Origin of the sequence: Aquibacillus rhizosphaerae, assembly GCF_030282825.1 — a bacterium.
GTDB classification, from domain to species: domain Bacteria; phylum Bacillota; class Bacilli; order Bacillales; family Amphibacillaceae; genus Aquibacillus_C; species Aquibacillus_C rhizosphaerae.
This window is the reverse complement of record NZ_JASTZU010000016.1, coordinates 1-57,671: the sequence shown is the minus strand read 5'-3', so window position 1 is coordinate 57,671 and position 57,671 is coordinate 1. Positions and strand designations below refer to the sequence as shown.

Here is a 57,671-nt window from a genome sequence, read left to right as displayed (position 1 = left end):
TTAGTATGCTATTTCGTATACTTCTCCACCGAAACCGAACTACTTAGTCATAATCAACGATTTTTTTGTTGACTTCATACACCTTTCGTATTACTTCTTCACTATTGATTAATAGCATAGTATATTTTCAATATCTTCTTTTGAATATCAACGTACTTTTCATATGCAGTGAAGAATTCATCGATATCACTTATAGCGTAAAATTCAATTTTGAATAGTTCATTAGCAAGATATATTAAATCCTGTTTAATTTTTTCATTCTCGATTAAATCTGCTGCTTGGTCTAACGCAAAAGGTTTACCCGCTAAAACCATAACAAGTTCGCTTTGGCTATTATTTTCGTTGTTTTTCTGAAATAACGATGAAAGTTCATCATTGCTCCCAGCAAAAAAAGCGTTGATATTTTCAGGTTCTGGAATATCTGCTTTTCCTACAGGACTTACTGATTTTGCAGCTTTTCGAATTAAATCTAATGCATCTTGGGTTGGTTGATCAATGGGGTTATTAAAGTAGTTTTTATAGATATCTATTTCGATCACTATGTCAATTTCGTCATACTTTGAATCTTTTTCACTATCAGTTTCATCATTTACAGAATCGTTTTCTTTATTATTTTCTAACTCAATTGATTCCTCCACTGATTCTTCATCCGTCATTACATTTATAGCAATTAAAAAGAATAGAAATACAATTAGTACAATGAAAATTTGTTTTTTAATAATACCCCTCCTATTTTAATTAACCTACTTGGTGCTACTGTTTTTCTTGAAGTAACGCTCCCTTATGTTGAAGACATGAATTCAAGGGAATAATCGTAAAATGGTTTCACATATGAAAATCATTCTTTTAGACTCATATTTTCATCATTATCATCCCATTTTATAGAAACATCTACCGATTGATCAGCGTTAAATGAACTGCCATTACTTCCACTACGATGAGTAAACGATTTTTTCTGAGGAGGTTCTCCATTAAAATCAATTTCCGTTTCCTCACTAGATGTAGCAGTCTTGTATGAATACTCTAACCTGCTTATATCAGCCAACTGTGTTAATTCACCTTTGTAGTTAACAACAAAATATTTTGATATATTATCATTTTCCTGTACAGTCACTTTTAACTTTGCTTCCCAATGATCACTTTCACCCTCTAAAACATATATTTCACGTTCGGAACAACTTATTAATAGGAGAGCTATAAAAATTAATGCATCTCCTACATAAATTTTCTTCATAAAATTCTCCCTTTTCTTCCTGTCTAACCGGTTTGAAATCATCTAACTATATAGGAAACGACATATAAAAACGCCTTAACGTTTTGAAGAACCGACCTCGAGGTTTCTTGAAGTAGATTTTCATCTAAGGTTTTTGTTAGAATAACTGTTTGTATATATATCTGAAATATTAATTATAATTTATACGTTTAAATTTATTTAAGGAATGATTATCTACTGACATAGGATCATGATTCTAACTCTTTCGATACACTTAATAAAACTCCTTATTGTTCAACTAAAGTACCCGTTAGTGAAATAAACTTCATTTATAAATTCTTCTTTAGAATTAACCTATTATCATTTATTTGATAACCATTCTTTTTATAAAATGCTTCTGCAACCCCACCAATAGAAGTTATTAAATACAAACTTTTAGTATTTCTACTTTTTAATTCAAGCTCCAATAATTTTAACAGTTTTGTTCCATAACCCTTTCCTTGAACTTGATTACTTATACAAAGTTCTGCTAAATAATATGTTGACTCTTGGTAGGATTTTTTGTTGTTTCCTGCAATAAAACCAATTAAATTATCCTCAATATATAGTGAAAAGCCAAGGAATTTAGGTGTATTGATTAAATCTAAAAGTCTTTCTTTCGCAACTTCAAAACTCCAAGTTTCCTTCCACGGCTCACTATTGAAAACTTGCATGTACAATTCGATACATTGTTCCAATTTATTAATTGTCATAATTTCAATTCTTTCAGTCACTAACAACCTCTCCTTTTTAACAATTATCATCTAACCTCACAAAGTTTCTAGTTGAAGTAAAGCTCCCGTTAGTGCAATAAACTAAAATATTAATTATTTTTATCCCAATCACTTCTTAACAGGCTAAAAGTAACTAAATCAACAAAGTGATCGTATAGCCATTGTCCATCACGTTTAATTCCTTCTTCTTCAAATCCTAATCTTTTGGGGATAGAGATACTTTTTAAATTATTTGTTGCACACTGAATTTCAATTCTATGTAGATTCATTTCTCCAAAAAGATAATTCACTAATGATTTAACACTGTTGGTAATAATACCTTTACCTTGAGCATCTTCGGATAAAAAGTATCCTATACTTGTCGCTCTATTTTTCCAATCAATATAATGCAGTCCAATCATACCAACCAATTTTCCATTATATCTAATACCTGCATCAAACCCATCATTATTCGCATAATTAGTTATCCATATTGGTATGATTGATTCAAAATCCTCTGCTGATTTTCTTTTATCTACCCAAAGTAACCATTTTCGTAAGTGTTCTCTATTTGAATTGATTAATCTATACAATTCCTCTTTATGATGTTGTTGTAATATCTCAATTACTATTTGATCGTTAACTTTATATGAAAACATTTCAATAATCCCCCAATTTTTTTATTCGACCGCCCTTTATTTCAAAAATATATTTAATAACACCATTTTAACATTATTTACCTTTATTTATTGTATAAATCAATAGCGTTTCCTCGTTATTGAAGAAACGCATCCTTTAGTTCATAACCTATTCTTTATTTTCTGTGCATAACAAATTGAGACTTACTAAAATTAAAGTTATTTTTCTCGTAAAAAGTGATTAAATCCTTTTCACAAAACAAACTAATAATATCAATATGTGAAAGTTCGTCTAGCAGTCGTGAAACAAGGTTTTTCCCTATACCTGTTTTTTGGAATTCTTTATGTATTACAACATCCTCAATATAAGCCCTAAACATTCCGTCTGTAACAGATCTTGCAAAGCCTATAAGAACGTCATTTTTCCACACACCAACTGAAACTACTCGCTGTAACATATGCTCAATATCTTGTTCTTTTCTTTCTCCCCACCACCCTGCATCATGATAAAGTGTCATTAGTTCAGTAGCTTTAATTGTTCTTTCAGTAAAACTCATAATTTCGACATTCACAATACCACTCCTATTTACTTTTTTCAAGATTTTACCAAGCGTATTATATAGGACTTCATAAATATTACTGCTGCGTTACTTTAAATACAAAGGTTCACATATCATAAAGTGTTATCTTAAGATAAAATTCCATTTAGACTTTTTAATTTCCAATAAAAAAAGATCATCAATTTTGACGACCTTCTTGTTAAATTCTTGCACCCGTTTAGTTGAAGATCCTCTTGCTTATCCCATTACATTACGAATGGTATCTGGTATCATAACTACTTTTGTCTCTAAGTCAACGTGTGGAGTTTCTTCATCAATACATTCATACCAGTATTCAAGATGTTTCTTATCTACCTTCGTGGTGCGACTCCTCCACATTATTTCCGCCTTCACCTTGGACTGAAAACCAGTATAGATACTCATTTTCTGCATCCTTCTCTCGAAAAATGGACTCTATATACATTTTTTCATCTTTTAAAGTTAAGAGTACCTGTTCCATATGCTGATTTAAAAAATTCATCCATTCGTCAACAATTTCTGTTTTACCCTTTTTAACTTTAAATTTAGATAACTCAACATTTATTGCCACAAATTCAAATCCTTTCTTCATAAGCCTTCTTCAAGTATTCTGCTAAGTTAGTGGAATAAGGTTGCAATTCCTTATTCAAGGAAAGCACCCGTTAGTGCAATAACATTGTTTATCAATTCAGCTATTTTCTTAAATACTAAAGAATATGTTGCCTTTATGTGCTCTTCTGTCTTTTCTTCATTATATAAACCAAATCCTAACCTCTCTGCTCTTTCCGAATTTTGTGGTTTATATACCCCATGTATATAGGGTAATCCAGGTTCCCAATCCCAAGAATTGCTATACTCAATATCTTCCACAGATGTGAAAGGGATAAGACTTTTAGTTGCGGGGAAAAAATATGGAGTAGTAGATTTCAAGTAAATAGTTGCATATTGACTTTCAGAAGCCTCTGAAAATTTCTCTTTCATAATAAAGACTGCATCATAAGAATTAACTTTCTGTTTAGACAATTCATCAAAAGATATTTCTTTAAACTCAACCTGTTCTTCTCTAACTTTTGGTAATTCTCCAATCACAGCAATTTTTAATGATTTACCGTTATATAAATCAAATTCTGTATCCGAGGAATTATTTAAAGGAATTGATACTTTATTATCTTCAGAATTACTTTCATTTAGCTCCTTGGTTATCTCGCTATTATCCTTATTTTTGCATCCTACTATAGAAAAAAGAATTAAGATAAGAATAATAAATAGCTTTTTCAAAATACAATCCTCCTAACAACCTTAATTTGGACGCACACAAATCCAATTATGCTTATTCAAAATAACTGCGTCTTTACTTTAAGATCACAAATTCACATTTTATTTTAACATAAAATTCCAATGATTCTTAAAACTATTCAAAACAAAAAATCGCCAATAGTATATGACGATTCTTTGTTTTACTAAAGCATCCGTTTAAGTTAAATTCATCACAAATTGTAAATCAAACTATACTAGCATCATCGAATATCTGATAAATATAATAAACAATCTGATTTAATTTATTTAAAGGTGGTGTTGCTTATGTTAGAAGAAAAAACAATCAAAAAAAAGAAAATATGAATGTTTAAGTAAATGGCTAAAATGACTGGTGAACGGGCTAGAATTGATGTAAAACTAAACACACTTATATCGCATATGAAAAAGACGGTAAACTTGTAAAGGAATTTCCTAATGGTGATATTGTTCCTCTTAAAAAAGATGGTGAATCTTAATGCACAACCACCATGTTGGAGTATAGGGGAAATACTAACTAACACTTTCAAAATAAGAATTCAAACTAATTTCACCATATGATTTAGCAACAATATCATTAGTCATTACATAAAAGAAAAACAGCAAGAGGTTGTATTGTTTCTCGTTAATAATTTTTAGAAATGGAAAGATAACTTTAACTGCCCATTTAGGAATACCTGTTATTTTTGGTTTTTTATTTACTACATTTAATGCTAATTCAGCTATTTCATAATATGTATAAACCTCTGGTCCTCCAATATGAAGAGATGTATTTTCTTTAGAGAATGATGAAATACAATACTCTGCTAAGTCAGAACCATGAATAGGGTTCATTTTATTCAAACCTTCACCAAATAAGAAAATTCTTCCTTTTTTCGCCATTGTTAATAACTCAGTCATATCGGAATAATATCCTGTTGGATTTATGATGACATGAGATATAACGCTCCGTTTTAGTTCATCAACAAATTTCTGCTTTGCTTTAACTAATGTAGAGTTACAATTTTCGGCTGCATGTACGTTAATATACATAAATCTTTGAACTCTGCTTCGCTCGGCTTCTTTCAGCAAATTAAGGTTTCCGTTGTAATCAACATCCATAAATGTCAGTTTATCTTTTTGTCTTGTAATACCTACTGAAGAAAAAACATAATCAACTTCATTACAAACATTCTTTATTGTATGTGGCTCAGTAACATCTCCAACTATAACTTCATCAACAAATTTATAAATAATAGGAGAACAAAAAGGTCCTTCTTGCTTTAACTTTTCCTGTGACCTCACTAAAACTTTTACATAATAACCATTTTGTTTTAATTTTTTTACAATATGTCGTCCAAGATAACCTGTGGCACCCGCTACTAAAACACGCTTCATAAAATAACCACCTATCTTTTTGAATAATTTTATTTAGGTTTATCTTTTTTCTAAAATATTCTGCTCTTTTCTTCAACAAGGAACGGTAGTCCCTTTATGAAAGTATTGCACCCTTTAGCACAAGAGACGACTATCCTAACTGAATTATCGACGTTCCTTGGATTAGATTTTCACCTATTACTTTCACGTGATTTTGTTTTAGTGAAAAGACCTGAAATGAATGTGATAATTCCACCTACTAATATAATAAAGTAAAAGAAAATCAACGTAGCCGTTCCCTCTAATCCTTTAATCACCTTGATTTCATGAAACAAAGGTAACAATGGAGGATACGTTAAAACCGATAATATTAGGACACTTCCAGTTATTATCCTATTTTTCTTATTCCTTGTAGTTAGGTATAAAGATAAACATACAATTACAAGTGCTAATATTATAAAAATCGCTAATGTCATTTTAGAAAACCTGCCTCTAATAGAACAAGGGGAAGGTTCTTTTAAAGAACAATCCCCTTGTATCTTACATCCCAAGCATTGGCAGATGCTTTCGAGTATGGTAAGTGAGCGCCAATGAAATGCAATGTCTTAATTCATTTAGCGGGATTTCATCCTTTTCAGAAAATAAAATTGCTCTATTCCCTTCAAAATTGAACAAATTTGGATAAACCTCTTTAAATGTATCAACTAGATTTGTATTACAAATAAAGTAAATAGCGTATTGATCTGGTTTTGACGGTTTCCAGCCTATTCTAATTGTACTCCCTTTTTTTGCACTATAACCAGGCTCTCCCCATTTTAGAGCTTCTTCCACTTTACCCACTTCAGCAGTCTCTATTGCCGTATCGAGGATTAATTGACGAAGTTTCAATAGATTCGTCTGAATGCCTACTGGATACCGTTCGAATACTTCCTGCACCTTGCTATTTTCAATTGCACTCATATTGATCATTCCTTTTAAAAAATAACAAACCATAGTGAGCCAATTGCATGAAAGTTACTTGATCGAAATATATATTTCTGCTTGTCCATCCTCTGGGTTAATATCTTTACCGTAATATTCAAAATCCGCATGGAATGCTCGGTTAATATCTGGTTGTTTAGACCATTGCCAAATACTAGCCCAAGCACGTTGTACCACTTCAATAATTGGTCCCCGTTCTGTGACAAATACAGCATATGTTGCAGCAGGAACAGTAACTGTATTTGTAACATCATTTTGCATTTTTGATTCTTCGTTTACACGTACGCCAACCATTATTTCATACTGACCTGTATCTTCCTGTTCATAGTTGAAGTAACAGCTATAATGACCATATTCCTGAATATTGACACCAAGCTTCTCTCCAATACTTTGAGAATAGAACTGTTCAAATAATTTACCAATCTTGCCATCCTTGCTTAATTCGGCCTCGTTCGTTGTTGTGGCAATAATTCCCGCTAACGTGAAAGAGGGTAATTCCTCCATGCGGGTTGGCTGAATTGGTTTCAAATCAATGTTACTTTTTTGTTTCATCCTTGATCATTCTCCTTATAATAGAATGAACCAAGTATAAAACAATAAACCTGACAACTGACTGTCATGTTACTTTATCATTTTTATATTTTTTTACAATTTGTTCCGCACGATTAGCAATGATCCCCCGTAAATGCTTGGGTTCAAGCACCTCTACATGGTGTCCCAAGCTTAGAATGAAGCTATACAGCCATTCATCTTCTGGAAATGCTTTTTTCACTAGCCAACCATCATCCTCATCTGGCAAGAGCTCTTCCATACCAAACCATTCCTCTGCTAAATGACGAGCTTCCTCTTTAAATCGTAAGACTATTTCTGGTACCTTAGCATCATTTAAATTACTTCTACTTTCGAATAGCTCATGAGTGGGAGATTCTCTACGAATGAAGTGTTTGTCTTGGTCTAGATCTAATTCTTTCATTCTTTTTAGTTTAAAAAGTCGAAAGTCTTTCTTCTCAAGGCAGTAAGCTTTTATATACCACTGCCTTCCTTTGAGAATAAGCATATGTGGTTCTACGATTCTCTCAGAAATTTCACCTTCTGCATTCGAATAGGTGAAGCTCACTAAGACACAGCTATCTATAGCTTCGTCTAATAGCTGTAGCTTTGAACGTAGACGGTCCATGCCATCCCAGGGAGAGTAATCAATTAGTATTCGATTTGTTTTTTGTTGAAAATCTTCTGTATGTGCTGGCAGTACAACACTATTTATTTTGTCCACTAGTCGTTGATGTTTCTCTTTGCCATAGGAAGTGGAGATACTTCGAAGGGCGCTAACGATAGACGCAAGCTCGTCATTAGTTAAAATATTCCGATCTAAACGATAGCCTTCCGACAATCCAATGCCTCCATTTGTCCCTTGATACGTAACGATTGGGATACCAGCTGCATTAATTGCGTCAATATCTCTGTAAATTGTCCGGGTTGATACTTCAAACTGCTCTGCCAATTCTTTAGCCTGTATCATACGACGATTCAGCAATAAAATTATGATCGATAGAAGTCTTTCTAGCTTCACATTAGGTAACCTCCATTTTAGTTGGTATAAAAAGTAATCTACCTCTTTGGGGAAAGAAGAGAAGTCTTAACATATTGAGATATGAGTATTGTAATATCCTAGAAGAGTAAAGCTTAATAATTTTTATAGTAAAAAAAATAGAAGTTTATTTTTTGATACTATTTAGTGTAATGTAACCTGGAAAATAATTCTATATAAATATTACTTTTTTAAAAGGAGGCTCTACTAGCGTTTCATGTGGATTTAAGAAATATAGCTGGACTCTTTATACTTTGACCTAAGTTCAAAAATTAACATATCAGCAATAATGTTAACATGAAATTACAATCAACCAGCTCAGTAAGTGAAAGTCAACATAGCAAATTAACATAGTAATCAGCACGTTGACTTAGCTATTGTCGATTTATTTCTTTGCTAAATATTCAATAACCGTTTATATATAGGGACAAAATAGGAGACCAAATCATATACGATTTGGTCTCCTAATTAGTATGATACTCAATCACCATGGAAAAAGACCTACCAGGTGAAAACTGTTCAAATGCAGGTTCCTAAACCGACAAAAATTAAGTTATTGCCACTGTTTCTCCTATTTTGCTTCAACTTTTAAATCCTAAATAAGTGGTATTATTCAGAATAAGAAGAAGGTTCCTTTCCTTGCTCTCTTAACTTCTCCACTAAATAATTACGCAGTTGTTCAATTGCGTGTTCATCAGAGGTAGGACCAAGTTTTATCGTCTCTTCGAATTGTTCATGACTGAAAGCTAGATCAGCTTGAATCACTTCTGGTGTCAGACCCGAAAGCTTGAAATTGTCTCTGAGTTCTTTCCCCACATGGTTTTGTTGTTCAGGATTAAAGCTCATTTAGTTCACCTCCAAATTTAAGTCATTTTCATTTTTCCCTGATATTATTTTCTTACTACAATTCGTTTCATTTTCGAGCAGGTTCCCTCTTAAAAGGAGGATATTATTACATTCAACTTTGATACGCATAAAAAAGGACCAGGGCGTGTTCGGCCCCGGTCTCTTGAAGGAAGGATGAAATACTTTGGTGAGTTACTTTAAACATCCTGTAGTATTGTCCATCGTTAACACCTCATTTAAAAGGATTCACTAATGGGTATCTACATTCACTTGTTTGTCGATCACCAACACCTCATTTGCATGAAGATTGTGATTCTAACCTTAACTGTTCATCGCTAAAGTTCATCCAAGTTTATTTTCACCAACACCTCATTTATTTCTTTTTTCCTTCCAACAATAGTATTATGTGCTTTTTTTATCATCTTATTCTTGAAAATTATAAAAGCACCGTACCCTTCTCCGTTTAATTACGAGCTTTTCTTCTTCTTACAATAAACAGACTAAACCCAATAATTAAGATCAACGATATTCCAACTATTAACCAGATATATTGGCTTATTGCATTATTTGATTCTTCTGTACTTGCATCATGACTACCCCAGGCAACAACACCCTGATCTGACATTGCACTGAAGGTCATTACCCACTTTTCTGCGGTTGGATCATATTGACGAATAAATACCCCGTCATATGTTTCATCCTCGACAGTTAGCTCGACTCGATAATCATCATAAAGCTCCCAAGTACCAATTACACTACCAGAAACTGTCTTATCTTTGTTTAATGTTATCGACGATGACTCAATTAGCTCGCCATTAATTTCTTTTCCGTGATTGATATATTTGTAATCTCCACGCACATCCTTATCTGAAACCTTCTCAATTGTTTCACCTACATAGTGATATGGTGTAGGTACTGGCCACGCATCACTATTTTTAAATGTTTGATGTACACGAACTTCATGCATTTCTCCTTGTTCTGGAAAACGTGTATGGCTCACGATAAACTCTTTTCCAAGTTCATCATCTTGTAGATAAGAGTTATGACCAGGCGCCATATAACCTGTACCTATCTCAGAACCTCCCTCTTCAGGGTTGTTTTTAAATAAGAAATTCCCCATCAATTTGTTACCAATATCTTTATGATCGTCTAAATCAGGAAAATTCCCCACTCCTATATCAAAGGTTTCAGGAAAAACAGCTTCATTTCCTGATGCATCCACATAAGGTCCTTTGATGTTCTCAGATCTAAACTGTCTCATTTGGTAACCGCCATCAGAAAATAGTCCGCCGTAAGTAATATACAGATAGAAATACTCCGTTTCTTCATCATATACAGCATACGTTCCCTCACCAGATCTACCATATCCGCCAGCAATCTTCGTACCAAAATACTTATCGATCATTCTGCCGTCTTCGGTTGTCCCATCTTCTCCAGGGTATATTGGTGTTCCTGTTTCTTTATCTAATTCCAAGATAAATGTACCACCCGACCAAGAACCGTATGTCATATAAAGATCGCCATTCTCATCATAGAGGATGTTTGCATCAATGGCATTTGTATACAATGCATTATTATATGCACCACTTGATGTAAACCAGTCTTCGTTAACATCATCAAATACACCTTCATCAATTAAGTCTGGTATATTTGTATTCTCCCAATGCTTATTAACATCACTGTTGTTATCATAAGCTTCTTCGTCATGGAAACCAGAATATATGATGGTATCTGTGTAGTTAAATGGTCCTTCTATATTCTTCGATACAGCAATACCAATCGCTGAACGAATGTATGTAGAAGATACACTATAATACATCATATAAGCACCTGTTGAGCCATCTTCCCAAACGTAATCCTTATTCCAGAAGATATCTGGTGCCCATACTGCAAAGCCTCCACTGCTATCTGCATCATCTTCTCCAGCCCACTCAAATGACTCTGCCAGGTTCTCAGATAAGTTTCCGTAAATCGGGTTATCTTCAGGTGATTGATATTCTCTTTCTACAATAGAATTCCAATGAATTAAATCTGTTGATTTTGCTGCAGTAACATGTGAACCATATACGTAATACGTACCATCATTCGCTTTAATAATAGATGGATCATGAACAGAAACACGTTCAAATTCTATTGGTTCAGAATCGCTATCCTCTGCACTAACTTTCTGATCATTAAACAATGCACTAGGCACTAATAAAATTATAGAAAGCAAAACAATCGAACTTTTTTTCATTAAACTTTTCACTATTTATCTTCCCTTCTCGTTGTTTTTGATACCGCATACAAAATAGCAACTTCCATTACCTATTGTTTACTGATAAGGAATGTATAATTTCACCTAAATATAAATTAGTGTTTGGAAATGCAAGTGCTATATAGATATCTAAAGGCTTTTTTCAAATTCTTTTGTTCCCTTATCAAACATGTACTTATAAGTAGCAAACGTTTACATTTAAAATTAAAAATGACTACTTAAAGTAATAATAATATAAAATGAACACATTAACAATAAAAATCCTTATAATGACGGATTTTTTTTCATAACCAAAATTAATTTTTAGCTGTGGTTTAACACTCATGCTAACCATTATGAATATATTTGTTCCAAAAAAATAACTTCACACCATTTAATTATCTAACTTTTATAATTGTACGTACATGATATTGTATGAATTTTTTCTGTGTTTAGTTGATGCTTGATACCTCTCAGAAAAAAGGTTTCAGGCACTACTTATGAAAAAAAGTATGAACTTTTCCTCCACTGGATTTCCAGTCAACTGCTTTATGGCACATACTAAGGAAACACAGGGCCGCTTCTCTCGTTCCACTTTTGTGAAAAAAAGCCATTTCCGTGTTTTTCTATTCACCTGTATGTAATAACTAATGGTTTCTTAATGTTCCAATTAACAAAGAGTACTTGTGTCCTACATCACAACCTCACTCTCTCTTATAAAGTAAAATGAGCTTATTATAGAAAGTTCTATCAAAATGAATGCAATACCATTTGTTCAATAATTAACAGCATCGCATTCTTCCAAACAAAATCAAAACGAGGTGAAAAATGATGAGAGCACATTCAGATGTTAAAATCATCCATACAATAAAAGGTTTAATACTTCAAATACATCAGAACGATTCAGAAGAAAATATCCAAGAAAGCTTTGAGCAGCATGTTCGGAACTTGGACACGTTGGATATTTTGTTGATTTTACAAGAACTAAAATTTGATGCCAATGAATTTACAAATAAGGATATAAAGAAATTTTTTGACTTATATCAAAACCTATACGGCCAATCAATTCTAAACATTCATGTTCCCGATTGTGAACATCCAAGTCATCCTATTCACATTTTCAAAAAAGAAAATCAGTTATTTGAAAGCTTATTAGCTCGAATTAATAGCCTTATAAAAGCCATTGATACAGATCCAAAACACTCGACAGATCAACTGCTTCATGAAATGAAGCAATTAGGTCTATTTTACAGGCATTACAATCGTAAAGAAAAACTCTTTTTTCCGATACTGGAGCGTTATGGCGTATTCACCCTTCCTCGAACGATGTGGGCAGATGATGATCATATTCGGACGTTATATAAAGGTGCCTATCGAATAATGGAGAAAATCCCGGACATAGACTACAAATACGTTAAACATGCTTATCATGACTTGGAACGTGCATGCAAAGACATGATTTTTGAAGAAGTGTATGCTTTATTACCGATTGCACAGTCTATGTTTAAAGAAGCAGACTGGGTTGCGATTACAAAGGAAAGTAAAGCATTTGGGCATGCAGTAAATATACCGGAAGCAGATTGGATTCCTAAAGACAAGTATCCTCAAGCAACAGAAAATAAAACCGAATCAAGCCATACGGAACATTTACGATTTGGTGGAGGTTACTTAACCATCAAAGAAGCCAACCATATTCTGAACAATATACCACTGGAATTAACGTTTGTTGATAAAAATGGCATCTTTAAATATTTTAATGAAGTAATAGAATCATCCGAGATGATGTTTATACGCACACCCACTTCGATTGGACGAAATGTAGCAAGGTGCCACCCACCTAAGAGTATGGGGAAAGTCATGCAAATCATACGTGACCTGAAGACGAGGAAACGAGAATTAGAAACGATGTGGTTCAAAAAGAAAGATCAATACATTCATATTACGTACAAAGGTTTGTTCGATGAAAACGAGGAGTTCCTAGGAATCTTAGAATATGTTCAAGATATCCAGCCTTTTCTTGACCTACCGCGTGATGTGAAAAGAGAGTTAAGTTAACAGACAAATCGATTACACAAAATATACCCTGTACGATTAATGGACCTTAGTCATGTAAAAGTACAGGGTGTATTTTTTAAAGAGAAATAGTCATATCCTATTTGGTCAAGTAAAACGGGATTTTGTCAACACCTGTTGAAGTGTCAAGTGGGACATTATAAGTGTGAGAGATTTTATGTAAAATGTATAAATATGGTGAAAATCTTATTCTTTTGGTGTAATTATTCTTAAATTGTGTCTCTTTCATAGTGCCTATTCTAAAAAAACATCCAACCGGACATATAGGTGAAATCCTTCCTTTTGTTGAATCATTGATTAGGAACAAATCATTGTTCGATACGGAGGAAAAACTTACTCTGACTGCAGGTTAATTAGCAAAAGTATATCCTTCTTACATCTACGAAATAGCGTGATTTCATAAATCTATAACCCTACTATCATCTTCTAGATAGTATGGTTGTGCTGTGCAATAAATGAGTTGTTTTTTTCTTATTTAATTCAATTGTTGACCCTACTCCCTCTTCTATTAATATCAATTACTCCCCCTATAAAAATTCCCATGATAAATCCACTAATGTGTCCCAAAATGCTTGCATTACTATAGGTTAAAGTAAAGATAAACGACATAATAACAGACAATATAATTATACTCTTTGATTCTTTATCTACTATTTTATTCCTACTCATTACAAACCAAGTTAAAATTCCTAATATTCCATATCCAAACCCTGATGATCCGACTAAAGGTCGGTCAGTGAAGATAAAACATATAATTGCAGAAAATAGTACAGTTGATATAAAAAGTATTAGGAAATTCACTCTTCCTATTTGCTTCTCTACAGGTGGTCCCGCAATAACAAAGAGGAGTAAATTAAGCAAGAGATGAGAAATACCCACATGGAGAAATGCATAAGTAAAAAACCTGTAATATTGTTTTTCATTAATAATCTGATATTTGTCTAGTCCTCCTATATGATATACAATTTCAGGGTTTGTTAAAGCACCTAGAAAAGAAGTAATCAAAAAAGTGACAATGATCGTTCCAACTATTAATGATGTGATCAAATAATCTTGAATGTATTCCTTAAACGTTTCGTTTCTTAAAAAAAGCAATTAATTACCTCCATTCAAAAATGATTGTATAGATATTTTTAATATCTGTTAGTCACGTTTCTTCCGGATACATTTAATTGTCAGTTCAATATCCCACATCTTCATACTAAAATCATATCAGAAGATATTGAACTTTTGTTATTTTTTCCCATAACTAGAGAAATATAATTTGATACTCCAAACTACGGGCTTTTTACCCTCTTATAACACAGCGTATGCTTGCCACAATAAACGCTTTGTCTTTTCTTAGTACACTTCATGTCAATGAATGCTAAATACTATATCAGAGTGAAACATTTTAATGGCTATAATCAAGCATGATTAAGGAAAAGGTGTCAGAAACACACGTGAATGTAGTGCCTAACACCTTTTTTCTATGGAACTTCAAATATTATAATTATGTATATCATCCACTTAGCTTGTTATTTAAGTCTTGCTACTCTTAATCTATTGTTAATCTAACAATCGTACTACCTCTTCGGCATAAACCAATAAGAATTCATTCCTGACAGTTGTTGCATTGACCCTTTTGGCATTTGGTATGTTGCATTAAAAACATTAAGATAATCACCAACACCGAATAATAAACTTAGAAATGAAAATGAGAACAAAACCTCTGAAATAGCCCACTCTTGAGGAATAAAAATCCAAATAATCAATGGAATCAAGCCAAACACGATATTTGGTAATAACGATAAAAAGATAAAACGACCCTTGGAAACTGGTGCAGTGGAAATAACAAATGCCGCTAAAGCCTTTGGACTAACCCACATTTCTACTTCCTTATCTTTAGGAAATACGATTGCATGCAAAAACTCATGAGGGGGAATCATTAAAAATGCCAATAAAAGTGCCCACAAATTAAAGAAGTTTATTTCAACTGAACTACCTACTAAACTAGATTTAATAAGGAAAGCTAGGCCGACTAATATAATGACTGGTATGATAAACAGTGTTGCCACTAGATTAAGCCTGACCATTGAATCGGGCTCCTTAAATTTCACCGCATGTTCTGGCAGTTCTCCTACCGGAAGTTGTTCATTGCTTTTATAAATTCCTTTCCAAACTAAATTCATCATAAATCCCCTTTTCTTAATCTTCACTCCTTTAAAATTACCAAAATTATACTACTATAGCCATATTAATTTTTAATAAATAATGCCGGTGATTATCCATAATTTGATGATAATAGGTACGCTGTTAATTACCAATAACAAAGAAGTCCTCTACCACCCCTTATGTGTACACAAAGAAGTTATATGCGCGAGGTGATGTCGACCATGCCAAGCGTAAATTCCTATATTTGTTCCTAGTGAAACTTCCCCTGCATCTGGGTGTACAAATGTCTTTTTCATATCTGCTGGGCTAAGACTACGTAAAAGATTTGTCCAGCGTCTGTGCAATGCTTCGAGCAGTGATAGGGAACTATCTATTGGTAAATTATAATCTGTAAGCTCTGCCCATTTCGCTTCTTCATATGGCTTGATTACTGGATTTTCTTCTGTTAGAGCTAATTTAAAACGAATATAGGCATTCATATGACTATCCGCAAGGTGATGAATAACTTGTCGAACCGTCCACCCATCTGAACGATAAGGTGTATCCAGTTGTTCATTATCCAAGTCTCCAGCAGCATCTCTTAGTATCCTTGGTAAATTTTCTATATCATGGATCCATTCTTCTGTCACACTTTCAGTAATCTCACCATCGAATTCGAATTTTCCAATTGGATATTTCATTTCCATCCGCTATTCCCCCTTCCCTTGAAATATTATTATTCATATATGTAATTCTAGCTTAGCTCACTTAAATGTCTCTTCTATAAATGACATCAAATGCTTAAACAAGATTCTATCGCAATTCTAACTTAGACCATTCCTCTTCAGGTATGTCCCTATGTTCGTAATCACAAACATTAATCTCATTTCCTCTTATTCGAAAGGTAATAGTTTCTTCCCCGTATGGAGGATTATGAGCACCCTCAAATGTTTGAACTTGAACTGTCACAAAATAAATATTGCTTGTTTCATCTTTTTTAATTTCAAGAATTTTCTCGAATCCTCTGTACCAAAGTTTTGGTTTATAATGTTCATCGATCGCTTTACCTATTGGTCCAACTAACTGTTCAATCAAAACGTCCTTCAATAGGGCTTTTGGTACAGGGATTCTATCTATTTTTTTGTATTTAATATCAGTAATTTCCCACAAACCCGTTGGTCCTCTTTCAACATGATATAAAACATTGGTACCGTCTTTTTTCCAAAGATGGATATAACCTTTATTCCCTTTTGTATAAAAACGAGGATCATCTATCCACTCTTGCTCTTTTTCAATAATTCTGAAAAATAATTGAGCTAATGGAGTTATTTTAAAACCAAGTTGATTAAATGTGCCAAAAGAATGTAATTCATACCCTGATAAGTCTATATCAAATTCCTCGTCTTTTTGATTGTTTCGTTCTTCTGCTTGTACAGTAAAAGAGAAGAAAATACTTATAAAAATAATCATAATAACAACAGTTAATTTTTTCATATCATTCACCTCAACTATATAATTACACAATTGAGATGATTTATAAGTTTGAATTTCAAGGTGGTATTTGAGCAGGTGCTGAATCCAAAGAAAAACAAATAGTTACTAATTGTTATTCAGGTGAAATTGATTGTGTTTGAACGTCTTAATGTTCACAAAATTCCAAATACTAAAATTTAAAATACAGCAATAAAAGGGAATTCTTTGGAATTTTTCGTTAAATATTTTTATATTATTTAACTCATGCCCTTCGTTATTGCAAGAAAAAGATTGTAATTTAGTTAAGATGAGTAAATATGTAATCTCCCAAACTATAACCGGTAAATATAATTAAAGCACCTAATATCACAATCAAACTATACTTTATAAAAGGCTCTTTATTTAATAACTCAGAAATTTCATCCAAGTCTCTACCTCCATTCCTTCATAAATAAATGCCTCGTTTATTTAAATACATCTATTACGTCTTTATTTTAATATAAAATTCCATTAATAGTCCCCGTTATCGACGACCCTTTTATAACTCTTGCATCCGTTAACTCAATACACAATTAAGTGTTTATTCTGCTCTTTTTAGTCACGAAAACAATAATAAAAAGAAAAAATGTCGAAATGAAAACAGCATGAAGATACGGTTCAACACCATTACCAAATAACAACATCCCTATATAAAACAGCAATACCAGACAATAAACAATTGCCGAAATAGATACAATAATCCTTTCAGATTTTTTCATACTTATAACGCTCCTATAAAATAAAATTTTGTTAAGACCAGCCAAATGGACAACTGCCCTTTGGAGGGGCTTATCCAATATTTATGTTGCGTAACGCATCGAAAAATACAATTAATCTTCTTTTTAGTTTTAATCAGCACTGTATATCAGTAGGTTGCTTTTTGTTTCTTTTCAATACATACTAGTCGGTGTTCGATGTAAAGATAAATGCTAGCAACAACAATTCTGCGCGATCCAAATCGCTTTCTTCTTGAATCTGTATATAGGTATTGCTCATTTTAGTGTATTGCTGATAGAAGACTATTGCTATTAATTGATTATTTTTATCTTCTACATATATGTTCTTGTCAAATGGGGCTTTTTTGAAAAAATATAACTGATCATTCTTTATATATTCAAATCTGGGATTCGTAGATATTTTAGTTTTATCTACAAACATTCCTATTTTTTTAATTTTTTCTTTTTCAGTAATATGAATACTCCACTTTTGATTTAATAGTTGCTCTTTATATTTAATAGATTTTGCTAGGAGATTGTAGTCAGGATAATCTTTTAATTTGATGTTAAAGTTTTTTTTGTTTGCTAAGTCTAATACTGCATCAATTACTCGGTCAACTAAATTATTGTAAGTTCTTTGCAAGGTGCCAATCGTTACTCCTTCAGCATTCTCTATATCTATTGGTTTTATAGAATGCCTATAGAAAGGTAGTTTAAAGAAAAAGTCATACTTCTGGCTTTGATTCATAAGTAGACACTCTCTTTTCGTTAAATTTTTATTAAGAACTATGTATTGTGCAATTAGGAACAAGTAAAAAGTAATAGAAATAGTAATGAAATAAGGCCAATAAAGTCTATCATATATCTAAACTTCACATATTCAGGGTAATTTTTATTTTCGCTTGTATATAAACGGAGGAGAACACTAATATGTATAGAATAAAGAGTGGATAAAATTCACTAAACATGAACCATAAGAATATTTGATCATAATATTGAATCTCTCTAATGCTACATTTTTTGACTTTATTGACTCTTCTCTCTAAACTGAAACACCCGATTGTGCATCTACTATTTTTTATTTACTTCTGTTATTTGCTTATTTACTACGGTAATGAAATTTTCAATTTCACTGTTGGCAGCTACAACTAGATTTAAAGTATATTCTTCCCCACGATACATAAAAGAAGGTTGAGAATTAAAAAATTTTTTAAACAATCCTTTAGAATGGAAATATCGTATTGTTTTTAAACCTTCGTAAGCAAACTCTTTTAGTGTTTCTCCTCTTGCTTTAGTATTACCAGAAAAAATAAGTCTTTTATTTGTTGCAATCAATCTCCCCGCACCATAACTAAAACGATGCACTTGTAAATGACAAGTTAGCTCAGATAGTTTGTTTTCATCTTTATCAAATAAATCTAAGATGTAATCACCTACTTCAAATAAAATGTGTCATTGACTGTGTTGCGTATTGCAGTGCTTTTTATAAATAGAACCAAGTTCGATGGAACTGAGTCATAACTAGTATTTTATATTAACGAAAGAAAACAACGTATACTACAATAGCTATTATTAGCACAAAAAACAGTATTCCAGCATTTCTCCAACCTAATTCAGTCAATATATTATGTTATTGTTGCCTCACTCTTATTTGTCTTTGTTTCTCCATTTTCCCTTCAGTAGTTTCATTACCTCTATTCATTTTATACCTCCTTAGATTATTATCCTACAATCTGTTACTTAAACAAGATTGCAATCAAAAGGAAAGCAATAAATAAAAAATAATAACTTCTTTAAATATTTCTACGATATAGAACACCATTAAGTTTCAGCTTATTCCAAAATCATGATTCGTTAGTCCAATAAGAATATCTGTTTAGATACTGACCTCTTGTTTTTTCATCTTCCTTCTTTTATTGAACTAAACCGCGGTTAGTTCTCTAATGCCTACTTGACCATATCAGAAGCAGACAAAGCCTTTATTCCTTACCTTTTCCATTGTAGTTACCCAATAAATCCCTGACACAGCTTTAACATTTAATACTGATAATGTTGCAACTGGTTCGTTATCCCAATAGCCTATATAACGTTGATACTTATTAAATGAACCAATCATAGCTTTATGAAATGAATCAAATAAACTTGTGATACCAAAACCTTCTCAAACAATTTTACTCCAAGTTTCCAAACCGTTTATATCACTAACTCTATTTATAATAAATCCTACTGGAGGTTCCGATTGAAAACTCTAGTTGGACAAGTTAAGCTACATTCCATATAAATCATCTGCATGAACAAAACTACTTTCTTTCAAAAAGAACCTTTTTAAAGCTCAAGGCTGACTGTACTCGTTTAAAAAGCAACAGATTGCTCCGATTTCACCTCTATATTTCTCTTTAAGTTGGTTAATGTTATTTTCACTGTATTTAAATCTGTTTTAAAATCAAACATGAGAATATTTTAAATCTCGAATATATCCATTGTAAATTTTTTTCATCTTTATATTCTTGTTTTCCATAATTCAACAGGGTTTTTATAAACTCGTTTCTATTTTCTATATAAGCATTTATCAAGCAATCCTTTGAAAAATCTTCCACCTGTTAGTTGAAATTGAACATTTTCGGTTGGTTAAATCCAAATATTCCAATATATAACTAAAAATAAGTCATTAACTTAGTCATTTTTTTTAATATCTTTAATTATCCATTTTCCATCTATTAAATGCACAATACCTTTTACACCAATCGCACCGTTCCCTACTCTAGTTTTTGAACCCTCAAACAAAAATTCAGTATCATTTACAAAATCAACCTTTTCTATTTCTAGGAGAACTCCGTTTAAAACCATCGTCTTTGAATTGTATAAACCTTTTTCCATTAAATCTTCAAAGGAAGCATTCATTACTTCAATTTTATAATTTTCCTCGAAAAAGCCTATAATTCCTTCTTGCTCTTCAACAGTCAAAGGTTGTGCGTTCAATTCATCGAAGTTACTCATATCAATTGCTAAAAATTCTATATCGTCATCTAATCCTTTATCCTTTTCCATAATAGAATTTAGTGTAACACTGTAAATTTCTTCAAGATGTTCTTTTGGGTTTATTGTCTTAGAGTTACAACCCAAAACTATAAACAAAAACAAAGTAGTTATAAATATTAAAATTTTATTCATATTAAACTCCCTTTTTGATTATAGACGTTCGATATTCATAAAAGATTCATCTTAATTCTTTTCAACCTTAGGTAGAGTATAGCTTCAATAGCTCTTGTACTGATAAATGATTTGGTTTTTTCACCTCAACAAAATATTCTAATTGCCACTTTTGTGTCTCAATCGCCTGTTTGCTAGTTGGTGTTTCCCATCCGGGGTAAACTCTCATTGCCATTTTCCCTTTTGTTGTTGCTGTTTTAAGGATATTTTGTTTTACAAGAACTTCTTTCGGAAAAACGAATTGTCCAAAATCATTTTCACTCGTAAAGGTATTGATAACTAATAAATCAGTAGCCTTTTCAGTTGAAAAAGCTTGGTTTTTATGATTGCTATCTTTTTCCCAAAAAGCAACAAACTGTCCTATCTTAGTTGGTGTTATCTTTGCGACTCTAAATCTAATTGATTTCGAGTTTAGCTGAAATATCCCCGCTCCATAATCTGAATTCTGAGCTTCTTCTCGGATAGCTTTTACAATGAAGTGATTTGGCTCATAAATAATTTTATTTACAAATGTTAACGCCTTGTTAAATTCATTCACTACTTTTACCCCTTATTTTTTAAACTAATAGATTCCATGCATCTACTTACAAGGTAGTAATAATCGGTCCTTCCTTTGTAAGAATAATCGTATGTTCTTATTGGCCTCAAATCCTTCATCGGTTAGATAGGTCCATCCGTTATCTTCGGAAGTAACTGTTCATGTTGAACGAGAGAACCATTTACTTCAATAAAGAATACTTATCTCAACTTATATCAATCCCAAAAAGTCAGTCTTGAATAACATAAAGTACAATATAAGAAGAAATAATATTTCACTGATTGTTACTTTATAAGCATTAGGGTTTTGTGCATACTTTCTTTCCATAACAGCTCTACTAATTTGAGAAGCAATAACATAAATAATTAGTATAAACCAAGGTTGTAAAAACCAATACCAATTTGAAACCTCTCTTGTAATGTTAATACCATATCCTATCAAAATGCTAATCATTGTAGTAATTCTGATTACCCAATCAATATTTTTGTGTTTCTCATTAACGTGGTTATAGGAAAAGAATTTCTGTCTCTCTACATGCAGCCATTTTCTCATTATTGTATTAAGCGAAACCCACAATAATAAAACAATTACTATCAACATTACTAATTTCAGCCAAAAAGCAGGCTCTAAGCCATATCGATACAAAAAATATTCCACCCCTATTCCAAAATTCCTTTAATAAGCTTTTTCTGCTAACCAACCTTTATAATTGCCTCTATATTTTTTTGAATACAACGACATAAGCTCAGTTTGATATTCTATTAGAGCTAGTGCCTCGGTTTTGGTAGCATTCACAATTGTAGAATCATTGTTTCTAACTACAACAGAAACAATAAAACCTGTTAGACCTATCTCATCGGTGCATGCTTGTACAAACTCATTTGGTATTTTAAGAGCATGAGTAATATGGCATGTGTTGACCTGGTACAGATTAATTTCCGTTTCTTTTACTTTGAGTTCATTCGATTTAACCCTTTTTTCCTTTTCCTCAGTAGTTTCGTAATAATTGAATAATCCTTCTTTGAATGCGCGGTCTATTTCAATTCGATTATAGTCTAAAATCCACTTTCGAAACTTATGGTATAGAGGTAAAAGAGTATCTTTCTTTAAGGAAAAAACATCACATCCACGATCATCATACATGTGAAAAAGAATTCCTTTTGTTTCAATTACAAAAGATAGATTACAGTTAATCTTAGGTTTTCTAATAAAATCTTTATTACCGATTGCTTCAATAAGATAGTCTAATCGCATATCCTTTTTATTAACTTTCAAGCTATAATGAATAGTTTCCATTCCGGTATCGTCTTCATCGTATTCATAAGGTACTGTTTTACACTTGAGGTTATAGGTTAATTTTTTATTTCTTAAAAATCGTTTAATTTTAGGCAAGTCAGTTCCCTTACTATTTTTATAATTACTAACAGTCGCAATTAACCAAATGGTATCGCTATCATTACAAAGAAAGTTAAGGATGGATTTTGCTCGATAATGCATTTCATTAAAATATTCGATACCCTCTAATTTATCTAGCCCCAATTCAAAACGTATCCAATTTGAAGGTTCCTTTGTTAACTGCTTATATAAATTCATAACAATCTCCCTCCTGGGCTTCTTAAATAATTCAGCCCAATAGTAAAAATAGCGACTGCGCCTTGTTAATCACATCCGATAGACCAATACGGGGTTAATCAACGTTATTTTTCTTTCTTTTCTCTATAAACTCCCAAAGATAGTAAAAATAAGATAGGCAAAAGTTAGCAATAATATAATGTGAGTTATTCTCGGGGAAAATTCACATAAATGTAATATGCAACTTTTGAAAAGAAAATAAAACCTGAAACCCACATTATGATGTTGTTTTCTTTTCTCCTAATAAGCGCAAGAATAAAACAAAATGAAAACTCAATGACATAGAACTGGCTGTCAAAAGTTTATCCTCTACAATTCAGTGGGACCACTCATTTGGGACATAAGAAAAGCGAAAACGAAAAATGCTCCACTTCCAAATGCGATGATTATCGCTAAAATCGCAATGTTTTTCTTTTCCGTATCTTTAGAAATGGCTATAAAGCCAAAAATCAAAGAGAGAATAATAGACAACACAACAAGAAAAAATCCGAAGTAAGGATGGATTCTTAGTCCATATAACATTGTTATGAAAAATGTGATTGAGAATACACTTAAAAATAATGACCAGTAACTTCTCCAAGAGAATTTCTTCAATTTAATCACTCCTCAAATATTTAACCATTCTGCCACGTTACTGTAAGATCAACACTTCACATTATCACGAATCTTCTTTTAAAATCATACCAGAAGATTGCGATTATTTGGTCATTTTTTCCAAAATCCCAGAAATCGTTGCTGCACAGTATGTGTCTACAGCGTTATACAAGAGTTACCCCACAATCAGTCGTATAAAGATAGTTTCATTGAAATTCAATCAAATTTTTAAGCATTTTTGATACTCCTAACCACGGGGTTTTATACCCTCTTATAACATAGTAAAATTGCCGTGGTAAACGCTTTGTCTATCCTTGGTACACTTCATGTCAATTGATGGTAAATACTATGTCAGAGGTGGTACATTTCAATGACTGTAATCAATTAAAATCGTGTTAATTACTATTGACGCTGGGAAGTTTCTGATCTATTTGTATTTGAGGATTTTCTTTTAGTAATCGTTTTATAAAATCGTGTTCTTTTTTGGGGGATATTATTAACTATATTGTCTTTTCCATATTGTACTTCTAACCTGTTTATGGATAGGGCAGGTGCCGAAAAAGGATTTTTAACTTTATTTATTTTTCTGATTTCATCTATTTTTACCGTCCATTTGATAGGTCCGAATCGTATTTTTATTTTTGCATCTTCTATCATATAGCCTGTCCTGAACCAAATCCAAATAAGTGGAGTTGTAATTATCATCAAAAAACTTTACCAATTGCACCATCAGATGTAATGAACTGTGTACCAGTAGACTCCCCACCGAAGAGTACTAGAAAAATAATTGCAAGAATAGCGCCCCAAATAATCAAGGAAAACCAAACGTCTTTTTTAGAAGGAAAATACATGCAAACCACTTCATTACCTTTTCTCACTATACGTTAGAGTAATTGGAAAGTTTCATTTTCACTTTAATTCTTATGTATAAAAGATACCAGATGTTCAACAATACTGCTTATTTAATGGAACAAGAGTTATTATTGCCTCTTGAATTAATTTTCCACAAACTTTTCGACAGCTTATTAAGTTATATCCTTCTAGATTCAATGCTTCACAAATCAAAATCATCCTAAATTTAATAAAAGTAATTGAAAGTGGACTGCCACAATAGGAGTTGCCACATCGACAACTCCTTGTTCAACTCTCTCAGATATAGGTGAAGAAACAGTGGCGCTTATAAAACACACGCGACCAACTGAGGTATTAACGCTCTTACAAGGTAGTAATAATCGGTCCTTCCTTTGTAAGAATTATCGTATGTTCGTATTGGGCCACAAAGCTTTCATCGGTTAGATAGGTCCAGCCATCATCTTCGGATAGGAAAACTTCTTCTTCCAATGTAGAGATAAAAGGCTCAAAGGCAATGACCATACCATCTGTTAAAATTTCGTCATCCCAGCGAGAGAAGTAATTGAAAATATGATCTGGCTCTTCATGAATCGATCGCCCAACACCGTGCCCAGTAAGATTTTTTATGACAGTTAAGCCATGCTGTTTCGCTACAGTGTGTACAGCTTTTCCGAGGGCACTTTTTTTTGAACCAGGTTTTGCTTTCTCAAGTCCAGCCTCGAATGCTTCTTTCGCAACGTCACATATTTTCTGTAAAATCATCTCTCCCTTTCCAACAACAAAGGAAATTCCAGTGTCTGCAAAATAACCGTTTTTAGAACCTGACACATCAATATTTACAAGGTCTCCTTCTTGAATGGTCCGTTCTGCAGGGATCCCGTGCGCTACTTCTTCATTTATACTAATGCACGTATATCCAGGGAAATCATATTCTCCTTTAGGTGCAGATTGAGCACCTGCTTTTTCAAACATTTCCCCAGCTATTTCATCGATTTCTTTTGTAGTCATTCCAGGTTTAGTATTTTGAACTAATTCATCTCGAATCGCTCCACAAATGGCACCAATTTCTTTTAATCCATTAAAATCATCTTCAGTCTTTGCAATCATTGTGGATCCTCACTTTTTAAAATATTTTATGATTATTATTCCATTTAAATTTTAGCATAAATGGATAGGTTTTTTCCTCAACAAAATCGCGCGATTGTTTTTACACAAGTTAAAAAACATACTTAAACTACTGTAAGTGTGATAATTCACTTGTTTTTCCACTGTATTTTCAACCAATATAAACCAAAAGATAACATGTTTATTTAGTCTTCCCTATTTTCCTTGGCTTTCTCTTTTACAATGTTTTCAATTATAGTAGTAAAATCATCATTATGTACAACAATAACCGGTACGTATGTCGGCAAATATATGATAAATAGTAACACTCAGAATAAAATCGCAATATTTTAAAGTGACTTTATTCACATATATTTATACATTTACATTATTAACGTGCTTATCCTCTCTGTATAAAAAATGCAGAATGATAGATACCTACAATAAGTAACGGTTCAACTTTGAAATCATCTCCATAAAGTTGAATTGTAGTTGTTCTATCAGCAATTGTTGTTTTACATTCAGCCACGGTCAAGTTATTATATAATATTTGTGTGGGTTCAAATGGATACTTCTGAACTAAATATGTATTATCCTTATATTTAAATTTAAAATTTTTCACTCCAATACCTTTTTTTTGCTTAAGAATTAGTTCATGTTGCTGATCATCTGAATCACTATAGGTAATGTCGAATTGTGTTCTTGAAAAAAAAGAAGAAGTTTCCTTAGATTGAAATTTCAAGTTTCCATCTTTATTAATTATCTTATATGATATAAACCATTCAGCATCAAGTGCAATAGTATCAAGCCAATAGATGAAAGAGTTACGATAAGTCCTTTGTATTTCTCCAATCTTAAGACGCCCCTGGTAAATATCGACAGGTTTTTTTGAACTTTTCAACCCTCGTTTATAATGGATAAACACCCAATTCCCCCTCCACAAAATGAGTTTTAAAGATTGCTGCCACATCCACGACTTCGAGTTTTCAATGTTCGCATCCGATTCTTGCATAAAGCTGTTGCTGAAATTATGACGAAGTTTCTTTGTACTTTGAAATTAAAATTTCAATTATAATGGAAATAAATGACATTACCCCTATTCCTACAACAGTATATTTAAAAGCCGTTCCACTATTACTTGTATTAAGAGTAATTATCGTTATGATTGCCACCAATATAGCCATTCCTAATTGTGTCCTCCGCTTTTTTTTGAAAAAATGAGTTTTAGTAATGAATAAAAATATGGCTATAGACGTTAAAGCAAGTAATACAATCACTTTTTACCACCTTCTTACTTCCCAAGTTTTATTCAATTACACCCATTAGTACTATTGTGTTATTCGTTTTTGAGCTTCACACTATAAAATCTCATTGCTTTTGGAACTCCTTTCATCTCAAAAACACCATTCATGATTAAATATCTTACTCTATACTCAAAATACGCGTCACCAATATATTGGTCTAAACATCCAATAACCTCACCAATAAGACGTGCTGACTTCATATAATCCTTATTCTTTTGCTCTTTATGTACCTTTATAGCTTTATTGATAATATAGTCATCATAATAGGCTTCTTCTACATTCTTAATATTTTTATTTTCCCATATCCGTAGAACCTCTTGTGTAGAAGATAACTCTTGCCATTCCTCCTCCAATTTTTTACGTTGCACTAGACTTACTGGAGGAATGTTTCTGCCCTTCTCATAAATTAACCTTAATTTTTCTGATGTGATTTCTCCAGTGTGTAACGGGTAACAATCAGCATCTGGAATATAGAATTTATTTTTATATTGCTTAGTCGTATCCTCTAAGATAATATCGTAATTTTTACCTTTTAATAAATACAAAACATATCTTAAAGCAGTCTGTTCGTGAGAGTTTTCTCCAACCCAAATTATAATTTTTGTATTTTCCGGAATTGTGTTAATCATCGAGGTTGTATTATTGAAATTACGTTGGTATTCATCTATATAATCTTCATCATAGATTAGATGATTTTTTATCCATTCATACCTGTTGTTAATTCCGACCTTATCATGCAATTGCCAAACTGGACCAATAGAAAAAATATCCGAAAATGAAATAACTTTTTCTTCGTTTTGCAATTCCATTTCTTTTAATGCTCCTTTTAAACTACCAGATGCTGAATCACCAAAGATTATATGTACCTGCTTATAACTTTTATTATTTTTTACATCCGTTTCGTTTCTTTTATAATTCAGAAAATCATTATATGTTTTTTTCAAATCAGCTACAAATTGTCCCTCAGTATATTGATCAGTTTTTTCAAGCATATTGATTCGCAATAATATTTGTAATAACAGCGATTTCGCTTCATCATCATTAGAATTTTCAAGAATTCTTTTTAATTCATGAATCAATTTGTTGCCCCCTTTACAGCTTCTTTAACACAATAAAGCTGTTTCATCGATAACCCCTTGTTTGCTATTGCTCCAATTAGTGTAAGTATATTTAATACCATATATCAACAAAATCTTAATCTTTATTCATTTTCTGATAAGGATTTGGTAAAGAAACCAACAATTAAAGTGATGAACCCACCTAACAATAAAGTGAAATGGAAAACCATCAGACTCACTACCCCTTCGAGACCTCCAGTTTCTCCAAAAAAAGGTACGAGCAACGGATATACAAAAACTGATAGAATTAGTAAAATACCAGTTATTATTCTTTTTTTCTTATTATGCGTTGTTTTAGCTAAACAAAAGCCAACAATCAAAACCGCTATCACTATTAGAACTACAAGGAGAACTTCCCACATTTTCTTACCTCCTTTTATAAAGATATAAACTTTTAATTTCACAAGCCTATATTATCAAATTAAAATATTATTAAATTTCTTGTTCAAGTATCCAGCAAGTTTCTATAAGTACAAAATCATATATCAACAAGATTATTTTAACATAAAATCCCATTTTTTTGTTTTTAGTCCCAATATAAAAAGGTCATCAAATTGGGCGACCTTCTTGTTAAAGTATACACTGTCACAAACCTTATCTTTTACGGTTAGTTGAAGAATGAATATTAATAAAAAAGACCATATCTAAATTTAATATATGGTCACATGATTTTCATGTATAAGTTTTATTTAGTTTTCACCCGGAAAAAGAATCGCTAGGATAACAACTTCATTCCCAATCGTTCTATAAATAAACTCTAAACCTTTTAATAACCACCCTTGTAATCCCTTTGTATTTGCCGAATTCTTCAGTGTACATTTCTTAAATTTTCCGGTTCTTTAATAGATGTTCAGTTTCGATGATAAAATTAGAGATAAAGTAGAGAGTCTCTTCGGGTGTAAACCTTTCACTCCTGAACTGAATTAGCTTTTCTCTAACAGCAGGTGACACAATAACATTTCGGTCATACATTACATAAAATCTTTCTTGGACAAGGAATTTAATATTTCTGAGCTAATTATGCCACGTATAGTTTCATACTGCTCCTGACTTTCTTTTAACATACATTTAAGTTCAGGTTTTTCTTCAGCTTCAAACTGTATAGATTTTTCATCATCTTCTTCTTGTAAAATAAATGTGAATTTTCCTTTTCCAGGAATAGAAAACTGGAATACAGAGTTATCACTATTTCTATTCGAAATATATTTCATAAGCTCTTCTGAAGATTGAATTCTTTCCATACTAATAAATTACCACCATTGATTTTCTTGTTTTTAAAATCATATCTAATCGTCCATGTAACGAATCAAAAATACTTATCGAGTGTCCCATTTTAGTTTTTGCGTTGGCGATTTTATTATTACCATTCCATTAAAGCTTCATTTAAAATATCATCATATCGGCAACCGTAGCTATTAATGTACCACCGTTTTTCAATGTTAGGAATTGGATATTTTAAATGATTCCAACATTAACAATTTTCTAATGGTGAGACCTTCTTAACTGAAATTTCGTTTACTTAATCTATCAGTTGTTATATTAATTAACTTCCCACCTTCATTTAACGACATCCATTTCTTTTAAAACTTACCGGCCTAATTCCCCAAACCTTACCCGTCAGTGAAATAATCTGGTGCATTCGCCTTATTAAAATCAAGCTAACCGTTACTCATTCTTGTAGCGTAGTGTCAAACTTTAACTATTTTGGTAATCACCTAATAAACTCTCTAATCTATTTTTCACTAATTCCCAATCATTTTGAATAACACTATAATATACTGAATTTCGGAAGGTTCCATCTTCACGAATCATATGATTTCTTAATATGCCTTCCTTGACTCCACCAATTTTTTCTATCGCTTTTTGTGATCTAACATTTCTTTCATCAGTTTTTAACTGGACTCGTATTAGTTTCAAAGTTTCAAAGCAATATTTTAATAACACGTATTTACATTCTATATTAATATGTGTTCCCCATACAGATGGAGAGTACCAAGTCCATCCGATTTCCAAACTTTTATTTAAATGTGAAATATCAAGAAACCGTGTAGAACCAACAATGCTATTATTATCACGAAGTAAAACAACAAAGGGAAACTCTTTTCCACTATTTTTATTTCTTAATGCTTCTTCTACAAAGGATTTCATATCATTTTCGGTATGTATAGTCTTAGGTAAATGACTCCATATCATTTTTTCATTTCCATTTTCATATAAGCCTTGTATATGACATCTTTCCATTGGAACAATTCTTACTTTCTCCCCTACTAATTCATCAAACATAGTGTTTATTCCCTTCTCTTTTGAAAACTAAATCAGCAAACTTAAAAACAATGGCTGTGTTACATTATCCTGTCCTCTACTTTAAGTAAATAAGTCCACATCATTATAATGGGTTAAAATAAAATTCCAATTAATATTTTTAAAAAACAAAATTTGCCGCGATTTACAATCTTCTTCTATTCTTAAAAGCTCTAATATCTAATTCCCTTTTCTTTCAAATAGTCAATTGTTATTTTCTATTTTTCTTCAGAACTAAGTTGGTTATAGACAAGAACTTCTACAACTTTATCACCAAGCGTAACATCGCTTCCTTTTCTTTTTTGTCTATTGAGTCACTCGAACAACCCAATTAACTACTTGCTAAAAGATTCAAAACGAATATTAAAGTTAAATTTCCTTCAATCATCACCCGTTAGGAAAAACAAGCAAAACCAATCTAATCTAGCAATGATTGATTTGTTTTGCAATGCACATTTGAAATTTATGTCTTAACCGTTAATTCACTTTTCACATACTCCGTAAAACTTTTATCTTTTAAAAATTCACGCTGGAAACTATTTATATTTCTTGTTAATTTTGCTTGTTCTAATGGTGATAAATCATTCGCAAAAAATAAAAATTCCATCGTATTATTTTGTTTATCCTTAGCATAAGAAGCCTGGGTACAAACAAATGCGGTAGATCCTCCTTTTTGTCCAGTATACTGAAACCATTCCTGATTCTTCGGGTTTTCCATTAGATATTCCATAATCGAATCTACATATGTATGTACCATTTCAGTAAAATATGATTTACTGTTTAATTTCTTTAATATGGACATATAGTCATTAACCGATGCTTTGGTAAATCTGTCAGACCAAATTCTTTGTATGTTGATAGGAAGCTGTTTTAATACCTTGTCTTTTTGTGTAGCTGTAATTAGTTGCCACTTTAATTCCTCATAAATGTTCATAACTTCGTATTCATTATAAATCACCTATCATTTATTTTGGACCTGTCATGACTAAAGTCAGGAGATTCCTAAGTACAAAAGCCCTTTGGCTTCTGATGGAATAGGCTATATCCGTTTACTAATCTTAACTTGAATTAACTAATTTTAAAATTTTGTTTTACCTGTAACTTTTCTTCTCTTGAGGTAAAATAAATTGCGATAAATATAAGACAAAACCCGATTAAGTGGTAATAGTGAAATGGTTCCCTCAAAAAGAAAAATGATAGAATTACTGTACTTAGTGGTAAAACGCTTGTTAATATACCAACCGTGGTAGCTGGTAATATTGCAATTCCTTGATACATGAGCAAAAAAGCCAAAACAGTAACAATAATTCCAAAGTAAGAGATAAGAAGCCAATCATGAACGTAACCAAAAGAATAATTAGCTCTAATAATATCATATATAGCCATCGGCAAAAATAGCAATACGCCTATAATAGATACTCCTGTTGTTATAGCTAAGGGACTTATTTTTTTAGATATAGACTTACCTAAAATGATAAACAATGCTTCTCCCATCACCGCTCCTAAAACAAGTAAATTACCTAATATCTTTAAATTACCAACCTGCATTTCATGAACAACTCCAGAAATATTAAGAATTATGACCCCTAAAATAGCAGTTAGGATACCTACTATTTTATTTCTTGTAAGCTTCTCCTTGGTTATAAAATAAGCTAGAAGAGCAACCATTGCTGGTAAAGTGCTAGTAACTAATCCTGCCTCCATTGCAGTAGTGAATTTTAAGCCATACAACATAAAAATACTAAATAAAAACACTCCAGTGAAGGATTGAAAAAAGAGAATTACAATATCCTTTTTATTTAATGAAGGAATCCCCTCTTTGAAAATCAGTAATGGCACTAATATAAGAGACGCTACTAAAAATCTTAACTCAGATGCTAAAAATATAGGCATCGTTTGAATTAATATTTTTCCTGTTACAACGGAACTTCCTACAATGACCATTGCTGCAATAACTTTAAGGTATGCTAATACCTTCTCATTCAATGTAACCAACTCCATTTCAAGTAATTATTCCATTTAGACTGGTATTACTGTAAAATTAACATTATAAATTGGTTTGTTGTAGAGCCAATTTACATGTATTTTTAAAACCAATTTAAAAACTTCAGGTGATAAATATGATTTGGATTGAATTAAATAAAACATCAGAGAAGCCGATATATCAACAAATATACGTGAGAGTTAAAGAACAAATCTTATTAGGTGAACTTGCTGAGGGGGAGCGACTTCCATCTAGTCGTGTTTTAGCTACCACACTAAATGTGTCTCGTAGTGTCATTCTCGAAGCGTATGACCAATTAATCGCTGAAGGATATATTAAATCTAAACAAGGGGCTGGAACCTTTGTGGAATCAGGAATATCATTAGAAGGTTTTCCGAGTGGTGTGCTGCCACCTGTGTCCGTAAAAACTATTGATTCAAAGAACAATCCTAAGTCCATAAAAAACAATTTGATCGACTTTCGTTCAGGCGTTCCTTGTTTAAAAAAGTTTCCACGAAAAAAGTGGGGTAGTATAGGAAAAGACGTTTATGAAAATATTGAAGCTTCACTATTTGGCTATAGTTCGCCTGAAGGAAGTGAACAGTTACGTAACGTTCTTTCGACCTACCTTGATAGAACTAGAGGAATTAATTGTCATCCTAATCAAATTATTATTACCTCTGGAGCGACTCAAGCGTTCACACTTTTAGCAAAACTATTAGTAAAGTCAAATTCCGAAGTTTTAATTGAAGACCCCGTAACTAAAGAAATTCCCGAAATTTTTATTGAGAGAGGAGCTAAAATTACCCCTATTTCAGTAGATGAATTTGGAATGCAAACAGAACGTCTTACTACGAAAAGAAAAGCATGCATCATTTTCGTTACCCCATCCCATCAATTTCCTTTAGGTGGAATATTACCAATCCAAAGAAGAATTCAACTTATTAATTTTGCTAAGAAAACAAATAGTTATATCATAGAGGATGATTATGATAGTGAATTTCGGTACTCTGGCCACCCAGTAAGTTCAATACAAGGCTTATGTCCTGAACGAGTCATTTATATAGGTACTTTTAGTAAAATCCTATCACCCAGCCTACGAATTGGTTATTTAATTTTGCCAAATTCATTGGTCGAAGAAGTTAAAAACCTTAAAAGATATACAGACTATCACTCTCCAACTATTGAGCAGGTGATTTTAGCACGCTTCATAAAGGATGGACACTTAGAGAAACATATAGTCAAAATGAGGAAATTGTATAATAAAAAGAGAGCCTTCTTAATAAAGTGTCTAAAGAATGAATTTGGAGACCTAGTTACAATATTAGGTGCTTCAACAGGTATTCACTTAGTTGGACAATTTAATATTAAGTTTTCAACAAAGATATTAGATGAAATAAAGTTGAATGGGGTGAACATCTTTCCCGTAGAGAACCATGCTTTAGTGAAAGGACATCATAATAATAAACTTATATTCGGATATGGTAATCTAACCGAAGAGGAATTAGAACAAGGAATAAAGCGATTAAGAAATGTGATAGAAGCAGAGATAGCGAAAAAATATTAACCAGTTCTGCTTCTTCAAGTAACTGCCTATTACTACAATAAGCAATGGAAGGTCGTAATGATAGCTTTCACTCTTTCGTTCAAGCTATCCATTGGTTTAAAAGAACAAAGACTTTAGCGCGTAATTTACTTTTTATTTTTATTACATTCATATGGTTTTTTGACCATTCCCGCAAGGCAATAATCAAATATACTAGAACAAAAAGTGTACTATTATCTATCCATTTTATTTTTCCATCAAAAGTTATATCCTTGTTAGTAGAACCAAGCATGAAAGAGACCTATAACTAAATATTTATCTTTTATAAAGTCATCATTGTATATGTTCACTTCAACTCGCCGTGAAGTAATCTGTATTTCCCAGTCAGCTATCAACGTGTCTTGCATATATAGTTCAACCTGTTCAAAAAGTTTTTGCGATAGCATGTAATCTTTTTCTTTATATGTAAAATGAACCCCTTTTTCACCAAAACCATCAAAATGCTTATTATCAACCATTGTTATTTCATGTTCTCTACCGTTATTTTCAAAATATGTAATATAAACTTTTCTCTTCAATGTGCCACCGTTTTTTGAAAATATGCGAATATTATTATCATCATCTTTTATTTGATATTTAAGAAAAAATTTAACAGAGCTAGTACCAATGTTATCAATAATTCTTTTAAGAAGATTATCATAATACCCTTTTATTTCACCAATTTTATTAGCACCTGCGTTAAGATCTAATTTCTTAGTCTTTGTTCCAAATGATATTGGATAATAATAGTGCACCAATATATCCCCCTTAAGTATTGCTGTTCTTATTCCATACGTTCATGAGTTTTTATAGGTTTCAATAGCTTTTTAAATATTACAGCTCGTTACTATAAACAAATGTTTCATTATATTTAGTACTGTTAGTCTATCGCCAGTCATAAAAGAATGTGTGAAATACCCCTACTATTAAAAAAATATCATCAAAATAATCTTCATTAACTAATTGAACTTCTATTTCATCAGGTATGGATATATTCATTCTCTTCCACTGGGCAATAAGTTGATCCTCGATAGAAAACTCAGTCCATCCTAACCTTTCTTTTCTTGTAACAGTATATTGTAAATTTTTATAATGAAATTTAACTATCGGACTGAAATGAAACTTACGCACATCTTTTAAAATCATGGAATGGATTTCTTGATCAGCATCAACGTATGTAACATCGTACTGTTGCTTTCCAAAAAAAGAGGAACTTTCTTTAGATTTAAACTTTAAATCATCATTATTATCTAGTATTTCATAAGCAGTAAACCAATTTTTTAATATTGAAGTATCGAGTAACTGTGTGAACCAGTTTTTATAAATTCTTTTTATTTTACCAATCTTCTTACTTCCCTGATATAGCTCAATTGGTTTGGTGGAATCTTTAAACTGAAATCCCGGAGAGTATTTAAAATAATACATTTCTTTCTCCTCCTTCACTAATGATTCTACACTTAGCAAAATATAAATTAATTATTCCACTCAATCTTTAAGCAAGATGTGAACTCCAACTTTGAAAAACGCTCCAGGTAGTACAATAAATTAAACTAATTACATTTTATCAATTCTCAAGAATGAAATATTATAAATATAGAAAATCTACTCTCACTCTCAATGTTTATATAAATCTGCCTATCAATCCTATTTGAATCTTTTTCGCTATCCGAAAGTAGGGTTTTTTCAAAGCATAAAAATTTAGCACCTCTATCTTTGCACCCTTACATAGAAAGTACAAAGTATTCCGACCAGCAGTTCTGTCTTCCCTTAAATATACTAGTTCTAAGAATGCTACTTGTTAGCCCAGTGAAAACTTCTTATGCTAATCCTCTGTTTTAGCGCATATTTATTAATCATCTTAATTAACCTATTTTTAGATATGGAGAATGAATTATGAATTTCTCTCTTTTTATCAATCACATATTCTTCATAAACTATAAAGTTTAATTGATCCATTTTAGTTATTACAAATTGATTACCTTCATATTCTCCAGATCTAATATTGCCAGAGTAAATAAAACGAATGATGCCATCATAATATTCTTGATCAGAAATCTCAATTTCTAAAAATGCTTGCAATATTTCTTCCATTTAAACACTTCCTCTAACCAATCTTTTTAACTCTTTAAAAACCAAACTTGTTCTAATTAGGATTTATAATTGCCAATATTTGATGGTCTTCCCCTTCACCATTTATCTTCACATTTTGAAGAGAATCCTTCTTTATGAAATCCAGTCTTTTCTAAGACACGAATGGAACCTATGTTATGAGGCATAACCCCTGCTTCAATTCTATGTAATTTTAGTTGTTCAAAAGCATAATTCACTATCAAATTAACAGCTTCGGTCCCGAAGCCCTTACAGTTATAGACCTTATCAATAAAATAGCCAATAAAAGCACTTTGAAGAGAACCTCTTATAACATGAAAAAGACTTATTATTTCTATGAGTTTACTAGAAATATCACAAACTGATACTCAATTTCATTTTCAAAATTATTTTCCCATTTAATTATTAAACTCCGTTGATGTTCGAATGAATAATATTTATCAGGACGCATCATTGAAAACTTTTTAAAGAATTCTTTATTACGTAATTGAAAATGAAGCAAGTTATTGGCATCAGATAATATAAAAGGTTTCAATAATATATTTTCAGACAAAATCACAACATCATTCCTTTATAGATATTGTTTTTCTATAAATTATTGCTCATTTTTCATTATCATAACGATAACGATAATTGGAATAATTATGGCTGCAAATTACTATTCTTTCATTTACTTGCGATGTTAATTTAAATTAGATTTGCTCACAATAAAAATATTTTAACATAAATATCCATATGCTTCTGCAGAATGATTGAAAGTAATTGCACTTTAAATTGTTAGGCTGAGACTAGTGTATGGTTACAATTCATCAACAACCTTTGGATGCTAACTAGTGCCTAGAAATATTCTTGTAATAGGCAAATATTTATTCTCAGTTGATATAAACTTACTTATGCTTATCATTACTCTAATTTATGAGGCTTTTAACATTAGAAATGCACACACACAGTCGGATAAATGGAATATACATAGGCTTATATAGAAATTAAACTACTGTAGCAACCAATTGATGTTCCTTTACGGCAGCTTACTTATTTAGAAAAAGGAGAATTCTATGACTACTTTTAACCCACAAAAGTTATCCGTAAAATTGATTCCACCCGCTACTCATGCACAACCGATTGAAGGAAGGAAATACACACTAACCCATTCGGACGGTACCGGTGAATTATTTCTAGCAACTGGATTCGTGTACCATTATGAAGATATCAATTGGCAAATGCGAGATGAAGTGTTGGCTGAATGGAAAAAAGACAAGTATTGTCATCTTTCTTTATTCGGAAAAGCATATGTTGACCAAGGAGAATTTAACGCGGCTGAAGTAAAATTCCGTTACAATATATTAAAAAAAGAAATGGACACTGCACTAAAAGGGATGCTATATGGAGACAGACAATTTTTTTCAAACTACCCTCTCCTCATGGATACCTCAATATATATCTATTACCTTTCAACTTATCCCCAATATAGGCAGTTCCTTTACTATGGCACTCCTCGTGACTATTTAGAGTAGAGTATGCAAAAGAAGCTCTTTATCAAACGATAGACTCGTAGATGTATTTTATATATTCATATGGAATAACTTATCCTAAGGGGCCTTTAATCACTTTTCCAGCACGATGTTATTCGTGATAGTACGTAATTTCGCTGCAGTTTTGTCACACTAAAAAGAATAATAATTTAATAGATAATTTTGGAAAGTATGCAAAATTATAAAAGATCAATAAATTTTCATTAAATTTCTGAGTTCATGAAAATAGATTGAAGATTTATTAAACTCTTCTGTTGTTCGGTTTCACAACAAATAAGTTATTACCTAACCTAAACCAAAAATAAAAACTTATATAAAAAAGCGATTGCCACTTTCCTCAGCAACCGCTTTTTGGTTAAAGATATTCAGCACTTAACCCTATATAAACTAGACTAATAACAATAGCAAAACCAGAGAAAAATAATACTTTTTGCCGGGAAGACCAATTTTTCATCCATCCCCACCTTTTTCTATCAATATCGAACCAAAAAAAGTCAGCGACAACTGCTACGGCAATAATTAACATTGCTATAAAAGGACCCATAAAACCGTACCTCCTTTACTTTTATTATATATTTTAAATTACTTTAATTCCTCCTACAGTGGAAAGAACAATCTTCCTCTTAAACAATCCTGTTTCGTTAGTGGAAAAGTTCAAACTACTATTGGCAGGTCTAGCATAATAAAATCACTCATTAAATTCTTCTAATTCCTTTTCAATTTCTTCGCTTGAAAGGCGTTTCTCTTCTTGATTTTTGGAAGTAATTTGTCGTAACTGATACTTGATTACTTCCAAACTATAAATAACATATACAATAAAAATCACTCCTAAGACAAGCCAGAAAATAACCATCACACTCCCTCGACTAGAAGTTTCCTTTTTTAACTCTTCTACCAGTCACTTTAAAAACAATACTTATATGCTCTTCATTAATTTTAACATAAAATCACAATTACCTTCTTGCTCTATGAAAAATCACCATGGCAATTGTTAAGAATCCTTTATATTTTTGAGAAAATGACATATAATGTATCTAAATGATATATATCTTATTGATAGGTGTTGAGACAATTGAAAAATTATAACCATACTACATATGCAATATTAGGAATATTAACTACGGAATGTAAATCGGGATATGCAATTAAAAAATTCATCGATAATAGCTTAAATCATTTCTGGAAAATCAGTTATGGACAAATTTATCCTACCTTAAAATCACTTGTCCAAGAAGGATTAGCTGATGTTTATACCTCATCAAGTGAAGGAAAGCAGGATAAGAATGAGTACCACCTGACTGAAAAAGGAATAGATACATTAAAGGAATGGTTAGGGCAGCCTGTAGAGCAATTACCTATAGAACGAAATGAAATTTTGCTTAAATTGTTTTTCAGCCGATTCCAGTCGTATGACCAGACTGCATTACTTTTAAATCAATATAAACAGAGATTAGAAAGCCGCCATCAGACGTATCTCGCAATTGAACAAAGTATTGTCTATCACAATAAGGACGACGAGGATGCCATGTACTGGTTATTTACGTTGGATTACGGAAAAAGTGTGACGATTTCTGCAATAGAATGGTGTAAACGTACACTTGGAAAGTTACAAAAAAAGGAGGATTAGCGATGACTACCAACATTAATACTGGGCGTTATACGACTGAAAACACAGAGGATATCGTTGTCTTCATCATTGGCATGCGAATCAACAAACGACTTGCTGTTCACAAATGGTTACCCGTATTTAGTGCTATGCCAGGCATGATTAAGGAACTATATGTAAATAAAGACGAATTAGGATTCATATCAATGGAGAGTTATTTTGGACTAAGAACAACTGCAATGATTCAATATTGGCGTTCAACCGAAGAACTTATTGCCTATGCAAAAGGTAACAAGCACTTGGCGGCATGGAAAAATTTCAATAAGAAGGTCGGTAACAATGATGCTGTAGGGATTTATCATGAAACGTATCATGTGAGAAAAGGAGAATATGAATCTGTTTATGCCAACATGCCTACCTATGGTTTAGGAAAAACACAAACACCACGATCCATTACACCTAAAACTAACTCTGCTAAGAAACGACTTACTTCCTATTGATTTATCAGACGAATTAGCAAACAAAAAAACGAATAAAAGTTGTACTGGACCCCAAAAATTAATTGATAACTACTTTTGGGGTTCAGGTTTTTTTTGAATTGGTCAGTGTTCTCTTTCGGTATTTAGTTTTAGGTATTGAGTAGATGACTACTACTTTAAAAATGTTAACAGCTAATACAACACGTAGACAGTTAAAAAAGTTTAGTAGCTGACACCTTCTCTTAGTAGGTTTCTGCTGGATCTAGAAAACATAACTTTATTCATTTTGACCAAAAAAAGAGCCCTCACAACTGTGAGAACCCTTGTTCTGAGCATCTTTTACCAGGTGATCTTAACCACATATAAATAAACTATAGCCATAGCAGAATCCTTACCAACTAATCTCGTCTTCACCGCCATCCCCTTGTTGCTCTGTTTTCACTTGCAAGTGGTGATAGGCAATAGGTTTACGTATCTCCATTGTCATGCTTGGGAAGACTAGGCATAGATATAAGTATGAGAATACTAAACGACCGGTTTGAAAAAGTTGGGGAAGATTATACCTATCACCTGGTTTGTGTAGCTACTTTTGCTGTAAGTAGTTCTTTTATCAGGTTGTTCTACTATTACTGTTCACCCTCATAATCTAAAACCAACGGCTGACTCTCCTCCATCGTTGCTTTGTACAAAGTAATATTTCCAACAGTCGGTTTAGCTGCATCCGAATAGATCTTAAAATTTTCATTTAAACCTATCGTCCAAACGGCTTCGTTGTTTTTTTTCAAAACGATTGCGAGCGTACCAAACTGTTCGATGTTGTTCCATTCAAACAATTCGGTATGTCCATCTACTGTGATCGAGATTCCTAGCTGTTCAGTTTCTACCCGAGCATTATCCCCTTGCCATTTTCCTTGAATTTCGGCTTCTACATTATAATAAGACCTACCATTTTTACGGTCTCCATACGTACCGATAAATTGCTGAATCGTATTGTCTGCTGCTTGGTAGGTAAAGGCTGCTATATCATTTGCTAACCAATCAATCTTATAGTTGCCAGCTATCTCTAGTTCTAATCTATCATTTGGACGACTCAGAATACCGTAGTACGAGCGGTAATACATAGCCTCCCCGGTCTCTGTGTTTTGTTTAATGGCTAACACATGCTTGAAGTTTGGTGATATGCTTGTGATATTTTTCGTTTCCTGGTTACTCTCATAAAGGAGAACACCATTTATAATAATGAAGATAACCGCCAAACTCGAAACGATGATTTTCCAGCCTTTCTTCCATGTAAGCAAGAACATAAGGCCAAATAATAAAAAAATGAGAGATAATATATTGATGATATAAAAGATGCGATTATCTATATACTCCACTTGGTATCTTGGTTGGACAAGTAAATATCCTATTTGCAAACAAAAGAAACCAACTGCAAGCACAAATAGAATCCCACCAGTTATCTTCACCCATTTAGCCTTGTTCTGTTTCATGTGGCTCTACCTCCGTCGAAAACTCCCATGATTTCCCGTTGTCTTCTGAAATGAATTTCCCTTTTACCTTTCCTCCTTGATAATCACCATTTGGCCCTTGGTTCAACAAAACAGCTAAATGATCTCCCTCTTTCACTGGTGTTTCGGCTTGAACAAAAACTTGGTAATACTTAGATGGAATATTAAACATCGTCTGACTCCAAGTCTTTCCCCCATCTTGTGTCACGTATAAATCAGGCCTATCGGGATTAATTATTCCGTAGGATAAAAACCCTGTTTTTTCATCCACAAAACCTCCATCGGCAATTAATCTCAAGATTCCCGAATCAGCGGTTTTTTCCCAGGTTTGTCCCCCATCATGCGTTAGATAGGCAACCGAATATTCGGAAGACATGGTTTTATCACCGGAAATTATCACATAGCCAAACTGATCATTAACGAAGTCTAACTTTCTGAAGCGCATCGCAGGAAAACTTTCAGCAACCGTGCTGTCTTGCCACGTTTCTCCTTGATCAAGAGAATATTTGACTTGGACGCCAGCACCCTGATATAAGAATGCAGCACGATTCTCTGTCAGTACATAGCTATCATCAATCAGTTCTTGTTCATTCCCACTATATGCTCCAGCAAATAATGCATCTTTTAAAACTGGGACGTTAATCCAATCATTCCCATTATTGTAGGTAATGTTTAATTCATCATTTTGAAGCGTATAACTTACCTGGTTCGTATTTACAGGCTGTAAGTCTTCTGGTTGAGGTTGTTCTTGATTATTATATTCTTCCTGTTGATTTTTCTGTGTTAAGTGTGGTGGTGTGATATCAATCGGATTTTGGTTATAAATAATTGTGATAATTAATCCAATGAAAATAGTTATCGAAATTGTAATGATTGTTTTTTTCATACAAAGGACTCCCGTAAATTAATCGTAACTTTTATATAATAAAAAGAATTATGTATTACATATCCCTCTTTTCTGGTGGTTCTTGCTGATACTTGATTTGTAGATTCATTAACATTCGTGTTTTTGCTAGCTTAACCATTTTTGAATTTATATCCTATGTATTTCATGTTGTTTTCCAGTTTGAGGAATTATTATTTTAACTTCTTTCTCTAATAATTTTTCTTTCCATACATTATACTAGAATTCGAGTATTATTACTTGGTAAATCAAACCATTTTTTGTTATTTTATAGTAAAATAATCTAGCATTAATGAAGGGTGAACAAAAGTGGAAATATGGAAAGTTATGTTACTTTTGGCTTTTATCTTATTTCTTTTAGCAAGGATTATACAAATATATAATAATGAAACGACGGAAAAGCGTTATGAGATAAAAATGAAAATGCGAAACCCGTTATTTATATTAAGTAAAGGGTTGATTGGTTTTGTTTTTATGGGAATTGTTGATCAGAGGGAAAATAAATCTGGTGGGTATGTAATTGTTCTCGTTGCAGTATCTTTTATATTTATTTTTCTATTTTTGTTGTGTTAATATACTCCTCCATGGTAAGAATATGGATTGACTTTTATTTAAATGATGATGTTAATTAGATAATACACGCATATAATTTTAGAGCAAAATCAGTTCGTCCATGACTGCGCAATCATTTCCTTTGACTCCGAAACAGAGTAGCCGAAACCCATTAACCGATCAAGTGTCCTTTTTGTACATTTTGGGTCATTATCATTTAATTGATTTTCAACCACTTCAAGTAAACTTGCTTTAAGTCGATAGTTAACCAACTTATTTCTCCCCTTACCTTTTAAAAAATTTCATTAATTTTCGCTTTACTTCATACAAATTTTACCTTAGATTTTATTTCCTATTATTTTATATTATTCTATAAAAACTGTCCAATTGATTCAGCAAGTGACTAGTTCTTGATGTAAGAGAAGAGAAAACGGATTATAATTGTGAAAATCAATAAATTTTATTGGATATGTTCACCGATGACGTAAACAATAAGTGTGTAAAAAAAGGAGGATTCCATGCAAAGCAATAGAAAAACGAATGATACCGAGGATTTAGTAATGAAGCCCCAATTTGCTGGAACAGATCCACAAAAAGTAAAACAACAAATTCAAAAAGACATTAAAAACGGGGAAGGTTCAATGACTTCCCGCGAGGCTGGAGGACTGCGAGACTAAACCACGTTAACTTTGAGAAATTAGAGGCTTTTTTTAGATTAAAAGTTGTTTGAGGAAACCCATATAATAAACCCCCAATTGTTAGATTTCTATCAATTGGGGTTACGATTATAGATGATCTGTATCAATTCTTGGAGATTCGGGTTCAAGAGCAGCAGATTCACGGGCATTTTCGTTATGTCGTTTATCAATTTCAGTATCTATGGAAGCTTGATTGTCTAAGCCCTCTTCATTTTCCGTTGTGTCATATTGATCAGAACTGGTAAAACGTCTATTTTCATCTATTCTTTTATTTTGCTTTGCCATGTGCTGACACCTCCTACTACTAGTATTCCCCAATGGTTTAAGAATATTATACTTTGGAATCTAGTTCTTATTGTATTCATCAGTATACCTATAGCTTGATATCGAATAGCAAGCAAAGTTTATTACTATTTTATAGTGATAGCATTTTTACCTTTCACATGTCCTTGATCTATATGTTTAAAAGCTTCAGGTACCTCTTCTAACGTATAACTTTTATCCATAACTGGTTGTATTTCACCTGCTTCAAGAAGCTCTTTCAGAAAAACTAAATCCTCCTTTTTTGGTCTTTGCAAAAGGTTACACAGCTTCTTGTTACCAAACCTTGACATCCATGGGCCTAGTAACAACGCTTGGGTCATCTGTTTTCCGGATCCACCAACCATCACATACGTTCCATTTGCGGTTAACGCTTGCTTATATTTTGAAATAGGATGATAGCCGTTAACAGCGACAATCAAATCATATTTTTTACTACTTTGAGTGAAATCCTCTTTTGTATGGTCAATCACATAATCTGTTCCAACTGACCTCACTAAGTCTATATTTCTAGTACTACATACACTTGTTACTTCAGCACCAAAGCTTTTGGCAATTTGGATGGCAAAGATGCCTACCCCGCCAGAAGCACCATTAATTAAGACTTTTTGTCTCGCTTGGATTTTTCCTTTATCTCGCAAACCTTGTAACGCAGTGACTGCAGCGGTTGGTACAATAGCTGCTTCCTCATAGGTAAGATTCATTGGTTTTGGTGCTAAATATTCTTCAGGCACTGATACATATTCTGCAAAAGCTCCAAACCCACTTTCCGCTGAATCTCCAAACACATCATCACCAGGTTTAAAGTGCTTTACGTCTTTCCCAACTCTCCACTTGACCTGCGATATCACTACCCTGTATGGAATGTTTGAATTTTAGCAGACCATACGCGAATCGAGCTAAAAAGGGTTTTCCTTGTAAAAGTAGCAAGTTTCCATAATTCATCGAACTGGCGTGAACTCTTACTAATACTTGATTTACCTTAGGCACTGGTTTTTCGACCTCTTTTAGTTGAAGCACATCTGGATTACCATATTTGTCGTAGACCATTGCTTTCATTCCATGTCCTCCCTTTTAAATTCAAAATCTTATTAGATTACCATCAATCCGTCCCATTAAGAGTTCTCTTATCATCATAAAACTTAAAAATAATAATTTTCATCGAATAAAGTAAATGAAGATTGAGATTCAACCAAGTATAATGCATGTAATTTAAGAAAAAATTGGGTTTCAGAAAACAAGACAATTTATCAGCGAAAGGTGCTTGTCATTTCTCGAAATATGTCGAAGTTGACAAAAAACGAGAAATAACAAGCACCACACATATTACGTATTACATTCCATATTACAGATAAGCATCCATTCAACTTGATGTTTGTTTTTTAACTACCCACATTTTGTATAAACCAACAACTAAAATTGTAATAGCAATTAGTTCAATTGTTTTAGGTATTAAAGCAAGTAGTGACACTACTTCCCCTCCTGTCATACCAGTTGGATCAGAACTATTCACTACGTGATTAATTATAATTGGATTAATTATAAACAGGGCAATATACAAATATACTTGGTTAAATAGTAACAGTAAAAAGGCATAGAAACCTGCTTTAAAAGAGTGTATCTTGGATTGTATAAGTCCTAAAATAAGTACACAGATAAACAAACCAATAATAAATAAATTTAAGAAAGGAATTATCCCCTTCAACCCCCTCTAAGTCAGAATTATAATAAAAAAATCAGCCAACTTAATTATTGAAGTATCGCTACCTTTAGTAGAAAGTACTTTATTCTTTATGGTAAGTTGGCACCAACAGCAAACTTGCTTTTGTATCTTATTCAAAAAAACTAACATTTAGTACAGTTTGCAATAGGCAGTTGCTAATTCAACCACTCTTTTTCCATTTGGATTTATTACACTTCCAAGTGTTGAACGATCTTCGAATAACCGAGAATAAGTCCTTATAAAAAGGTGCCTAGTATAAAATAGATAGTCTCACAGAATATTTGCTAATTACCTAGCAGATGGACTGTTATTTATTGTACTCTCTTACAGTTTTTAGCTAAAAAAGATAGTATTACTTAATTCATTTGACTATCCATAAGAATATCATTGAACTGATTAACAGATTTGACAATATATGTTGTGTTGCAACTACTTATTTCTTCAAGTGAACCCTAGCCATAAGTAACTCCAATGGAATCAATTCCCGTGTTCATTGCTCCAATAATATCGTGCTGTCTAGCTCCAATCATAATATATTCATAAGGTTCATGTTTATTATATTTGTCTAGTATCTATTGAATAACTTCTGTTTTTGACGCTCTCGTTCTATATAGGTTACTTCCTACAATAAGTTGAAAATACTGCTCAATCTTAAAATAAGTTGCGGTCATTTCAACAAAATATGTCACTATTGAGAAAATGAGAAGAACAGGCACTACAAGCACTCTACCCCCATGGTTATTTATCACTACCAAAATCTCCATCAAGTCACTTCTATCAAAAGTCCACCGTATTCTACAATCTACTTTTGAGCTGGCCGTATCAAATTGCTGACCGCTTGCAACATTACTTTTTTTGGAACAAAACGATTCATTTGAGAGACCAGGTAATTCATTCTCCCTGCAACCACATAAGAACGACTAGTTCCAAGCGAATGAAGTGCAACATCTACGACGTGCTTGGGATTATCTTTCTTTCCCACTACAGCATCATTCGTACCTACTGCATCAAAGAATCCTGTTTCTGTTGAGCCTGGACACAAGGTAAGAAATTGAACACCACGATTGCCATTTTCCTTCCATAGTGCTTGTGTAAATGAGAGTACAAAAGCCTTTGTTGCACCGTAAACAGCCATATAAGGATTGGGTTGGAAAGCCGCTGTAGAAGCCACATTAATGACTGCCCCACGACGATTTATCAGCATATCCGGTAAGAATAAATGAGTAAGCTCTACGAGGGCCATAACGTTAAGCATAATTTGATCTCGATTTCTGTCTAAGGACTGTTCCTCAAATAATCCATGTGTAGCGAAACCAGCATTATTTATTAATAAATCAACACGGTGTCCTCGATTGATACATTCTTGATAAACTTCTGTAGAAGCACCTGCTTGCGATAAATCAGAGACAATAACCTCCGTTTGAATTTTATATTTTTTCATAAGTTTTCGCGCAAGTTCATTAAGTTTCGATTCCGAGCGAGCTACTAAGATCAAGTGACTTCCTTTGGCTGCCAACTCATGAGCAAAAACTTCACCTATACCTGAGGAAGCGCCTGTAACCAGAGCCCATTTTTCATTAAAATTATTCATTCCATCAACCCTTTCAGTTTTTTATCGAGTTATAGAAACACTGTTTCTATATGGAATCATTGTATCCTATGTTGAAATTGATGTCTACCATTATTTGACTAGCCATGATTGTATACAGTATAGTACAAATGCGGAAACGTCGTTTCTTTCTAATCCGAATGATTTGAGGGTGACACCAAAATGGAGATCAAAACCTATTCAGAATCAAAACAACAGCATGCTGAAAGTCTTAAACAGACCATTGTAGAGGCTGCTGCTATCCTCTTACAAGAACAAGGGCCCGAGGCAGTCACTATTCGTAAGGTCGCCGAAAAAATGGAATGTTCGACCAAAATTATCTATAATTTATTTAACAATAAGGATGGTTTGATTAAACTTCTATATGTAGAAGGCTGTAATGTATTAGCAACATCCTTTCAATCAGTTAGCAAACAGGAAAAATTGGAAAACTATCTTCGAGCTCTATGTGAAGCCTATTGGGATTTCAGTCGCAACAATACGGGCTATTATCAATTGATGTTCGGGGGAGTATTTGGTGAGTTTAAACCAGAGGAAGAAAGTATACATGCTACAACTACAGCTTTGCAACAGTTCATTCAGGTTATTACAGAAGCAATTGAAGCAGGACTAATTATGGAGAAAGACCCCGTACAGGTTGTCCGTGTTATATGGGCATCGTTACACGGAGTGATCCACCTCTACCTTGGGGGGCACATCGAAAACTTAGAAACAACAAAAGCATTGTATGATAAATCAGTAACAAATTTAATTCGCACCTATATGCGAAGTTCTACTTGTTAATTATTGATTCAAAAACAGCTGATCCAGTAATTATTGGATCAGCTGTTTTTCCGTTTTATCGCCTCGATAGTATAACCAGTTTTATTTTAAGATATAGAAAGATATATGTTTCAACATTTCCTTTAACATAAAAGATAATTCTGGCGACAACTTCATCAAAAAGTATCTGTAATAGATAGATCAACACCTTTACAAATAGACATGTGATTCAACACCCTTATGAATAAGACCTGTTAGTTAATAAGAATTCGCTGAAATGCCCTTCCCACCTTTTGTTTTTAGCGTATTGATTCGTTCTATTCCGACAATGATAGGTTTGGCACGTTTTATTAGCGTTTGCGTAGCTTCGAGAGTTAAAGAGGCTTGATGTGCTTCTTCATCACTCCACACTTCATAAACATAAACAGAATTTGGTTCACTTTCAGAAATATTAACGAGATATATCTCGCATTCATCAAGGTTTTTCATTGATTCTGCTGCTTCCAACAATATATCTACCATTGTGTCACGTTCGCCTTCTTGTATCGTAAACTTACCAAACAAACTGAACTTGCTCATTATGGTCCTCCTTCATTTATGACCTATTCATTATTACTACATCCTACCTTCGTTATCCTTTATCCTTTTAGAAAACTTTAACTAGTTGTTATGAGTTGTAATAACATACTTCTTTATTGATTTATGTATTTCAATCCAAATCTATTTAGTAAATAACCACCATGCCAATAAAATTATACCCATTATTCCCCAAACAACAGATTGGATTCTAGAACTTTTCTTACTTTCCATATTTCTTGTGATTACAGCCAAAATAAGTCCTGTTAAAATATTTGCAATAGTTATCCAAAGTAATAACTCCAAATTGTATCCTCCTCAACTATGCTACTGTGTTATTTTCAAAGATCTCAAAACCTCTCTTGCAACCAGTTTGTTTAATAACTTCTATCCAAAATTCCTTTCCAAAAACAGTAGTAGATAACTACCTGCACAAAGATAAATTGCAACTTGAGTTATGATATAAACGGAAAGTTCAAATGAAGTTAGTTTTCTTTCTCTTTTAACTTTTTTAAAATATCTATAATAAAAGAATGAACATAGAAATAGTATTATGGCTGATATTTGGAAAATGGTTTCAAATAGACTAACCAAAGAATCCTCTCCTCATAGGAAAATTATTTAATTTTTATATAAAGTACTAAATCCTTCTAAGGAAAACTGTCAGCTAGTAGAATAGCTTGAGGTAAAATAAATCACAAGATTACTATTCAAGAAGTTCCATTTATATAGTGGCATATACATTTACGTCTTTTCCGTCTATAATAATTCTCTTATCAAACTTCATTTCTATTTTATTTGCAACTTTTTTAGAAGCCAAATTATCGGGTTGAATTAGTGAAATAAACCTTTGTGGATTAATTTGTTTAATTCCATATTCCAAAAGTGCCTTAGCTGACTCAGTTGCATACCCCTTTCCCCAATGTTCACGACATATCCAATAGCCTATTTCAATTTCCTCATTTCCTTCAATAATTTGCGGAACTAAACCAGCGTGACCAATTAGAGTATTATCTTCTTTATTAACTAAAACCATTAAACCCATATCTTCACCAACTTCATATGTACTGTATATCCATTTCAAAAATTCTTTACCACCGTTCTCATTCCTTGTCTTTCCTTTCCCTATAAATCTAACTACTTCAGGGTCTGATAATAAAGACATAAGAAAATCAAAATCATCGTTACTATATGGACGAAACAGCAGTCTTTCTGAGGTAAGTATCACATTCAACACCCTTCGAGTTTTATTATTATTCCTGAAATACTGCTATTTTACTTAGTAAGCATGCAACTACTTATACCTATAAGAAAACGTTGGCGTATTGTTCACTTCTTCCAAATTGGATAACTACACTATAAAATGGGTGAACCAGGAAATATACTTAGCGCCCGGAATGAATAACGCTTGTGCTAAGAGGGTACCTAATAGTCTTGATGTAACCATCATGATAGATGCATTTTTTAAATTGATATAGCTTCCTTTTTGGTTAATTACATCATCTGCAAGGATTGATATCTTAGGGTCGATGAAGACGATTAGTAAGATTGTAGCCACACCATTAATCAACCCTGACGCCATCACGGCTGTTGTTGCACGATCAGGTGTCAGTAATGCAGCATATAACGCAGATAACACTCCTATCGTATAAATTGCTGTAATCAACATATTTAACAAAAATAATTTAATAGGAATATCACGCCAGTTCATATCTTTTAAATAAGAGTACCTTGGTAAATGGATATGTTTTTTTGCACGCTTAAGATAAGCTATTGTAAATCCTTTTTTTAACAGGGCTGGAATTGAACCTCGTTCCTCCGACAAATGAACAATTGATCTAGAAAAAACAGCAATAAATGTCGGCAACAATAGTAGTCCAATAATTGTCCCTAATGTAGCGGAACCAATAAGGACTCGATATTGAATTGCAACGAATTCTAAAGCATTTTCTTCTGGTGCATTATCTATCAAACTTCCTGTAAAAGGCTGTTGCATCATATTTGCTAGCCTTGAAACCATTACCATCATATTAAATAAGGAAAGAGCTGAAGCTAATAGTTTCACTCTAGCTCCTGATAGACGTACTGAATATGCTAATGTTTCAATCGAATGGATGATTAAGATAAATAATGCAATCATTATTAGTTGTGTTGAAAAAAAATCCAAAGTTATTACCCACTTCATTTTTATTTAATTAAAACAAATCAACTATTATGAGATGAATTTTATTTCTCAAACTTTAAGTAACTCAATTTCTCATCTATGTAGTAAAGTATCAAAAGGGAAAAAGGTCACTTATTCATTGTTAGAAATAATTACAGATAATCTTCAACTAATTCAAAGCACCTTTTTTCCGTAAGATTTGCAAGTACAGCCACATATTCTAAGTGTTCTTGTGTACCACCTTTATATTTTAGGGAAGCTTCCAATGCACTATCATCTCTATGATCTATCCAATTCCGTTGTTCTTCTCTTATTGGGTCCATCTTTTCTGGTGGCAGTTGTTCCTTTAACTCTCCATAAATTTCATTCAACAATTGATCCCAAATATCGAATCTATCGTCTTCTACTTTTTTCAAAGCGTACGTCGAAGAATCTGGCGCCTCCAATTCTTCTGATTCTTTTTTTGCAGCATTTAACTTTTCTATATATTCATTTTTAGTAGACGGGGCCTCTTTTACGGGTTCATTGTTTGTTGTATCCTCTTTTTTGATTACATCGTTATTTTCTTGATCCATATTATCTGTATTAGCATTTTCCATATTTGAAGCATTCTCTGTGGAATCTGAATGAGAAGACTCATCATTTTGTGGTGCATTATCGCTCAACGTAACACTTGACTCGTCAGATGCGTCTCCACAAGCAACCAATAAAGCTACTATTACTGTTAACATTCCCAATAAAAATTTTCGATTATTTTTCATTACAGTACTAACCTTCTTTTCTTATAATTTTGTTTTTTAGATATATCCGTTTATCAACAATTCTGGTAGTTTATTTCAGTAGAATTATTATCATATTATATATTAACATAAAATCCCAATAATTTTGCACAAAAAAAGAGACGCCCAGACGACGACTCTCCTGGACCATGGAAACATATGAACTATTAAAAATTTGTTCTAAAAAATTGCAGTTATGACTCAAATAATATTTTATGGAATATTATGTTAAAATAATGATATAAATTCTGTAAGGAAAAAAGGAGGATTGATTTCAATGACTACTTTTGGATTTGTAACTATCGTTATCATTTTGTTAATTATACTATCAGCGGCGATAATCTTATTTGTAAAAACACCAACAAGCAAAGTTCGAACACATATGCTCGCGATAACACCTTTACTTTTAGGTGTTGCTTACATTTGGCTATTACCAGATGATCTTCTATATACAAATGACAGCACATCAACTTTCTTCAGTACTGTTATCCCTATTGGATGCATAGTCTTTTCTCTACCGTTAATTATTAAAGCAAAAAAAGAGATAAAAAATAAAGAGTATTAAAGAATGTTTATAGGGTATCATCAAGAGTTTACTAGTTTTATTTAAGGATGGTTTAACTAAGTAGTACCATTCCGGTGGAAACCATAACGTATAGCGCTCTAATTAGCAGACCAAATCGTATTTGATTTGGTCTCTTATTTTATATATATGACAGATTATTGGATATTAACGCTTGAGTTAGCATACAAAATCGCAACACAAATAACATAATAACAAAAGCTATTGTTAATGGGTTAATTACTATACTATTTGCTGTGTTGATCTTATTGACCTTGTTAACTGTAAATTTATGTTAAAATAAGTAATCATCCGTTGAAAAAAATTAAGAGTATTATGTTATTAGCAGAATAAGTAAAATAAATAAATACCTTTTAAATGAGATTCGTAGATCTATAAGAATACCATTAACAAGGAATTGTTTATATTTGATTTCACTATTTTACTGTGTATCTTGGGGGGAATGAAGGACTAATCAACTTATTTATTAAACTAGAGAAACAGGTTGTTGAAAAATATCGTTTAGCATGGTTAACAAAAATGAAAGTAGGCTAGAAAAATGTATTTACTTCTATTCACTATAATTTATTGTTTCATAATAAGGGTTTTGAATGTAGACTATGGACCCGCTCTAGGAATGTATATAATAGGTCTAGGACTTGTAAAAGGATATCGTAGTGAGGAATTAACAGATGTTTTTAATTTCAAAAAAACTAAAGATTTGTATAAAAAAATTAACTTTAAAGATTCTTTAATGGAGTATCTGTCTCTGTTCTTAGTATTTTTAAATTCACTTTTAATTGGTAATACATCGTACACTGCGTTTGAATACATTTGGGTTTTCTTTCTTGTTGCAACTGTACACCGCTTTTTATTTTGGGGAATAACACGAGCAATAAGAATCGGAACTAACTTTACGATATAAAAGCCAATGTTCAAAAATATGGTGCGTTAACACAATAAGTTAAAGTGAATTTTCATAATATAAACTAATAAAAAGTAGGTAAGGTTATGGAAATAAAGAGTTAATACAAAAGTTTGCGTCCTTGTTAGACAAAAGCCATTAAGTCAACGTATAAAGATACTCTCCATGTAAATCAAGCAATTTTAATAAACACCGTTTTCATTCAGAAAATTAACCAAAACAGGCACTTAAATGAAAACGGATTTATAATTACTAATGACACAATCCACGGTTATTATATTATATTAATAATTTTTTCATTGAGAAACCTTTCTATTTTCTTGGTAATCTATATTTCCACCATGAAGCTGTTGTTTTGATAGTTTTTGGTATAGTTCGTGTCGTGTCAACAACTCATGATGTGTGCCAACACCTGTGATTTTTCCGTCATCTATCAATACAATTTGCTCTGCGTCTACAACCGTTGATAATCGGTGCGCAATAACAAGTGTCGTTCTACCCTTCATTAGGTGTTGAAGTGCTTGCTGGACAAGGCGTTCTGATGCACTGTCCAAGTTAGAGGTTGCTTCATCTAATAAAAGAATCTTGGGATCACGTATTAACGCTCGTGCAATTGCAATCCGTTGCCTTTGTCCACCAGATAGCTTGATTCCCCTTTCTCCAACTTCCGTGTCATATCCATTTGGGAGACGGTTAATAAATTCCGAAGCATTGGCGAGCTCTGCTGCTGCTTTCACTTCTTTTTCTGAGACATCACTTTCCATTCCGTACATAATATTTTCTCGAATCGTTCCTGACATTAGTGGACTTTCCTGAGATACATAGCTGAATTGACTACGCCATGACTTCAAATGAAAATCTTGTATATTCTGATCTCCTAGAAAAATTCCTCCTGAATTTGGAGTGTAAAATCTTTCAAGTAAGGCAAATAATGTTGTTTTCCCACTCCCGCTCGGTCCAACAAATGCTGTGGCTTTCCCACTAGAAATGGTTAATGTCATGTTATTCAAAACGATGTCTTCTTTTTTATATCCAAAGGAAACGTTTTTAAAATAAATATCTTGCGGAGGGTTTTGAATTTCAAGGCCTCCATCGTTAGGTTCTGTATCCGAGGCCAACATCTGCTGAACTCGCTCTGCTCCCCCCATCGCCTTTTGAAATGCTGTGAAAAAGCCCGCCATTTGGCTGAAGGGAACTACAATTTGAAACATATAAATAATAATAGCGACAAGAGATCCGGCTGATAAAGCACCAGATGCGACGCGCACACCGCCATAACCAATCAGTAAAACAAGAACAAGCATCATCGTAAACGACATTAAAGGTGTAACAATTGCAAGAATGCGTGCTTCCTTTAACCCATATTGAAACAATTGGGTAATACGCTGATTTCCTTTCTTTTGTTCCGTTTTCTCAGCAACAAATGATTTTACAAGTCGAACATCAGACAATACTCTACCTAAGTTTGCAGAAAAACCAGCCATCTCGTCTTGCATTAGCTTAGATACTTTATACATTTTTTGCCCTAGAGGCATGATGATAGCTATAGAAACTGGGACAGCAATAAGCATGATTAATGTCATTTTCCAATCAATCACAAGGAGAATGACAACTGACCCAATGATTGTGATTACTCCAGCTATAAAGGTGATTAAGTGTTGCGTAATTAACGTTTTGATTGTGTTTGTATCCTGAGTAATCCGACTCATCGTATCCCCTGATTCATGTTGGTCAAAAAAAGGAATTGGGGAATGAAGCACATGCTTCCAAAGTCTTTGTCGAATAGAAGCCACAATGGATTCGCCAAGATATGTCATAAAATAATAAGAAAATCCTGACGATATGGTTTGAACAATAAATGCACACACTAACAAAAGAATGACTGATAATTCTAAGGTGGACTGGGAGAGCTGATCCACCAGTGTCTTTGTAAATAGAGGCACAATTAGGCCAGCTCCTGTTTCCATTAAGCTAAGAATAACAGCAACAGTTAATATTTTGACTGGTGGTTTTGATTCTTTAATCAAACGCCAAAAAGTATGCATATGATCCACTTTAAGACTCTTTTGTTCCATCTTCATTGTTTAAGTGCACCCCTTTCCTTTTTAAATAGGTGTCTAAGGCATTCGCCATCCACTCCTCTTCTTCAGCTGTGAAAGGCGAATGGAATAACCATATTTCATCCTCTACTTCTTTGTCAGAAATTTCTTGAACAAAAGCAAGATCATCTCCTGTTAAATCATTTACAAGAGACATCATGTCACCAATAAGTACTTGAACACGATCATCTTCATGATCGAGGTCTGCTAGTTTTTTTAATTCAGTTGATAGTTCCACCCACTTTTTTTCTAATTCCAACTGTTCATTTTCAGGAAGACTATATATTTCTTCTACTAGGTCTTTGTCTATATAACCTTTTAACCATTCCTTTTGCTCATTTTCCATTTGAATCGTGTTGATAAGTGTAATGAAGACAGATGGCTCTATTTCATTACGATCTTCTACTATATGAAGGGCACGATCTAATGCCTTAATCACATTCTCAATCTGTTCTTTCTTTTGAACCATCTCATTTCTTTGAAACGAAAGTGAATGCATTAAGTCCCAAGTCTTCTTTTGAAAAAATTCTTTAATCTGTTCCAATGAATAACCCAAAAATTTTAATGCGAGGATTCTTTGTAAAGTAATAAAATCTTTATCTGTATAATATCGCCTGCCTTTTTCTGAAACATACGAAGGTTTTAACAGCCCTAATTCATCATAATAATGCAACGTTCGGATTGTTGTCGCCGTTTTCTTGGAAAACTCTCCAATTGAATAATTCTCTCCCATAAATGATCCCTCCACCTAAGATTCTATACTTATCATAAATCCTCACGTAACGTGAGAAGCAAGTACAAATTTGATTTAGTTTAGTTTTTTAACAACTATTATTTCACTATGGGGTTGCACACTTTCAGTTATCCTCTAATTATCAAGCATTGCACAGGCTGATTTAATACTGACTAACAATAATCGAGTATATACTCATTGTAAAATGCATCTGTTATAAGAAAATAGTTTGACCGTCATTTAAAATTGAAACTGTTTCTGCTCAAATAACTGACACACTTAACTGGAAATTATCATCCCCATTTTATAGTGAATTGCAGCCTCTAATATCAAGACGTCTGTTAATCATAGTGCTGATTTTTATACGGTGAAGGAGCATAACAAAAAGCCAAAATATCATTTTAATGAATTAAAAAATGTATATTTTGACTCTTCTTAGATATTAGAGTTATTGAACTAACGCTGTTTAGTTCAATAAGAAGTTTTAACTATTAACCCTATTAATAAACTTTTCTAATATTTTCGTATATATATCTGGTTGTTCAGAATGCACTAAGTGTGATGCGAAAGGAATAATAGAAACGTGAACATCATCTTTTATTGAAGGGTAAAATAATGCACCTTGGGTTTCAGATTTCTTCCCCTCACCAACCATAAATAGAACAGGAGAAGTAATACCTTCCAAATCTTTTGTAATTTCAAATGGATACCAATTTTCATCCTTTGCAATCTCAAGGGATTGTTTCTAATTTGACTTATGTAAATTATTAAAGTAATCAACAATTTCTTCATTCTTCATTAACTGCTCTTGACGTTCCATATCCTGCTTGTGTAGTTCTAACCAATTATTTGGTTTTTCGAACATAACACCTGAAATAGTCAGACTCTTAGTTTTTTTAGTAAATCTTTTTACAAAAGACAATCCCACTAAAGCTCCTAATGAACATCCTACAATATGGGCAGAATCCACCTCTAAATTGTTAAGAGTATCTGCTATATCCTCGGCTGAATCTTCAAAGAAATTGGTCAGGTCATCTGTTATTGACTCTCCGTGACCACGTAAATCAGGTAGAATAACTTTATATATATCTTTAAAGTAATCTCTCTGATTTTCCAAATCAGTTAAACCAGTTTGTAATCCAGTATGAAGAAATACAATTGGTTCTCTATCCCCAAAAACTCAGTATGCAAAATCATTTAATCCCTTCTCTCTTGTTTTCTTTTGCAAATTGTTCAATTCCCTTCTTTCATTATTTGCTTGGTTAGTGGAACAAGCACAACTTCGTTAATGTGCATAATCATTAATAAATATACATTTTACGTGATCATCGATAACGTAAAGACAAACAGTGGTTTCATAATCGTTAAGACCATCATACACACTTTTCTATAAAAAAGACTACCTTTTTCATAGTGAAATAGAGGTAGCTATCAATAAATTTTTCGAAATATGATTAATTTCTTTTTCGTTTGTAGGACAGGAAAATCGATTGAATGGTCATTTAAAGTTGCTAATTACTTCATACAGCTTTTCCATTGAACTAATTGAATAATCAGCAGCCTTAAAGACTACTTGGTTAGTTTCTTTGCTGACAACTCCCACAGCTAAAGCAGTGGGGTTCAAAAGTACTTGCAAGCTTCTCAAATGGCGCCCTTATCTTTCCTTTTTAGAAAGAGTTTCCGCCAAAGTACTGACATGCTTTTCCCTCAAACATTAACGGACGTATTGCGTATAGCAAGGCACTTCTCTCAACAAGCCTTAGAGACTCTTGATATGCTTTTCGTTCCGACTTTTATTGGACGTTGTCACGACCAAATAGGTTTGTTTTATGCGATAAACCAACGCAATGTTTTATTTGATGATTGTTTTAAACGTTCTACTTCATCATTATG

The 57,671-nt window shown here is 32.7% G+C and carries 68 protein-coding genes and 2 pseudogenes; 11 read left to right on the top strand and 59 right to left on the bottom strand.

Annotated features, from left to right (window positions below):
• Positions 1-101: 101 nt before the first annotated feature.
• The 13 genes and pseudogenes from QQS35_RS03225 to QQS35_RS03165 all read right to left on the bottom strand — a co-directional run bounded on the left by QQS35_RS03225 (position 102) and on the right by QQS35_RS03165 (position 11,493).
• Entirely contained in the window at positions 102-638 is a 537-nt protein-coding gene (locus tag QQS35_RS03225) for a hypothetical protein (RefSeq protein ID WP_285930340.1), read from the bottom strand.
• Between the two features lie 200 nt (positions 639-838).
• Positions 839-1,234 carry a hypothetical protein gene (locus QQS35_RS03220; RefSeq protein ID WP_285930338.1) on the bottom strand — a complete coding sequence of 132 codons (396 nt, stop codon included), beginning with the start codon at positions 1,232-1,234 and terminating at the stop codon, positions 839-841.
• 308 nt (positions 1,235-1,542) lie between these two features.
• On the bottom strand, positions 1,543-1,986 hold the full coding sequence (locus tag QQS35_RS03215) for a GNAT family N-acetyltransferase (RefSeq protein ID WP_285930337.1): 444 nt from the start codon (positions 1,984-1,986) through the stop codon (positions 1,543-1,545).
• Positions 1,987-2,075: 89 nt separating this feature from the next.
• Positions 2,076-2,624, bottom strand: coding sequence for a GNAT family N-acetyltransferase (locus tag QQS35_RS03210; RefSeq protein ID WP_285930336.1), 549 nt, complete (start codon positions 2,622-2,624; stop codon positions 2,076-2,078).
• Between the two features lie 155 nt (positions 2,625-2,779).
• The gene (locus tag QQS35_RS03205; protein ID WP_285930381.1) at positions 2,780-3,160 is read right to left on the bottom strand and encodes a GNAT family N-acetyltransferase; all 381 of its coding nucleotides are present in this window, start codon (positions 3,158-3,160) and stop codon (positions 2,780-2,782) included.
• 240 nt (positions 3,161-3,400) lie between these two features.
• A pseudogene (locus tag QQS35_RS03200) lies at positions 3,401-3,683 on the bottom strand (DUF6176 family protein).
• 140 nt (positions 3,684-3,823) lie between these two features.
• Positions 3,824-4,459: a hypothetical protein gene (locus tag QQS35_RS03195; protein ID WP_285930335.1), complete on the bottom strand. Its 636-nt coding sequence runs from the start codon at positions 4,457-4,459 to the stop codon at positions 3,824-3,826.
• Positions 4,460-4,987: 528 nt separating this feature from the next.
• Positions 4,988-5,851: an SDR family oxidoreductase gene (locus QQS35_RS03190; protein WP_285930334.1), complete on the bottom strand. Its 864-nt coding sequence runs from the start codon at positions 5,849-5,851 to the stop codon at positions 4,988-4,990.
• Between the two features lie 519 nt (positions 5,852-6,370).
• Positions 6,371-6,790, bottom strand: coding sequence for a DUF1801 domain-containing protein (locus tag QQS35_RS03185; protein ID WP_285930333.1), 420 nt, complete (start codon positions 6,788-6,790; stop codon positions 6,371-6,373).
• Positions 6,791-6,844: 54 nt separating this feature from the next.
• Positions 6,845-7,363 carry a GyrI-like domain-containing protein gene (locus QQS35_RS03180; RefSeq protein WP_285930332.1) on the bottom strand — a complete coding sequence of 173 codons (519 nt, stop codon included), beginning with the start codon at positions 7,361-7,363 and terminating at the stop codon, positions 6,845-6,847.
• 64 nt (positions 7,364-7,427) lie between these two features.
• Complete coding sequence (locus QQS35_RS03175; protein ID WP_285930331.1) at positions 7,428-8,381, bottom strand: helix-turn-helix transcriptional regulator; 954 nt, start codon at positions 8,379-8,381, stop codon at positions 7,428-7,430.
• 627 nt (positions 8,382-9,008) lie between these two features.
• Positions 9,009-9,245, bottom strand: a complete 237-nt coding sequence (locus QQS35_RS03170) for a DUF2316 family protein (RefSeq protein ID WP_285930330.1) — start codon at positions 9,243-9,245, stop codon at positions 9,009-9,011.
• 463 nt (positions 9,246-9,708) lie between these two features.
• Positions 9,709-11,493 (bottom strand): glycoside hydrolase family 43 protein, encoded by a 1,785-nt coding sequence (locus tag QQS35_RS03165; protein ID WP_285930329.1) that lies wholly within the window; start codon positions 11,491-11,493, stop codon positions 9,709-9,711.
• An 816-nt stretch (positions 11,494-12,309) separates the two neighbouring features.
• Between QQS35_RS03165 and QQS35_RS03160 the strand changes: the two genes are divergently transcribed.
• Entirely contained in the window at positions 12,310-13,536 is a 1,227-nt protein-coding gene (locus QQS35_RS03160) for a PAS domain-containing protein (RefSeq protein ID WP_285930328.1), read from the top strand.
• 498 nt (positions 13,537-14,034) lie between these two features.
• On the opposite strand, the gene QQS35_RS03155 is transcribed toward QQS35_RS03160, so the two are convergent.
• The 23 genes from QQS35_RS03155 to QQS35_RS03045 all read right to left on the bottom strand — a co-directional run bounded on the left by QQS35_RS03155 (position 14,035) and on the right by QQS35_RS03045 (position 32,554).
• Complete coding sequence (locus QQS35_RS03155; protein ID WP_285930327.1) at positions 14,035-14,649, bottom strand: rhomboid family intramembrane serine protease; 615 nt, start codon at positions 14,647-14,649, stop codon at positions 14,035-14,037.
• Positions 14,650-15,119: 470 nt separating this feature from the next.
• Complete coding sequence (locus QQS35_RS03150) at positions 15,120-15,725, bottom strand: DUF3267 domain-containing protein (protein ID WP_285930326.1); 606 nt, start codon at positions 15,723-15,725, stop codon at positions 15,120-15,122.
• Between the two features lie 150 nt (positions 15,726-15,875).
• Positions 15,876-16,394: a YfiT family bacillithiol transferase gene (locus QQS35_RS03145; protein WP_285930325.1), complete on the bottom strand. Its 519-nt coding sequence runs from the start codon at positions 16,392-16,394 to the stop codon at positions 15,876-15,878.
• Positions 16,395-16,500: 106 nt separating this feature from the next.
• Positions 16,501-17,181, bottom strand: a complete 681-nt coding sequence (locus QQS35_RS03140; RefSeq protein WP_285930324.1) for a DUF3888 domain-containing protein — start codon at positions 17,179-17,181, stop codon at positions 16,501-16,503.
• Positions 17,182-17,458: 277 nt separating this feature from the next.
• Complete coding sequence (locus QQS35_RS03135) at positions 17,459-17,587, bottom strand: hypothetical protein (protein WP_285930323.1); 129 nt, start codon at positions 17,585-17,587, stop codon at positions 17,459-17,461.
• A 145-nt stretch (positions 17,588-17,732) separates the two neighbouring features.
• Positions 17,733-17,918 carry a hypothetical protein gene (locus tag QQS35_RS03130; RefSeq protein WP_285930322.1) on the bottom strand — a complete coding sequence of 62 codons (186 nt, stop codon included), beginning with the start codon at positions 17,916-17,918 and terminating at the stop codon, positions 17,733-17,735.
• A 181-nt stretch (positions 17,919-18,099) separates the two neighbouring features.
• The gene (locus QQS35_RS03125) at positions 18,100-18,663 is read right to left on the bottom strand and encodes a tubby C-terminal domain-like protein (RefSeq protein WP_285930321.1); all 564 of its coding nucleotides are present in this window, start codon (positions 18,661-18,663) and stop codon (positions 18,100-18,102) included.
• A gap of 323 nt (positions 18,664-18,986) precedes the next feature.
• Positions 18,987-19,340, bottom strand: coding sequence for a PH domain-containing protein (locus QQS35_RS03120; RefSeq protein ID WP_285930379.1), 354 nt, complete (start codon positions 19,338-19,340; stop codon positions 18,987-18,989).
• Between the two features lie 1,248 nt (positions 19,341-20,588).
• Complete coding sequence (locus QQS35_RS03115; protein ID WP_285930320.1) at positions 20,589-21,086, bottom strand: peptide ABC transporter substrate-binding protein; 498 nt, start codon at positions 21,084-21,086, stop codon at positions 20,589-20,591.
• A 67-nt stretch (positions 21,087-21,153) separates the two neighbouring features.
• On the bottom strand, positions 21,154-21,663 hold the full coding sequence (locus tag QQS35_RS03110) for a MepB family protein (RefSeq protein WP_285930319.1): 510 nt from the start codon (positions 21,661-21,663) through the stop codon (positions 21,154-21,156).
• 210 nt (positions 21,664-21,873) lie between these two features.
• Complete coding sequence (locus tag QQS35_RS03105; RefSeq protein WP_285930318.1) at positions 21,874-22,308, bottom strand: DUF4181 domain-containing protein; 435 nt, start codon at positions 22,306-22,308, stop codon at positions 21,874-21,876.
• 30 nt (positions 22,309-22,338) lie between these two features.
• On the bottom strand, positions 22,339-23,256 hold the full coding sequence (locus QQS35_RS03100; protein WP_285930317.1) for a DUF3885 domain-containing protein: 918 nt from the start codon (positions 23,254-23,256) through the stop codon (positions 22,339-22,341).
• Between the two features lie 348 nt (positions 23,257-23,604).
• A complete protein-coding gene (locus QQS35_RS03095) occupies positions 23,605-23,889 on the bottom strand; it encodes a hypothetical protein (RefSeq protein WP_285930316.1) in 285 nt (94 codons plus the stop codon).
• A 402-nt stretch (positions 23,890-24,291) separates the two neighbouring features.
• On the bottom strand, positions 24,292-24,546 hold the full coding sequence (locus QQS35_RS03090) for a PH domain-containing protein (RefSeq protein WP_285930315.1): 255 nt from the start codon (positions 24,544-24,546) through the stop codon (positions 24,292-24,294).
• A 47-nt stretch (positions 24,547-24,593) separates the two neighbouring features.
• A complete protein-coding gene (locus QQS35_RS03085) occupies positions 24,594-24,740 on the bottom strand; it encodes a hypothetical protein (RefSeq protein ID WP_285930314.1) in 147 nt (48 codons plus the stop codon).
• A gap of 364 nt (positions 24,741-25,104) precedes the next feature.
• Positions 25,105-25,848: a type I methionyl aminopeptidase gene (gene map, locus QQS35_RS03080; RefSeq protein ID WP_285930313.1), complete on the bottom strand. Its 744-nt coding sequence runs from the start codon at positions 25,846-25,848 to the stop codon at positions 25,105-25,107.
• Positions 25,849-26,245: 397 nt separating this feature from the next.
• On the bottom strand, positions 26,246-26,770 hold the full coding sequence (locus QQS35_RS03075) for a tubby C-terminal domain-like protein (RefSeq protein WP_285930312.1): 525 nt from the start codon (positions 26,768-26,770) through the stop codon (positions 26,246-26,248).
• 411 nt (positions 26,771-27,181) lie between these two features.
• On the bottom strand, positions 27,182-28,228 hold the full coding sequence (locus tag QQS35_RS03070; RefSeq protein ID WP_285930311.1) for a DUF1835 domain-containing protein: 1,047 nt from the start codon (positions 28,226-28,228) through the stop codon (positions 27,182-27,184).
• Between the two features lie 122 nt (positions 28,229-28,350).
• Positions 28,351-28,629, bottom strand: coding sequence for a hypothetical protein (locus QQS35_RS03065; RefSeq protein ID WP_285930310.1), 279 nt, complete (start codon positions 28,627-28,629; stop codon positions 28,351-28,353).
• A 609-nt stretch (positions 28,630-29,238) separates the two neighbouring features.
• The gene (locus QQS35_RS03060; RefSeq protein WP_285930308.1) at positions 29,239-29,508 is read right to left on the bottom strand and encodes a hypothetical protein; all 270 of its coding nucleotides are present in this window, start codon (positions 29,506-29,508) and stop codon (positions 29,239-29,241) included.
• A 454-nt stretch (positions 29,509-29,962) separates the two neighbouring features.
• Entirely contained in the window at positions 29,963-30,550 is a 588-nt protein-coding gene (locus tag QQS35_RS03055; RefSeq protein ID WP_285930306.1) for a GNAT family N-acetyltransferase, read from the bottom strand.
• 481 nt (positions 30,551-31,031) lie between these two features.
• Positions 31,032-31,502: a hypothetical protein gene (locus tag QQS35_RS03050; protein WP_285930304.1), complete on the bottom strand. Its 471-nt coding sequence runs from the start codon at positions 31,500-31,502 to the stop codon at positions 31,032-31,034.
• A gap of 134 nt (positions 31,503-31,636) precedes the next feature.
• Positions 31,637-32,554 carry a DMT family transporter gene (locus tag QQS35_RS03045; protein ID WP_285930303.1) on the bottom strand — a complete coding sequence of 306 codons (918 nt, stop codon included), beginning with the start codon at positions 32,552-32,554 and terminating at the stop codon, positions 31,637-31,639.
• 134 nt (positions 32,555-32,688) lie between these two features.
• Between QQS35_RS03045 and pdxR the strand changes: the two genes are divergently transcribed.
• On the top strand, positions 32,689-34,119 hold the full coding sequence (gene pdxR, locus QQS35_RS03040) for a MocR-like pyridoxine biosynthesis transcription factor PdxR (protein ID WP_285930302.1): 1,431 nt from the start codon (positions 32,689-32,691) through the stop codon (positions 34,117-34,119).
• Between the two features lie 254 nt (positions 34,120-34,373).
• On the opposite strand, the gene QQS35_RS03035 is transcribed toward pdxR, so the two are convergent.
• The 4 genes and pseudogenes from QQS35_RS03035 to QQS35_RS03020 all read right to left on the bottom strand — a co-directional run bounded on the left by QQS35_RS03035 (position 34,374) and on the right by QQS35_RS03020 (position 36,805).
• Entirely contained in the window at positions 34,374-34,892 is a 519-nt protein-coding gene (locus QQS35_RS03035) for a tubby C-terminal domain-like protein (RefSeq protein ID WP_285930301.1), read from the bottom strand.
• 130 nt (positions 34,893-35,022) lie between these two features.
• Positions 35,023-35,562, bottom strand: coding sequence for a tubby C-terminal domain-like protein (locus QQS35_RS03030; protein WP_285930299.1), 540 nt, complete (start codon positions 35,560-35,562; stop codon positions 35,023-35,025).
• A 366-nt stretch (positions 35,563-35,928) separates the two neighbouring features.
• Positions 35,929-36,228, bottom strand: a complete 300-nt coding sequence (locus QQS35_RS03025) for a hypothetical protein (RefSeq protein ID WP_285930298.1) — start codon at positions 36,226-36,228, stop codon at positions 35,929-35,931.
• A 52-nt stretch (positions 36,229-36,280) separates the two neighbouring features.
• Positions 36,281-36,805, bottom strand: a pseudogene (locus QQS35_RS03020) (GNAT family N-acetyltransferase).
• Positions 36,806-37,301: 496 nt separating this feature from the next.
• On the opposite strand from QQS35_RS03020, the gene QQS35_RS03015 reads away from it, so the two are divergent.
• Positions 37,302-37,760 carry a staygreen family protein gene (locus QQS35_RS03015; protein WP_285930297.1) on the top strand — a complete coding sequence of 153 codons (459 nt, stop codon included), beginning with the start codon at positions 37,302-37,304 and terminating at the stop codon, positions 37,758-37,760.
• Positions 37,761-38,133: 373 nt separating this feature from the next.
• On the opposite strand, the gene QQS35_RS03010 is transcribed toward QQS35_RS03015, so the two are convergent.
• Both QQS35_RS03010 and QQS35_RS03005 read right to left on the bottom strand, forming a co-directional pair.
• A complete protein-coding gene (locus tag QQS35_RS03010; RefSeq protein WP_285930296.1) occupies positions 38,134-38,322 on the bottom strand; it encodes a hypothetical protein in 189 nt (62 codons plus the stop codon).
• A gap of 144 nt (positions 38,323-38,466) precedes the next feature.
• Positions 38,467-38,631 (bottom strand): hypothetical protein, encoded by a 165-nt coding sequence (locus QQS35_RS03005; protein ID WP_285930295.1) that lies wholly within the window; start codon positions 38,629-38,631, stop codon positions 38,467-38,469.
• Positions 38,632-38,850: 219 nt separating this feature from the next.
• Here QQS35_RS03005 and QQS35_RS03000 point away from each other — a divergent pair, with 219 nt between their 5' ends.
• A complete protein-coding gene (locus QQS35_RS03000; protein ID WP_285930294.1) occupies positions 38,851-39,405 on the top strand; it encodes a PadR family transcriptional regulator in 555 nt (184 codons plus the stop codon).
• Positions 39,406-39,407: 2 nt separating this feature from the next.
• The gene (locus tag QQS35_RS02995) at positions 39,408-39,884 is read left to right on the top strand and encodes a DUF4188 domain-containing protein (RefSeq protein WP_285930293.1); all 477 of its coding nucleotides are present in this window, start codon (positions 39,408-39,410) and stop codon (positions 39,882-39,884) included.
• Between the two features lie 605 nt (positions 39,885-40,489).
• Here QQS35_RS02995 and QQS35_RS02990 read toward each other — a convergent pair.
• Both QQS35_RS02990 and QQS35_RS02985 read right to left on the bottom strand, forming a co-directional pair.
• Entirely contained in the window at positions 40,490-41,353 is an 864-nt protein-coding gene (locus QQS35_RS02990; protein ID WP_285930292.1) for a hypothetical protein, read from the bottom strand.
• On the bottom strand, positions 41,334-42,257 hold the full coding sequence (locus QQS35_RS02985; RefSeq protein WP_285930291.1) for a WD40/YVTN/BNR-like repeat-containing protein: 924 nt from the start codon (positions 42,255-42,257) through the stop codon (positions 41,334-41,336). Before QQS35_RS02985 ends, QQS35_RS02990 begins: the two co-directional genes overlap by 20 nt.
• A gap of 327 nt (positions 42,258-42,584) precedes the next feature.
• On the opposite strand from QQS35_RS02985, the gene QQS35_RS02980 reads away from it, so the two are divergent.
• Positions 42,585-42,848, top strand: a complete 264-nt coding sequence (locus QQS35_RS02980; RefSeq protein ID WP_285930290.1) for a hypothetical protein — start codon at positions 42,585-42,587, stop codon at positions 42,846-42,848.
• An 89-nt stretch (positions 42,849-42,937) separates the two neighbouring features.
• Here the strand turns inward: QQS35_RS02980 and QQS35_RS02975 are convergent, their stop codons facing one another.
• A complete protein-coding gene (locus QQS35_RS02975) occupies positions 42,938-43,099 on the bottom strand; it encodes a hypothetical protein (RefSeq protein ID WP_285930289.1) in 162 nt (53 codons plus the stop codon).
• 246 nt (positions 43,100-43,345) lie between these two features.
• Between QQS35_RS02975 and QQS35_RS02970 the strand changes: the two genes are divergently transcribed.
• A complete protein-coding gene (locus QQS35_RS02970) occupies positions 43,346-43,504 on the top strand; it encodes a hypothetical protein (protein WP_285930288.1) in 159 nt (52 codons plus the stop codon).
• A 108-nt stretch (positions 43,505-43,612) separates the two neighbouring features.
• Here QQS35_RS02970 and QQS35_RS02965 read toward each other — a convergent pair whose 3' ends face one another.
• From QQS35_RS02965 to QQS35_RS02945, 6 genes are all read right to left on the bottom strand, one after another.
• Positions 43,613-43,810, bottom strand: a complete 198-nt coding sequence (locus QQS35_RS02965) for a hypothetical protein (RefSeq protein WP_285930287.1) — start codon at positions 43,808-43,810, stop codon at positions 43,613-43,615.
• Between the two features lie 125 nt (positions 43,811-43,935).
• Complete coding sequence (locus QQS35_RS02960) at positions 43,936-44,697, bottom strand: NAD(P)-dependent alcohol dehydrogenase (protein ID WP_331490635.1); 762 nt, start codon at positions 44,695-44,697, stop codon at positions 43,936-43,938.
• Positions 44,648-44,905, bottom strand: a complete 258-nt coding sequence (locus QQS35_RS22795; RefSeq protein WP_331490634.1) for a hypothetical protein — start codon at positions 44,903-44,905, stop codon at positions 44,648-44,650. The genes QQS35_RS02960 and QQS35_RS22795 overlap by 50 nt, the downstream gene beginning before the upstream one ends.
• Before the next feature lie 304 nt (positions 44,906-45,209).
• Positions 45,210-45,551, bottom strand: a complete 342-nt coding sequence (locus QQS35_RS02955) for a hypothetical protein (protein ID WP_285930286.1) — start codon at positions 45,549-45,551, stop codon at positions 45,210-45,212.
• 470 nt (positions 45,552-46,021) lie between these two features.
• On the bottom strand, positions 46,022-46,141 hold the full coding sequence (locus QQS35_RS02950; protein WP_285930377.1) for an HAD hydrolase-like protein: 120 nt from the start codon (positions 46,139-46,141) through the stop codon (positions 46,022-46,024).
• 230 nt (positions 46,142-46,371) lie between these two features.
• Positions 46,372-47,160, bottom strand: a complete 789-nt coding sequence (locus tag QQS35_RS02945) for an SDR family NAD(P)-dependent oxidoreductase (RefSeq protein WP_285930285.1) — start codon at positions 47,158-47,160, stop codon at positions 46,372-46,374.
• A 180-nt stretch (positions 47,161-47,340) separates the two neighbouring features.
• Between QQS35_RS02945 and QQS35_RS02940 the strand changes: the two genes are divergently transcribed.
• Positions 47,341-47,961: a TetR/AcrR family transcriptional regulator gene (locus tag QQS35_RS02940; protein ID WP_285930284.1), complete on the top strand. Its 621-nt coding sequence runs from the start codon at positions 47,341-47,343 to the stop codon at positions 47,959-47,961.
• A gap of 237 nt (positions 47,962-48,198) precedes the next feature.
• On the opposite strand, the gene QQS35_RS02935 is transcribed toward QQS35_RS02940, so the two are convergent.
• The 5 genes from QQS35_RS02935 to QQS35_RS02910 form a co-directional block, all read right to left on the bottom strand.
• Positions 48,199-48,519 carry a putative quinol monooxygenase gene (locus QQS35_RS02935; protein WP_285930283.1) on the bottom strand — a complete coding sequence of 107 codons (321 nt, stop codon included), beginning with the start codon at positions 48,517-48,519 and terminating at the stop codon, positions 48,199-48,201.
• A 141-nt stretch (positions 48,520-48,660) separates the two neighbouring features.
• Positions 48,661-48,822: a hypothetical protein gene (locus QQS35_RS02930; protein ID WP_285930282.1), complete on the bottom strand. Its 162-nt coding sequence runs from the start codon at positions 48,820-48,822 to the stop codon at positions 48,661-48,663.
• A 418-nt stretch (positions 48,823-49,240) separates the two neighbouring features.
• Entirely contained in the window at positions 49,241-49,744 is a 504-nt protein-coding gene (locus tag QQS35_RS02920) for a GNAT family N-acetyltransferase (RefSeq protein WP_285930280.1), read from the bottom strand.
• Between the two features lie 123 nt (positions 49,745-49,867).
• Complete coding sequence (locus QQS35_RS02915) at positions 49,868-50,656, bottom strand: lipid II flippase Amj family protein (RefSeq protein WP_285930376.1); 789 nt, start codon at positions 50,654-50,656, stop codon at positions 49,868-49,870.
• 176 nt (positions 50,657-50,832) lie between these two features.
• The gene (locus tag QQS35_RS02910; protein ID WP_285930279.1) at positions 50,833-51,441 is read right to left on the bottom strand and encodes a lysozyme inhibitor LprI family protein; all 609 of its coding nucleotides are present in this window, start codon (positions 51,439-51,441) and stop codon (positions 50,833-50,835) included.
• Between the two features lie 295 nt (positions 51,442-51,736).
• Here QQS35_RS02910 and QQS35_RS02905 point away from each other — a divergent pair, with 295 nt between their 5' ends.
• Together QQS35_RS02905 and QQS35_RS02900 are read left to right on the top strand one after the other, a co-directional pair.
• Positions 51,737-52,024 carry a hypothetical protein gene (locus QQS35_RS02905; protein WP_285930278.1) on the top strand — a complete coding sequence of 96 codons (288 nt, stop codon included), beginning with the start codon at positions 51,737-51,739 and terminating at the stop codon, positions 52,022-52,024.
• Between the two features lie 604 nt (positions 52,025-52,628).
• Positions 52,629-52,946: a hypothetical protein gene (locus tag QQS35_RS02900; RefSeq protein WP_285930277.1), complete on the top strand. Its 318-nt coding sequence runs from the start codon at positions 52,629-52,631 to the stop codon at positions 52,944-52,946.
• A gap of 296 nt (positions 52,947-53,242) precedes the next feature.
• Here QQS35_RS02900 and QQS35_RS02895 read toward each other — a convergent pair whose 3' ends face one another.
• From QQS35_RS02895 to QQS35_RS02885, 3 genes are all read right to left on the bottom strand, one after another.
• A complete protein-coding gene (locus QQS35_RS02895) occupies positions 53,243-55,021 on the bottom strand; it encodes an ABC transporter ATP-binding protein (protein WP_407933937.1) in 1,779 nt (592 codons plus the stop codon).
• Positions 55,002-55,778, bottom strand: a complete 777-nt coding sequence (locus QQS35_RS02890; RefSeq protein WP_285930273.1) for a MerR family transcriptional regulator — start codon at positions 55,776-55,778, stop codon at positions 55,002-55,004. Before QQS35_RS02890 ends, QQS35_RS02895 begins: the two co-directional genes overlap by 20 nt.
• 745 nt (positions 55,779-56,523) lie before the next feature.
• Complete coding sequence (locus tag QQS35_RS02885) at positions 56,524-56,895, bottom strand: alpha/beta fold hydrolase (protein WP_285930272.1); 372 nt, start codon at positions 56,893-56,895, stop codon at positions 56,524-56,526.
• A 513-nt stretch (positions 56,896-57,408) separates the two neighbouring features.
• Here QQS35_RS02885 and QQS35_RS02880 point away from each other — a divergent pair.
• The coding region (locus QQS35_RS02880; RefSeq protein ID WP_285930271.1) for a hypothetical protein at positions 57,409-57,671 on the top strand (263 nt) is incomplete at its 3' end.

Excerpts from the sequence above, each read along its gene's own strand:
- QQS35_RS03220 (WP_285930338.1), bottom strand. The coding sequence starts at position 1,234 with ATGAAGAAAATTTATGTAGGAGATGCATTAATTTTTATAGCTCTCCTA.
- QQS35_RS03210 (WP_285930336.1), bottom strand. The coding sequence starts at position 2,624 with ATGTTTTCATATAAAGTTAACGATCAAATAGTAATTGAGATATTACAA.
- QQS35_RS03205 (WP_285930381.1), bottom strand. The coding sequence starts at position 3,160 with ATGAGTTTTACTGAAAGAACAATTAAAGCTACTGAACTAATGACACTT.
- QQS35_RS03190 (WP_285930334.1), bottom strand. The coding sequence starts at position 5,851 with ATGAAGCGTGTTTTAGTAGCGGGTGCCACAGGTTATCTTGGACGACAT.
- QQS35_RS03185 (WP_285930333.1), bottom strand. The coding sequence starts at position 6,790 with ATGAGTGCAATTGAAAATAGCAAGGTGCAGGAAGTATTCGAACGGTAT.
- QQS35_RS03180 (WP_285930332.1), bottom strand. The coding sequence starts at position 7,363 with ATGAAACAAAAAAGTAACATTGATTTGAAACCAATTCAGCCAACCCGC.
- QQS35_RS03170 (WP_285930330.1), bottom strand. The coding sequence starts at position 9,245 with ATGAGCTTTAATCCTGAACAACAAAACCATGTGGGGAAAGAACTCAGA.
- QQS35_RS03160 (WP_285930328.1), top strand. The coding sequence starts at position 12,310 with ATGATGAGAGCACATTCAGATGTTAAAATCATCCATACAATAAAAGGT.
- QQS35_RS03150 (WP_285930326.1), bottom strand. The coding sequence starts at position 15,725 with ATGAATTTAGTTTGGAAAGGAATTTATAAAAGCAATGAACAACTTCCG.
- QQS35_RS03145 (WP_285930325.1), bottom strand. The coding sequence starts at position 16,394 with ATGGAAATGAAATATCCAATTGGAAAATTCGAATTCGATGGTGAGATT.
- QQS35_RS03140 (WP_285930324.1), bottom strand. The coding sequence starts at position 17,181 with ATGAAAAAATTAACTGTTGTTATTATGATTATTTTTATAAGTATTTTC.
- QQS35_RS03130 (WP_285930322.1), bottom strand. The coding sequence starts at position 17,918 with ATGAAAAAATCTGAAAGGATTATTGTATCTATTTCGGCAATTGTTTAT.
- QQS35_RS03125 (WP_285930321.1), bottom strand. The coding sequence starts at position 18,663 with ATGAATCAAAGCCAGAAGTATGACTTTTTCTTTAAACTACCTTTCTAT.
- QQS35_RS03115 (WP_285930320.1), bottom strand. The coding sequence starts at position 21,086 with ATGAATAAAATTTTAATATTTATAACTACTTTGTTTTTGTTTATAGTT.
- QQS35_RS03100 (WP_285930317.1), bottom strand. The coding sequence starts at position 23,256 with ATGAATTTATATAAGCAGTTAACAAAGGAACCTTCAAATTGGATACGT.
- QQS35_RS03090 (WP_285930315.1), bottom strand. The coding sequence starts at position 24,546 with ATGATAGAAGATGCAAAAATAAAAATACGATTCGGACCTATCAAATGG.
- QQS35_RS03085 (WP_285930314.1), bottom strand. The coding sequence starts at position 24,740 with ATGTATTTTCCTTCTAAAAAAGACGTTTGGTTTTCCTTGATTATTTGG.
- map (WP_285930313.1), bottom strand. The coding sequence starts at position 25,848 with ATGATTGCAAAGACTGAAGATGATTTTAATGGATTAAAAGAAATTGGT.
- QQS35_RS03065 (WP_285930310.1), bottom strand. The coding sequence starts at position 28,629 with ATGTGGGAAGTTCTCCTTGTAGTTCTAATAGTGATAGCGGTTTTGATT.
- QQS35_RS03060 (WP_285930308.1), bottom strand. The coding sequence starts at position 29,508 with ATGGAAAGAATTCAATCTTCAGAAGAGCTTATGAAATATATTTCGAAT.
- QQS35_RS03055 (WP_285930306.1), bottom strand. The coding sequence starts at position 30,550 with ATGTTTGATGAATTAGTAGGGGAGAAAGTAAGAATTGTTCCAATGGAA.
- QQS35_RS03050 (WP_285930304.1), bottom strand. The coding sequence starts at position 31,502 with ATGAACATTTATGAGGAATTAAAGTGGCAACTAATTACAGCTACACAA.
- pdxR (WP_285930302.1), top strand. The coding sequence starts at position 32,689 with ATGATTTGGATTGAATTAAATAAAACATCAGAGAAGCCGATATATCAA.
- QQS35_RS03030 (WP_285930299.1), bottom strand. The coding sequence starts at position 35,562 with ATGTATTATTTTAAATACTCTCCGGGATTTCAGTTTAAAGATTCCACC.
- QQS35_RS03025 (WP_285930298.1), bottom strand. The coding sequence starts at position 36,228 with ATGGAAGAAATATTGCAAGCATTTTTAGAAATTGAGATTTCTGATCAA.
- QQS35_RS03015 (WP_285930297.1), top strand. The coding sequence starts at position 37,302 with ATGACTACTTTTAACCCACAAAAGTTATCCGTAAAATTGATTCCACCC.
- QQS35_RS03010 (WP_285930296.1), bottom strand. The coding sequence starts at position 38,322 with ATGGGTCCTTTTATAGCAATGTTAATTATTGCCGTAGCAGTTGTCGCT.
- QQS35_RS03005 (WP_285930295.1), bottom strand. The coding sequence starts at position 38,631 with ATGGTTATTTTCTGGCTTGTCTTAGGAGTGATTTTTATTGTATATGTT.
- QQS35_RS02995 (WP_285930293.1), top strand. The coding sequence starts at position 39,408 with ATGACTACCAACATTAATACTGGGCGTTATACGACTGAAAACACAGAG.
- QQS35_RS02990 (WP_285930292.1), bottom strand. The coding sequence starts at position 41,353 with ATGAAACAGAACAAGGCTAAATGGGTGAAGATAACTGGTGGGATTCTA.
- QQS35_RS02985 (WP_285930291.1), bottom strand. The coding sequence starts at position 42,257 with ATGAAAAAAACAATCATTACAATTTCGATAACTATTTTCATTGGATTA.
- QQS35_RS02970 (WP_285930288.1), top strand. The coding sequence starts at position 43,346 with ATGCAAAGCAATAGAAAAACGAATGATACCGAGGATTTAGTAATGAAG.
- QQS35_RS02965 (WP_285930287.1), bottom strand. The coding sequence starts at position 43,810 with ATGGCAAAGCAAAATAAAAGAATAGATGAAAATAGACGTTTTACCAGT.
- QQS35_RS22795 (WP_331490634.1), bottom strand. The coding sequence starts at position 44,905 with ATGAAAGCAATGGTCTACGACAAATATGGTAATCCAGATGTGCTTCAA.
- QQS35_RS02945 (WP_285930285.1), bottom strand. The coding sequence starts at position 47,160 with ATGAATAATTTTAATGAAAAATGGGCTCTGGTTACAGGCGCTTCCTCA.
- QQS35_RS02940 (WP_285930284.1), top strand. The coding sequence starts at position 47,341 with ATGGAGATCAAAACCTATTCAGAATCAAAACAACAGCATGCTGAAAGT.
- QQS35_RS02935 (WP_285930283.1), bottom strand. The coding sequence starts at position 48,519 with ATGAGCAAGTTCAGTTTGTTTGGTAAGTTTACGATACAAGAAGGCGAA.
- QQS35_RS02915 (WP_285930376.1), bottom strand. The coding sequence starts at position 50,656 with ATGATTGCATTATTTATCTTAATCATCCATTCGATTGAAACATTAGCA.
- QQS35_RS02910 (WP_285930279.1), bottom strand. The coding sequence starts at position 51,441 with ATGAAAAATAATCGAAAATTTTTATTGGGAATGTTAACAGTAATAGTA.
- QQS35_RS02905 (WP_285930278.1), top strand. The coding sequence starts at position 51,737 with ATGACTACTTTTGGATTTGTAACTATCGTTATCATTTTGTTAATTATA.
- QQS35_RS02895 (WP_407933937.1), bottom strand. The coding sequence starts at position 55,021 with ATGGAACAAAAGAGTCTTAAAGTGGATCATATGCATACTTTTTGGCGT.
- QQS35_RS02890 (WP_285930273.1), bottom strand. The coding sequence starts at position 55,778 with ATGGGAGAGAATTATTCAATTGGAGAGTTTTCCAAGAAAACGGCGACA.